This window comes from Paenibacillus alginolyticus DSM 5050 = NBRC 15375 (assembly GCF_000422905.1).
Classification (GTDB): Bacteria; Bacillota; Bacilli; order Paenibacillales; family NBRC-103111; genus Paenibacillus_E; species Paenibacillus_E alginolyticus.
Genome location: NZ_AUGY01000021.1, coordinates 56,355 through 98,367 on the forward strand (window position 1 = coordinate 56,355; position 42,013 = coordinate 98,367).

Below are 42,013 nucleotides of genomic sequence, written 5' to 3' on the forward strand. Positions count from 1 at the left end.
CTCAGCGATTTGTACCAAACGGCGAGTAATGTTACCACCGATTGCACCAGCATCGCGAGTAGCCATATAACCCATGTAACCATCTTGAGGAATTTGGATGCCCAGTTCTTGAGCTACCTCATATTTCAATTGATCTAAAGCTTGAGTGGCTTGTTGAACTACCAGTGTGTTGCTGCTACGATTTTGCGCCATAAGGATCAGACTCCTTTCAGTCAGCTATAATCTTTGATGTATTTGCAAGCTTGCAAAGATAGTATGTGGAGGAAATGAATTTATATGCACGGCGATCAAAAAAGTTTAAAATAAGAAGACACTGTTCAATCTTCTAGAAAGTAGGTCATATTCATGAGCAAACCACTCGCTCTTCTTTTCGCTGTTGTTGGCACCCTGCTACTCGCCTCCATCAGCTTATTCATTGCCCTTAGACAGCCTTGGATGATTCTTGCCTGCTCCATCATCTCCTTAGGCTTTATCGGATATGGATTTGCGGTTAAAGCGAAGATTCGCAAGAAGAATACGCGGTCTTAACGAAGGAAACAACTCGATCGTCAATAAGAGAAAGAGCTCAAACAGCTATACTAGCTGATTGAGCTCTTTTGCTTTTTACAGAACGACGAAGCCCATCCGCTTCTTCACTTCGAGCAGAGTTTGATCAGCTACCTCAGCAGCTTCCTGTGCCCCTTTTTTCAAAATGTCGAAAATTTCGCCTGAACTGCGAATTTCACGATAACGTTGTTGGATCGGCTCTAGAACGGCCACGATATGTTCAGCTAAATCCTTTTTGAAAGGACCATAGCCTTGCCCCTCGTATTTGGCTTCAATCTCCACTAGGCTCATTTCGGCAAAGTGTGAGTAGATTGACATTAAATTACTAACCTCTGGCTTGTTTTGAGGATCATACTTTACCTCACGGCCAGAATCTGTGACTGCTCGACTAAGCTTCTTACGGATGACATCGGGCTCATCCAGCATGGCAATGTAACTGCCGGCATTTGGGTTGCTTTTGCTCATCTTTTTGGATGCATCATCCAATGACATGATTCTCGCACCGACTTCTGGCATATAAGGCTGCGGCATGACAAACATTTCACCAAAACGGTTATTGAAGCGGTTCGCTAAGTCGCGCGTCAACTCCAGATGCTGCTTCTGATCATCTCCGACCGGAATAAGGTCCGCATTGTACAACAGGATGTCTGCTGCCATCAGGGATGGATACGTAAATAAGCCGGCACCGACGGAATCCTTGCCTTCGGATTTGTCCTTGAACTGCGTCATACGCTCCAGCTCTCCCATATGCGTCAACGTCGTCATAATCCAGCCGAGCTCAGCATGCGCATGAACATGGGACTGCAGGAAAATGGATGCTTTGCTAGCATCTAGTCCCGCAGCAATATAAAGCGAAGCGATGGACTCTGTTTGCTCTTTCAGAGCTGCCGGATCCTGTGGAACCGTGATAGCGTGCATATCCACGACCATAAAGTAGCAGCGATGCAAATGCTGCAGCTTCACATAATTGCGCAGTGCGCCAATATAGTTGCCAATCGTCAGCTGTCCGCTGGATTGCATACCGGATAATACTCGTTTCATTGGATAATCCCTCCAGATTTCTATCTTATGGTCTAAAAAAACAACAAAAAGGCCTCTCCCCGCAAGGGACGAGAGACCGTGGTACCACCCTAATTTGTCCGTGAACAATTGTTCAACAAGACCTTCAGGCTCTGATAACGGGGAGCTGCCGTTTGGCATACTTGGACAGATGAGGATGTTCTCCGGCCTAGGTTCCGGCAACCTGCATACTGTGTTCAGCCTCATGCTCAAGGATCCATTCGGTTTGCTTGTTTCACCGGTTCACACCAACCACCGGCTCTCTGAGAAACAGATGACAAACTTACTTGTTCCTATCATCGCGAATTGATTTTATATTATTATACACCCTTACAATTCATTGTCAATCAAGGACATTGTCCTAACTGAACCTGCATGTACATAGGATAGATCATACTAGCCTTTCTATGCATAAAATAACTCCGCGTCCTTCGTGGACGCATCAACGGACAAAGGGGTGTCATCGAATTGCTATCGACTTTATATCGCTGGAGCCTTCCAATCTCCACCGTGATTTGCGCGTTTCTCTTAATCTTAATCGTGACAACAAGAGAGCTTCCACCTATGGGCTTGGTCACATATGAAATCAAACACGTTTTTACAGCCTTCATGGATATCTTTCTCGATGCATTGCCTTTTATGTTTCTAGGTGTCCTTCTATCCACCGTCGTTGAAAACTTCATTCCTGAGACGTTCATCAGACGTATGACGCCGCGGCATCCACTTGGAGGTATCTTATTTGCCTGCGTTCTTGGCATCATGTTCCCGCTCTGCGAATGCGGAATGATTCCTTTTGTTCGCCGGCTCATGCGTAAAGGAATGCCCGTGTACATTGCCGTCATCTTCATTCTAGTCGGTCCGATTCTGAACCCCATCGTTTTTGCCTCGACGTTCATGGCTTTCCGCGGCGAGCCTTCGATGGCCTATTCGCGAATGGGGCTTACCTTTGGCGTGGCGCTCATCGTAGGACTGATGTTGACACGTTTCCTGAAGAGCAGTCCTTTACGTCATCCTGTTGAATATCAGGGAAACACCCACCATCACAACCATGGGGGTTCCAGCCCTGGACATCACGCCGACCATAGTCACACTCACACTCACGACCATGATCATAATCATGGACATAACCTTAACCATGAGAATCATCATGAACATGAACACAATCATGATCATCAACACGATCACAATCACGATCATCATCACGATCACGATCACCACCATGGCCACAATCATTCACACGGCGGTAGTCGCGTCATGACAATGTTCAGCCACGGTACGACCGAGCTGTTCGAAATGAGTAAATACTTGATGCTGGGCGCTTTCCTGACCGCTCTTATTCAAACTTTCGTCTCCCAAGACAGCTTATCTGCGATCGGTCAGGGGCCTTTCATTTCACATGTGTTCATGATGGGCTTTGCCTACCTGCTCTCCCTGTGCTCCACAACAGATGCTTTCGTGGCTGCTTCCTTTGCTAAATCCTTCTCGCCAGGCTCCTTACTGGCTTTCCTTGTGTTCGGCCCGATGATCGACGTCAAAAGCACGCTGATGATGCTGTCCATCTTTAAAGCCCGCTTCGTGCTGACTCTCTCCATCGTAGTTGCTGTAACGGTACTGGCGGGTTCATTGCTTATCATGCATTTCTTTACAGCTTAAAAGGAGATTTTGGATCTGAGCATATAGGGATAACGACATGCAGTCGCCTCCATCAATGCTCAACGCCCTGAGCGCAGTCGACTGTGGGTTTGATGTAAAAAATACAGCTAATCCCGGGCAAATCGACGTTTCCAGGTAGATCATGTAAAGAGTGCAGTAAAATCTTCCAATACTAGCCATTTTGAGCTAAAGCATGAAAATTTGATGTACGAAACTATTCTACTCAAAATGATATGCAACTACATAATTTGCTGCACATTTTGCATTTGTTACTTTCATTTGCTACTTTGCAAACTAGTCGTGAACAAAAATTGAGCATTCAACAGCAAATTTCCCCCCAATCGAAAAAGGAGCTCGCTACAAACAGCGAGACTCCTTTTTTATAAATTAAAACTTCAGAATAGCGCCAGCGCTAGCATTGGTTACCATTTTCGTATAGCGCGCCAAATATCCGGTTTGGATTTTCGGTTGGAACTCTGTCCAGCTCTCACGGCGTTTCGCGAACTCTTCGTCGCTGATCTGTAGTTCGATTTTACGGCCGTCCATGTCCACATCAATGATGTCTCCATCATGTACGAAAGCTAGAGGACCGCCCTCTGCCGCTTCCGGTGAAATATGACCGATCGAAATCCCGCGGGATGCGCCGGAGAAACGTCCGTCCGTAATTAACGCAACCTTCGCGCCAAGACCCATACCTACGATTTGGGAAGTAGGAGCCAGCATTTCCGGCATACCAGGTCCCCCCTTCGGACCTTCGTAACGGATAACAACAACATGGCCTTCTTTAACATGACCATTCGCAATACCGTACAAAGCTTCATCTTGCGAGTTGAAGCAAATAGCTGGACCAACGTGACGTCCGCCAACAGATTTATCAACTGCGCCGACCTTAACAATACTGCCTTCAGGAGCAAGGTTACCGAACAGAACAGCCAGTCCGCCTCTTTCACTGTGTGGGTTCGTAATTGGACGCAGCACATCATGGTTCACAATTTCACAACCCGCAACATTTTCACGCAGCGTTTTGGCTGTTACAGTCATGCGGTCACCATCAAATGCACCCGGCTTTTTGAGAAGTTCGTTAATAATTGCACTTACACCACCAGCTAGATGCACATCTTCAATGTGATAATCGGAAGCTGGAGCGATTTTTGCTAAGTGAGGTACACGTTCTGCCACTTCGTTAATGCGTGAAATCGGGTACTCAATGCCCGCTTCTGCCGCGATAGCCAATGTGTGAAGAACTGTGTTCGTGGAACCCCCCATCGCCATGTCGAGCGCAAATGCGTTATCGATCGCTTCGATGGTAACGATATCACGAGGCTTGATGTCTTTTTCAATGAGGACCATCAATTGTTTTGCACAATCTTTCACGAATTGCTTACGCTCTTCGGCAACAGCAAGAATTGTTCCGTTACCCGGCATAGCAAGACCAAGACCTTCAGCCAAGCAGTTCATAGAGTTCGCAGTGAACATACCGGAACAAGAACCGCATGTCGGACAACCGTATTGCTCTAGCTCTTCTAAGCCTGCTTCATCTAATTTACCAGCTTGGAAAGCACCCACGCCTTCGAATACAGAGGATAGGGAAATGGATTTACCGTTTTTATCTTTACCGGCTTTCATCGGACCGCCGCTCACTAACATCGTAGGGATGTTAACGCGAAGGGCACCCATGATCATACCCGGTGTAATTTTATCACAGTTAGGAATACAGATAAGGCCATCGAACCAGTGAGCATTAACAACAGTTTCCAAGGAATCAGCAATAATCTCACGGCTTGGCAAGGAATAACGCATACCAATATGTCCCATCGCAATACCATCGTCAACACCAATGGTGTTAAATTCGAAAGGAACACCGCCCGCTTCACGAATCGCTTCCTTTACGAGCTTGCCAAATTCTTGCAAGTGAACGTGTCCGGGAATAATGTCTATATAAGAGTTACAAACCGCAATAAACGGCTTGCCGAAATCTTCCTCTTTAACACCGGCTGCACGCAGCAAACTGCGATGCGGAGCGCGGTCGAATCCTTTTTTAATCATGTCACTGCGCTGTTTTGGATGTGCCATTCTTTATTCCTCCTAGATTTCATTTCATATATGAAAATAATGAATCTATCATACCACACTTCTCGTAAAATTTCTCACTTCAGTGTGATAACGCGTCAATGTAACGACAAACTTTCCATTTTAGGCTTTGCGACGATTCAAATGAACGAAAGTAATGGCCAAAGCCAGCACCAGCACTCCGCCTTTGACAATATCAAATCCGAAATAAGGCACATTCAACATCGTAAGTCCATTGAGCAATACGCCAATCAATACAGCGCCAAAGAAAGTCCCTATGACATTAGGTTTCCCTGCACCTAGTACAGAATACCCGACGAACACCGAGGCAACAGCTTCCATCAGAAGTGGAGCACCGGCATCAATCTGTCCTGAACCGACACGAGATGCATATAGAATACCTCCGAATGCTGCGAAAATACCGGACAGCACATAGGCCGCTAAACGAATTTTGTTAACAGAAATTCCAGAGAGACGTGCTGCCTCCCGATTTCCCCCCGTTATGTAAAGCTGGCGCCCCCAGCGGGTGTACGTCAGAAAAACATGCACAGCGATAACAGCCAGAATCATAAGAATAACAGGCACAGGTATGCCAAGAAGCTTGCCTTGACCGATCCAGAGAAATTCCGGCGTAAACTTCCCTTTGGCCACCGTGCCGTCTTGGAATCTCATATTATTATAGATGGAAAAGCCTTTCGTATACGTTTTTTGCACGCCGCCGATGATGTACATCACCGCTAAAGTAGCAAGTAAATCCGGAATACGAATTTTGACGATGAGCCATGAATTTATAAGACCAATGACTGCTCCTATTACTAGAGGAACGATGATGACCAGAATGAGCGGCTGTTGGTACCATACCATCAAAGCCGCCGCGGCCACCGTTGATAATGAAACCGTCGAACCCACGGATAGATCAAAACCGTCTACAATCTGCGATAACGTGACCCCAATAGCGACAAACATCACAATCGAAATCGACCTTAGAATGTCTGCGATATTGTCATACGTCATAAAATTCTCATTGATGATCGAAAAGACGATAACCACCAACGCAATAATGAACAAAGCGCCGTATTTAAACGTAAAATCTAAACTTCTTTCCTTCATGCTATTCAGCCTCCCCCGCACTCGCATACGTTAAAATGAGATCCTGCGTCGCTTCCGCGCGGGAGAGCTCCTTCACCACAGAACCATAGCTCATTACTAAAATGCGATCGGCAATTCCTATAATTTCATTCAGCTCACAGGATAAATAAATAATGCCTTTACCTTCCGATGCCAATTGACCGATCAAGCGGAAAATATCGCTTTTCGCGCCAACATCGACCCCCTTGGTCGGCTCATCAAACATGTAGACATCGGCATTCGTCGGCAGCCATTTGCCCACGGCCACCTTCTGCTGGTTGCCGCCGCTTAGATGCTTCACCACGCGATTCGGATCGCTGGGCTGCACGCCCAGCTGCTCCACCATCTTCGCCGCGTGCGCACTCTCTGCGCCGCGCTGCACGAAGCCCAGCGAGCTGAGCTTGCGCAATATCGGAAGCGACAGATTGTGCTTCACGGTCTCCTCCACGAGGACGCCCTGCTTGCGGCGCTCCTCGGGCACGAGCGCGATGCCGGCGCGCACGGCATCCTCCGGCTGGCGCAGCGCGAGCTTGCGCCCGGCGAGCCACACCTCGCCGCCGTCCGCGGCGTCGGCGCCGAAGATCAGCCGGCTCAGCTCCGTCTTGCCAGCGCCGACCAACCCCACGACGCCGAGGATTTCACCTCGGCGGAGGGCAAAGCTAACGCCGCGCACCTTGGTGCCGCGGCGCAGCCCTTTCACCTCGAGGAGGGTATCGCCGATAGGAACATCGGCTTTGGGGAACTCCTCGGTGAAGGTCTTGCCCAGCATCGCCTCAATAACTCCGGCGATGTCCATGTCTGCGGCCGCCTGCGTGAGCACGTGGCGGCCGTCGCGCATGATCGTGATCCGGTCAGCGACTCGGAACACTTCTTGCAAGCGGTGGGAGATGAAAATAATTCCCACCCCTTCGCGCTTCAGGCTGTCCATGATCTGGAACAGCCGCTCTGACTCCTCCAGACTAAGCGGTGCTGTCGGCTCGTCGAAAATGATGATCTTGGCCTTGTGCGCCATCGCTCTTGCGATAAGGACTAGCTGCTTCTGGGAGATGCTCAGCTCGTCCACTTTGCTGCGGATAGAGAACGCAGCCCCGATCTTGGCTAGAATCGCTTCGGCTTCCCGATGCAGCTTTCTCCAGCTGACCCAGGCCCCGCCTTGAACCATTTTATCCATCATGACATTTTCGGTTACCGTAAGCCCAGCTACTAAAGCTGTATCAACTTCTTGATAGACGCAATAGATGCCTTGGTTCATTGCTTCCTTAGGGGTCTGTATGTGGAGAGACTGGCCATTTATCGAAATTTGACCGGTATCATGGGTATAAGCGCCGGATAAAATCTTCATCAAGGTACTTTTCCCAGCACCGTTAGCCCCGAGCAAGGCATGAATTTCTTTGTTTTGCAGGTCAAAATCAACCTCCTGCAGCGCCTTCACACCGGGGAACGATTTGGAGATGCCTCTCATTTGCAGCAAAGATCCGTTGTCTACCGACATCTTCATTCACCTCTCATCTCAATCTGAAAGTCCCATCGCATAATGACGATGGGACCGCATTGGATAACTTTATTTTTTTTCTGCAGCTTTCAACCAGTCTGTATAGCCTTGTTGGCTTCCGCCCCAGCCTTTGACGTATTCGCTAAGCTGCGTTGTATTGACTTGCTTGTCCTTCGGCAATTGGTCTCTGGATACATAAACAGGCTCCAATACCACTTTCTCTGGCGTTTGATCACCATGCAGCTTTTGATACAAGTAACGCACTTGTACTCGACCGATATCCTTCGGATCTACAGCAGCTGATGCCACCCATGGGCTTTTTGGATCTTGCAGCAATTGCAAGTCTTCATCACTTAAGTCAATCCCGTATACTTTAATTTCTGTACGGCCTGCTTGTTGAATCGCACGGGACGCGCCTTTCGCGAACTCATCCCAAGCTGTCCATACCGCCGTGATATCACCTTTGTTCGGGTATTTCTTCAGAATCGCTTCCATTTGCGTTTGTGTATCTAACGCAGGATCTTTGGCTGTACCGAATGCAGCGACTTCTTTAATGTCTGGATATTTCTTTTGGAAAGCTTGGTAAGCGAGTTGTCTGCGTTCCATCGGTGCAAAGCCGGCTACCCATACTTTCACGATATTCCCTTTACCTCCGGCATCCTTAGCAAGCTGCTCTAGCGTGGCTTCTGCCATCTTCTGATCGCCTTGCTCTAAGGACGTAACGCCCGGAACAGAAAGAATCGAATCGAAACTTACGACTGGAATTTTCTTTTCTAGTGCTTTCTTCACGCCTGCTTCCAACGCTTCCGCTGTTCCGTGATCGATGAGAATACCATCGAATTTCTGATTAATCGCTGCATCCAGATTGGACGACATTTTCGCCAGATCCGTATCAGCCACGAATACCGTTACTTTACCGCCAAGCTTCTCTACTTGTTCCTTCACACCTTCTACATACTGAGATGAAAATGTACCTGTATTGAATTGCATCACGAGTGCAATTTTCTTTCCGCTTAAATCTGCCGCTTTAGCTGCATCCGTTGCCTTCGCACTTGCTGCAGGTGTTGCCGAAGCGCTGCTGCTCTCTTTTTGTCCGCAGGCTGCAAGCAAGCTTCCTACTAATGCCAAGATGATGAATAAACCGCCTAATTTCGTTCTTTTCATGAGTTACCCTCCCGATCTAATGCTTTCTCTATCTCCTATCAACTCTATCAAAAGTTATGCCGAGTAATTTAATAGGAATTACTGTATATTAGCATTGGGAGGATTTCCCGTCAATACATTTGAAGATATTTTCTCTTAAATTTCGACTTTTCTCATTTTCTTCCGAAATCAGCCTTGATTTCTCCCCACTTCCGCGTATCCCATTTCACAATTTTATTGGAATAGGTGTTCGTTTTGAGCCATTTCAGCGCCCGATCCACTAATGTCCAAATTTCTTCTGTGGAAGCATCCCTAACTAGGTTAGTGGAAACCTCCTTCTTACGTATCCAGCTCAAAGCTGTAACCGAATCGGTGTAAATCGTTTTATTACTCCCTTGCTTCTGCAAATAAGCGAGCCCGTGAACGATAGCTAGAAACTCACCTAAATTATTAGTCCCTTTGGAAATAGGGCCTTGATAGAATATAATCTCGCCCGTTTTCGTGTCGACACCTTTGTATTCAACAATACCTGGGTTCCCAGAACAGCCAACATCGACAGAGATACTGTTGTAATCAACTTCCGGAGCTGTCTCAGGGGTAGCAGACTTCCCCTTAGCTGTCGCGGATGCCCCCCCATTTCCAGAAAAATTCAGCGACTTCTGCCACCCTTTTTCCAGTGCCTGACGTGCTTCCAGCTCTGATTCATACGATTTAAACCTAGCTTGCGGATACCCTTTGGTCTGCGCCTGACAATCAGCCCACGTACGGTAGATTCCTGGTTGATGCCCCACCCAAACCACATAATATTTCACTGCTGCCATCTTATTCACTCCGTAATTGTTGATGTATTTGATTTACAAGATCTTCCACAACTTTCACTGTATCACCGAAATAAGGCCGATAGTCCAAATCTTTAATAAACGCAAGATAAGCTTCGCCTATCGCCAAAACCTTCTCGCTGTACTCCAAGCTAGGAATCATGTGCGTTTCAAGTTCGCGGTACGTGCCATTAGAGCGCTCTTCAACAGATGCAAGTTCCACTTGTTCATCCGCCAAATGACGGACAACGAACGAAAAACCTCTACACTCCGGATCTCCGCAGCCGCATACAAAGAACGGCATTCGCTCCCATTGATCCGCTGGCGCAAAACGATTCGGCGCGGTATCACGCAAGGCACTGTACAAGAACGCCGGAAGCCCTACATCTACACAGAGAGGCTCTTCAATTATGATACTATCGTCCACCGCCATGAGGACATCTGCCTGAATAATTTGTAAATCCTTATCTAGGGACCAGCCCTTTATGGATATATCAAACATAACTCCTGCCTCCGCTCTCCCATTTATTCGGTTTTCTCATTATAGCAAAGACTGTGCATTCCTGCTTTTAAGGTTTTTTATTATGGTTAAAATTTCCAATTTAGGTTATGAGTATAATTTCTAAAAAAGATTATACTACCATTACTGGAGGTGATATCAGATGGCATCAGGACAATCTCGTAGCAGCAACCAACTAGTTGTTCCACAAGCTACACAAGCTCTAGACCAATTAAAATATGAAGTTGCTCAAGAATTGGGCATCCAAATTCCTCAAGACGGTTACTACGGCTACATGGCTTCTCGTGATACAGGAGCAATCGGTGGTAACATCACTCGTCGTCTCGTGCAAATTGCTGAACAGCAACTTGCTGGCGGCGCAGCCGGTAAATTCAGCAGATAACAGTTTCCCCTATACTTACGTTTAATAAGGGCTTTCTTTTAAGTAGCAACCTACTTGGAAGAAGCCCTTCTAAGCTTTGATAGGGTAGATTGGGCTATTGCGCATACCAATGTTGTTTTTGCTACAACAATTCACACGCCTAAAGGCTATTTTGCAGCTTGAAGTTGTAGTTCGTACAACATTTCGAGCCCATTTCCTGCGAAATCGCCTTTAAGGGGCTCAATTGCTGTACATTATGCAACAACAGAGGGAGAGAGGCAGGATCTGGGCAGTAATTGTTGCACTTTTTACAACATCATTCAAAAGAGAATATAGATTCATTCACCAATCATTCAATTTCCCCTTACAAACAAATACAAACAAAACACCAGAATTCATAGTCAATTACAGAATAATTCACACTTATCCCCAATCTAACTTAGCCTGGCAAATCCGCAGCCAAATATAAACAAGGCCCATGCACAATGCATAGGCCTCTTACTGAGCCGTATTTACGAATTGTCGCATACGGCTCCTCCGAGCTTATCCCCTCGGGGGATAATGTTCATAGTAGCGTAACCGCAGCCGCATCGTCTAGATCCCGAATCAAATCCTGCGGATCCTCAAGACCCACGTAAAGGCGGACAATATGCCGTACGGTATCTCCGCTCTGCACCACATTTACGTTGACTAGACTTTCAAATCCGCCCCAGCTAACGCCAATTTTGAAATACTGGAGCTTTGTCGCCCAAGCCTTCAGCTTCTCCAACGGTTCTAACGATTCGAACGAGAATAAGCTGCTGAACCCCTTTAGCTGCTTAAGCGCTAACTCATGTTGCGGATGCATAGGGAGCCCCGGATGATGAACATGAACGGCGTAAGGTTGGTGACTAATATGCTCGGCAACGAGCATTCCACTGCGCTGATGGCGTTCCATTCTAAGCGGAAGTGTCCGCAATCCACGCATCACTAACGCTGCTGTTTGTGGTGTCATGATCCCACCGAACAGCATGTACTCCGAATTGCTAAGTCGAGTCATAAGTTCCATTGAACCGATGACAACCCCGCCCAAGCAATCACTATGCCCGGATATATATTTTGTTATAGAATGGACAACCAGATTAATCCCCAACGAAATAGGCAATAGATGACATGGTGTGGACCATGTGTTGTCGATAATCGTCTTAATCCCCTTACTCGCGGCAAGCTGAGCACACGCACGTAAGTCTTGAAGCTCGAACGTCATCGTTGTCGGACTTTCCAGATACATCAATTTCGTATTAGGTCTGATGGCTTCTTCCCAATTGCTGAGTGCAGTCCCGTCTACGAAAGTCGTCTCGATACCGAATTTGACCAGGTATGATCCAAGAAACTCACGTGTCGGACCGTAAGCATGATTCACGCAGACAATATGATCGCCTTGTTGGACAATAGAAAGAACTGCCGCTGTGATGGCAGCCATCCCTGAAGCGAAGCACTTCGCGTCTTCGCCGCCCTCCATTTCGGCAAGCCTCTCCTCGAGATTGCGAACGGTCGGATTATTGCCGCGCGAATAGACGTGATGCCCTAATACATTTTGCATAGCCAGATCGAATTGCTCGTGAGTTTCGAAGGCGAATAAACTGTTTTGATAGACGGGGACGTTAATCGCCCCATGGTGTCGAGTATCGTACGGGTCATGTGCCGCTTTGGTATAAAGCGAATCCCCCGACTGATCTTTATTCATAGATGTTTCTCTCCGATCCGAAATTTACTGCTTAGCCTTTCACTGCGCCTTGCGTGAGGCCTTCTACGATAAAACGCTGCGCGAACGCGAACAGAAAGACGGTTGGAATGACGGACAATACGGTGCCTGCCGACATGGCGCCCCAATCGACGTCATATTTGAGAATAAGCGAATTCAATGCCACAGGCATCGTCTTAAGTGTGTCGTGATCAATGAACATGACCGCCATAAACAACTCGTTCCAGTTCTGCACGAATGCGAAAATAAAAGTCGACGCGATCCCCGGCATCATAATGGGCACGATAATCCGGACCAGAGCTACAAGCCGCGAGCAACCATCGATCATCGCCGCCTCTTCTAGACTGGCAGGTATGCGTTGAAAGAAACCCCGTAAAATAATGGTTGAGAATGGAATTAAACCTACCGTGTACATGAGTACGAGCGCGATTCTGGAATTAATTAAATCCAATTGCGTCATCATGAGGTACAAGGGACCAAGTGAAATAAAACCTGGCAGCATCTGTGTCGCGAAAAATGCCAACATAATTTGCCGGTGTCCACGAAATTGAAAACGGGCAAGCACATAAGCGCTCAAAACGGAAATCACAATAACAATAAGTGCGGATGAGATAGCTACCAACAAGCTGTTGCCGATGTAGATATGAAATTTGGATATTTTAAAAATGTTGACATAATTATCGAACGTAATATTCGTCGGCCAATATTTAAGCGGATATGTGAAAATTTCGTTCTGAGGCTTTAATGAAGTAATCAAAATCCAATATAGCGGGAAGACCATGATCACTAAATGAAGCGCTAGAAAAAACACTTTGAATGGACCTATGAATGGTAAGCGCGTCTTCATGGTTAGAAATCCCCCGTTTTCTCAGATTTGGTAACCGCTAAATAAAATATCGTATACAACAGCAAAAGCACGATCATGACAACCCCGATTGCGGATGCCGCGCCGTAATCCCCGGCGTAAATGATTTTATCCAGCATTAACGAAGATAAAATATGCGTACTTCCTGCTGGTCCACCGTTCGTCATGCCGTAGATGATCGTAGGATCGTTAAAGATCCAGATGACCCGAAGGAGTGTAGTCGTAATGATCGTCGGTAAAATGTAGGGCAGCGTAACACTAAGCAGCTTGCGTGCCTCACTCGCTCCGTCCATCTCGGCAGCTTCGTACAGCTCGGAAGGTACGGATTGCAGCGCTGCGAGCAGCATAATCGCGAAAAATGCGATGCCGTACCATACATTTGCAATAATGACGGAGATCATCGCCCATTTGGGATCCGATAAGAACCCGATCCGCGTTTCGATCAGACCTGTCTTGAGCAGAAGATCGTTGATGACACCGATTTGCGAGTTAAACATCCACTTCCAAATCATCCCAATCAAAAACCCCGAAAGCGCCCATGAGTAGAACACTAAACCTTGGTAAATCCCTCTACCCCGGAATTTTTTGTTCATCAACAGCGCAAGCGTCAGCCCGATGAGAAATTGAAATACTAAGGAAAAAAACACCCAGTACGCACTGTTCGTCATGGCAGTCAGAAACTTCGGATCCTTGAATGCGTCCTGAAAATTTTGTAGACCGACAAAATGAACATTCCTAAGATCGAAAAGCTTATATTCTTGAAACGCCATGATGCCGCCCTTTAAGAACGGATAATACGTGAAAATAAGGACCAGTAATAGAGCGGGGAGCAAACCAAATAAGATGAACGGCTGCCGACTCTTCATTAGATGCACCACCTCATATAGAAAAATGGTAATGGGCAGCGAATCGCCACCCATTACGAAGGTTAAACGCTATTTTTTCTTCGACTTTTGGTCCATCCAATAAGCGTCCCATTTCTTCAGAACGTCGTCGATCGTGAATTTACCGAGCAAATACGCTTGGCCACTCTCCATGCTTGCTTGATTCCATTGACCCGTACCCGGATATTGGAACGGCGGCTTGTAGTTCATGAATACGTCCGGCTTGTTGGACATATCCAGCAACGTTTTGTAAGGACCTGTTTTGAAGTACTCGTCATTTGCTGCTGTGGTATGAATCGGTACTAAACCGTACTTTTTGCCAAACTCAGTATTCTGCTGCGGATTAGACAAGAAAGCGATCAGCTTGAAGGCAGCTTCTTTGTTCTTGGATTGGGATGCGATACCCCAGCCAGCTCCTCCTGCTTGAATGAGAGCCTTGCCGCTTGGTCCTGTTGGCATTGGTGCCGTCGCCCATTGTTCCGGCTTCATTTTCTCCTGGATCGTTTGAATGACGTCCGGATCTTGCAGCAGCATGCCGGTTACACCTGAGGTGAACGCTTGTACCTGCTCTTGGAAGCCCCAGTTAACAGCATCCGAAGGTGAAGCTTCTTTATAAATCTTCATATATAATTCAATAGCTTGCTTAGCTTCTGGTGAAGAGTAAATCGTATTTCCGCTCTTTAAGAATTGCGCATCTTCCAAATTCACTTGATCCCCGTTATAAGCGAGTACCATCTGGTCGGTGATGCCTGCAGAACCCATACCGCCTCGGAACGAGAACCCGTAACGGTTCTTAGCTGCGTCGGTTAGCTTCTTGCCCGTTTCATATAGTTCTTGGTAAGAAACCGGCGGCTTCAAGCCTTTTTCCTCGAACCAGTCTTTGCGGTAAAACAATTGACGTTGGTACAAGCCGTTCGGAATGAAGTAGAGTTTATTGTTATTCGTTGCGATCGACTTGGCCACAGCTGTTACTGTACCGAAGTCTTTCCAAGTACTGGTGTAAGTATCGAGCGGCTCAATGTAACCGTTGTTCACATACTCCGCGATGTTCAAATCCCTTACCTCTAGAACGTCCAGTTCTTGTTTAGCTGCAAGCATAGTTCTAATCTTATTATCCGCTTGATCGAACGGAGGCGAGATAAGATCGACTTTAATGTTCGGGTTCTCTTTCTCGAATTGGGAAATCATCGCTTTGAGAATGTCGGTCCGTTTCGGGCTCGTCAAGCTCTCGATCATATGAACGGTAACCGCTTTCCCCGAACTCGCTCCTGCACCCGCTTGATCGCTATTGCCTTTCGCATCATTTTTTGCCGTGTCCGTATTGCTGCCGCATGCTGCGAGCAACCCCACTAGCATCGTAGATGCAACTACTGTTGGCCATACTTTACGCATTTGTTTTCCCCACATAAGAAGATACCCCTCCTCGGTTGCGATTCGTTTATGATGTATCATCCAGTCATCCTGTCTGATAGGTTGATCATAATTGATACCGCTTTCTCCGTCAAGTAAAAAATCGACAAATTTTTCAATAGGTTTTTATCAGCTTCTCGATAATATCCATCATTTGATGAAACTCGCCTGTCGCTCTTTCTGGATCCTGCTGGGCAATCCCCTCATAAATCGTATGATGGAATGGATAGGTCTCGTCAAATAAGCGCTTCTCTCCAAGCGGATCGTTGAAAAACTTTTGATAAAGGCCGCTCATGGAGTTTATGACGCTTTCCAGGATCGGATTCCCTGAAGATTTAATAATGTGTTGGTGAAAAGCAAGGTCGATTTGCGAGGTATCTTTTCCGCTATCTTTCAACTTTTTATATTCTTGTAAGATTTTTTCCAACTCTTTCAATTGATTCGCATTGATATTGCGTGCAGATAGCTCCACCGCTTTGCCCTCGAGTGCCCGACGCACATCCAGAATGGAAAGTAAGAACTTCTTCTCATTCTCCACCTTCACTTTGCCTGTGAAACGAAACGTATCAACATCGCGTACAAAAATACCTTTGCCGTTCTCTACACGAACAATATCAACGGCTTCCAAATAACGCAGTGCTTCCCTTAAGGATGAACGGCCAACACCAAACATTGCTGTCAGTTCTCCGGCGGAAGGCAGCTTGTCTCCCTCTTTCAAAGCATTTTCCTCAATGTATCGTTGAATTTCTTGTGCTACTAGTTCATGAACATTGTATTTCTGAATTTTCGGCATCGACTTTTCCCCTTATCTTCGAACCTGTGTACCTATCAGACAGGTGAATCATAGTATGAATTATATGAAGTTGTCAAGCCAAACGAACGAAGTTTTCACCTTTGGATATGTAAATTCGTGCGGTGTCGGGCTCACAAAATGAGGGGTATCCTCTCGGTCACTCCAGTATGAAATTCGTTCTGAATACCGATTCGAATATCTCAGAAGGTCAATTGGCCAAAAAGGGGCTGTCCTCAAGTAGATTTTATCTACTTTTGGGACAGCCCCTTCATTTTAAGGCTTCACTTGATATAGGTTATACAAATCATCCAGCATGATGTTAGCCGCTTTGACACCGCCGGCTGTATTCCAAGTCGCATCATTCACTTTGATTAGCTTATTTTCTTTAACCACTTTAAGATTTTTCCAGAGCGGGTCATTCATCCATTCCTGCTCTTGCTTAGTCCCTTTGCCATCCCCGGTCTCATACGTAAAATAAAACACTTTGTCCGCAGCATCAAGCTCCGTTAGACGCTCCTTGGTAATGTCCTCGAATGATTTCTCATCACTCTTAGCATCCGAACGAACGATACCGATTTGTTTAAAAATAACACCCGTGAACATATTGCCGTAATAGAATCTGGTTTTGCCACCCATAAAACGAACGACAGCCACTTTCTCTTTCAGCTTATCGCCTGCTTTGCTTTTGAAATCCTCAATGCGTTTATCGAAAGCTGCGATAATTTTATCGCCTTCGGCTTTCTTATTTAACGTATCAGCATATAAGCTGAAGTTACTTTTCCACTCACCGCGCAGCGTCTCCGAGTAGACCGTTGGAGCAATGGCTTTTAATTGATCGTAGACTTTCTCATGACGCATCTTATTGCCAATGATTAAATCAGGTTTAAGCGATGCGATCAACTCCAAATTCGGTTGTGCTTCACCGCCAACTGTCGTCACACCCTGCATATCTGCTTTAATATGATCAAACCATGGGCTTCCATAATAAGATTCAACGGCGCCTACCGGTTTGATGCCTAATGCAAGAAGTGCTTCCGTTCCTTCATTGGTCAAAATGACGACACGCTTTGGATTCGCCGGTACGACCGTTTCTCCCATGGCATGTTTAATGGTTCGAGGACTATCCGCTTTCTCTGATGCCTCAGGTGCTGCTGATGCTGAAGGCTGTGAACCTTGCTTTTCTCCACATGCCGTCAAAACAACGGACAAAATAAACACAAGTGCAATAAGAGCCCAAGCTCTTCCTTGTTGACGATTTCTTTTTCCAAACATATAAATGAGTTCCCTCCACCAGTCAATTACTGATAACGATTATCATTATCTATCACATCGTACTAAATTTATCACCTGCCTGTCAATCTACATTGATAATGATTATCATATTCATTGACTTCGCTAGTCAGACTCATTAAAATAAATGAAGCAGGATTTAAGGAAGCAGGCACTCATTCATGAACAATTCGATCTATTCAAGCAAACAACGTCTCCACCATTTCTATAAAAGTATTGGATTACTTGCTGCTTGCTGGCTGCAATGATGCTCAGCAGCGTCATGTTCGGACTACATACATACTCATGGGACCAAATTATGAGCTCTTTTTCTCATACCGCCCAATCAACAAACGAAGCTATCATCATTCAAACGGTCCGCATCCCAAGAGCTCTAATAGCTGCACTAGTCGGAGGAAGCTTGGCTGTTGCAGGCGCACTTATGCAAGCTATTACAAGAAATCCGCTGGCTTCCCCAAGTATGTTCGGCATTAATTCAGGCGCTGCGTTTGCCATCGTGTTGTCTGTTGGTTTTTTTAATGTTTCCAGCCTCACTCAGTTTACTTGGATTGCATTTCTTGGTGCTGCATTCAGCTCAGCTCTTGTTTATGGACTCGGTTCCTTGGGCCGGGACGGCTTAACGCCTATGAAAATTACGCTAGCAGGCTCAGCATTGACGGCATTTTTCGCTTCGTTAACCCAAGGCATTTTGCTTGGAAACGGTAAAGCGTTTGACCAAGTCTTATACTGGCTTGTCGGATCTGTTGAAGGACGGACTTTGGCCATGCTCCAATCCGTTTACCCTTATATCCTAATCGCCTGGATTGGCGCCCTATTCTTATCGCCGCACATCAACATATTATCTATGGGGGATGATGTAGCCAAAGGGCTTGGACAACGAACCGTATACGTGAAATTCATTGCTGCAGTTGTGATTGTCATTCTTGCCGGAGGTTCTGTTGCTGTTGCGGGACCGATTGTTTTCGTAGGCATCATCATTCCGCATATCGTTCGCTTTCTTGTTGGAATCGATTATCGCTGGGTTATTCCATATTGTGCGGTTCTAGGCGGCATTCTTTTAGTTGGAGCTGACATTATCGCTCGTTTCATTGTTATGCCTAAGGAAGTTCATGTCGGGGTAGCGACAGCCATTCTCGGAGTTCCCTTCTTCATCTATATCGCTCGCAAAGGGGGACTTCTGAAATGAGTCATTCCCATCGTTATGTCGCCATTCGACAAAAACGCTTCTCTTATCTGATCAGTAAGAAATCTCTGATTGTTTCTCTTTTTCTGCTCCTTGCGGTCATCATCGTGATGATTCTGAGTACAGGAATAGGAAGCATCTATATCCGACCCGCTGAAGTCGTTCGCGCTGTTTTTGGTTACGGGACTGATCCAAACACGATGATCGTCAGGACTTTGCGTCTGCCAAGAGTCATTGTAGCTGTCTTAATAGGTGCATCTCTAGGAGTAGCCGGAGCCATCCTGCAGGGTATTGTACGAAATCCGCTAACCTCGCCGGATACGATTGGCACAACGGGCGGAGCTACGCTTGGAGCTGTTTCTTTTTTCTTTTTTTTCTCGGATAAAATCAGTATTCACTGGCTGCCAGTTGCCGCTATTATTGGCGCTTTCGCCGCTACATTACTGGTCTATTCACTATCATGGAAAAATGGGATCACGCCTCTGCGGCTTGTCCTGATTGGGACGGGACTAACCGCTGCGATGAGCGCATTGTCTTATCTCATGCTGCTTTCCGGACCGATTATTCTGGCTAATCAATCTCTCACCTTTATGACAGGCAGTATTTACGGAGTTTCCTGGAAAAAAGCGGTTTACCCGCTCTTGCCGTGGGTCTTGCTGTTAATTCCCATTATTTTCTTGTATGCGCGGCACATTACGATACAATCCTTGGGTGAGGATATCGCACGTAGTGTTGGGAGCAACGTTGGGCGTCAACGCTTCTTATTGATCATCCTTAGCGTAGCCTTATCCGGAGCTGCAGTTGCCTTCGGAGGTGCGATCAATTTCATTGGTCTTATGGCGCCGCACATTTCCCGTAAGCTCGTAGGTCCTAGCTTCGGCGCGCTAATCCCTGTTTCCGCTTTGACAGGCTCCCTGCTTTTGCTATTAGCTGATTTAGCAGGTCGCTTCTTATTCAAACCGCTCGATATTCCAGCAGGTGTATTCACAGCAGCTATCGGCGCCCCTATCTTCATCTATGTGCTATATCGCAGTAGAAATCGCGGTTAACAACTGCGGTTTACTTAAAGGAGACAGATCAATGCCCACTCTAGAAAATGCACTGGAAGCACAATCGCTTCAGTTAACATACGGAGAGACAACCATCTTCCATAGCTTGAATTTACAAATACCAAAAGGCAAAATCACCGTGTTTATCGGCAGCAATGGCTGTGGGAAATCTACACTTCTACGTTCCCTTGCTAGACTGCTGAAGCCGAAATCTGGCGCCATTCTTCTGGATAGCACGGAAATCGCCAAACTCTCAACCAAAGAGGTAGCCCGGCGAATGGCCATCCTTCCACAAGGACCTTCCGCGCCAGAAGGGCTTACTGTACGTCAGCTCGTAAAACAAGGACGCTATCCTTATCAAAGTTGGCTGCAGCAGTGGTCATCGGAAGATGAGAGCAAAGTCATGCAGGCGCTTCAGCTTACGAATATGCTCACATACGCGGATCGCAGTGTGGATTCCTTATCTGGCGGGCAGCGCCAAAGAGCATGGATTGCCATGACATTGGCGCAGGACACCCCTACTCTGCTCCTAGATGAGCCCACTACTTATCTGGACTTAACCCATCAGATTGAGGTACTGGACTTATTGTTCGAGCTGAATGAGAATGAACAACGCACGATCGTGATGGTCCTGCATGACATTAATCTTGCCTGTCGTTATGCCCATCACATCGTCGCCATTAAGGACAGTTCGGTTTATGCGGAAGGAACGCCGGAAGACATCGTGAATGAACAGCTGCTTCTCGATGTGTTCGATATGAAATGCAGCGTAGCGCCTGATCCTATCTTCCGTACACCCATGTGTATCCCTTACGGAAAGGGTCGGATTCTTTCCCATAAATAATAACAACCCCGGTTATCAATGTGACCGGGGTTGTTTGTGATAAAAGGGTATAAGTGCTAAATCGTTCTTGCAAAATTAGCCATGTTGTAATTGCTCTCAAACATAATACTAGCAGACACCATGTTTTGCCTAATGGTGAAATCAAACAAAATTTCTCCATGGGTCCAGCTTTTCTTCCGTTTCAGCGATTCAATGGCCATCTGCCGGAAGGATTGATACTGCAGCTCCGTCAAACCTTTGGTTGTGGTTGCAGGCAATACGCCGTCCTTACTTTCAAACGGAAGGTGCTTAATACCGAATTTACCAATTTCATTGTTGCGAATGTGAACAAAAACAGTACCGGAATTCACGTGGGATAATTCTTCTTTGATCTTTCTAAACACCATGTCGATTTGTCGAGCGAGTGGTATTTGATCCAAATTCATTACTTTCCTCCTTAAGTTTTATTTTTTTACTTATTATGTAATTTATGCGACTGTAGACCTATTATACTCACACCATTTACATAATTCAACAGTTTATTTACATTATTCACACAATTCTTACTATTTTTAATGCAATGTTAATATAACTCCCTTTTCCATTGTAAGAAACGAACGATATTTGTCGAAATGATGTAGAATATTTCCAGATTCAATGTTATAATTTGCAAACATACATCATGGATTCCAACACAAATAAACAAATTTCGCAGAGGAGTCGGTCGGATTGGATAAAGTATCATCCTTATCGTTCAGAAAGAAACTACAACTTGGTTGTTATGCATTGATTGGTTTGAACTCAATTTTCATGTTGATTGTTACTTTCGCCTCGGATTGGAATCACTTACTTGGCATCATATTTCTACTCATTATTCTAGGAGGCAGCTACCCGTTCATTCGATGGTTCGAGAATCAGTTAACGGAACCAATTGCCGATTTATCCCGAATAGCGCTCAACATTTCCAAAGGAGACTTCTCTCAAAAAGTAACCGTAACCTCAGATGACACACTTGGTCAGCTTGGCCAATCTTTTAACAAAATGATAGATAAACTCCGCGATATTCTTCGCGACACAGGTAACATCTCGAAGCAGGTTTTTCAAACAAGCCGCGATATATATGTTAAAAATGAAAGCTTCCGTACAGTCCTAGAACAAGTGAGCATTTCGGCCCACGAGCTCGCCTCAGGTGCCGGGCAAATTTCAGAAGAAGTTTCCGGTGTTTCAATCACTTCCAAAGATATTGAAGTGAGAATCGTCAACTATGCCGGATCTGCCAAAGAAATGAAAGACCGCTCTGATCAGATGATGACTCTTGTAGAAAAAGGACGCACGTCCGTTGAAAGCCAAGGCATCGGTATGAAACGAAATGTAGAAGTTACCCAGCAGGTGTCTGATACAATCGACATGCTGGCTCGTCAAGCTGAAGGCATCAGCAGTGTGACTCGTTCCATTTCCGAGATTGCTGAGCAAACGAACCTCTTGTCCCTCAACGCTTCCATCGAAGCTGCTAGAGCTGGCGAACATGGCCGAGGCTTTGCAGTCGTTGCGCAGGAAGTGCGCAAACTTGCTGAAGAGTCAACGTCTCTTACACGTGAAGTATTCGGTTTCGTGAAGAGCATCGAGCAAGGCATACAAGAAGCTATTCGCAGCATTCAAGTGAACGAAGATGTCGTGAAGAAGCAAACCGTGTTGATCGAGCAAACTGAAATTGTTTTCGCTGAGATTGTCGGAAGCGTAGGCTTTATTTCGGAAGAAATTACCCGCTTCGCAGAAGAAAGCGAGCAAATGCTGACAAGCTCCGAACAAATTGCTGCGGCAATGGAGAACATATCGGCGATCACGGAGGAATCTGCGGCTGGTACACAAGAAGTTTCCGCTTCTATGAATGAGCAGATCGCTACAGTACAAGGAATCGTCACTCAAGCCGAAGAAATGACGCGTGTAGTTACACAATTACAACAGACGATTCAAATCTTCAAATTATAAGCTTTACTTGCACAAAAAAGGCTTTCCCACTTCAATCATGGGAAAGCCTTTTTCGTTCACACTCGGACTTTAGCTTCTGTCAGTTCCATGAACTGCTTCACATCTTGAGCTGCCATATCAACTGCGCTTTGCCAGAAATCAGGCTCTGTCAGATCAACGCCAAGATGCTTCTGAGCAAGCTCCTCCACGTTCATGCTGCCTGTGTCTCTAAGCAAAGAGATATACTTATCTTCGAAGGCTGCACCTTCCTGCACCGCTCTCGCGTAAATACCTGCACTAAACAGGTAACCGAACGTGTAAGGGAAATTATAGAAAGGTACATCCGTCGCATAGAAATGCAGCTTAGCCGCCCAGAAATGCGGGTGATAGCTGCTCAAAGCATCTTTGTACGCAAGCTTCTGCGCATCCACCATGAGCTCGTTCAAGCGCTCAACGCTAACTAAACCTTGACTTCGCGCTTCGTAAAAGTTCGTCTCGAAGATGAATCTCGCGTGGATGTTCATGAAGAAAGCAATGGCGCGTTGGATTTTATCTTCGAGTAAAATGATACGTTCTTCATCTGTAGAAGCACTCTTCACAACTGCGTCCGCTACTATCATTTCAGCGAAGGTTGAGGCCGTCTCAGCGACGTTCATTGCATACTCCTGCGCTAACGCAGGCATATCCGTCATAACATGCTGATGGTAGCCGTGACCTAGCTCATGCGCTAATGTAGAAACATTGTTGAGCGTACCGCCGTAGGTCATGAAGATACGCGTCTCCCCCGCAATCGGGAAAGAAGTACAGAATCCCCCAGGACGCTTCCCTGCTCGATCCTCGGCTTCGATCCAACGCTTCTCAAAGGCTTCTTCCGAAAAGGCTGCCAGCTTGGGACTGAACCGTTTGAATTGATCGACAATCAGCGTAGCGCCTTCGTCATAAGAAATTTTCTTCGAGGAATCGCCCAGTGGCGCATCCACATCAACCCACGCCAACTTATCAACACCTAGCAGCTTCGCTTTACGGTTTAAATAGTCAACGAAAATATCTTTGTTGCGGTCGATCACTTCCCACATGACATTCAGCGTTTTCTCTTCCATGCGATTGATTGCAAGCGGCTCTTTATGTATGTTTTTCCAACCTCTGTATTTATAAACCTGAAGGCGGAAACCTGCCAAATGGTTTAATGCTTCGGCGCAATATTCCTCTTTATCTGTCCATGCTTGTTCCCATTTTTCAAACAGATCCAGTCGTTCTTCACGATTCTCCGTATGGAGTTTATTGAATGCTTGACCGGCAGATAGCTCTACCATTTCACCGTCAACCTCCACAGGCATGCGGAATTGACCAACGGTCGTATTATACAGATCTCCCCACCCATGATAGCCATCTACGGCCAAATCATTAATCAGAGCTTCCTGCTCAGGCGGCAGCTTCTCCTGGGCCAAAGCACGCCGCTCGTGAAGCGAAAAAGCTATGGCTTTGAACGGCTCTTTCTGCAGGAGAGCTGACCATACATCATCTTGGATTCCCGTCAATACTTGATCAAAATGGGTGAGCGACGACAGATGCTCTGCATACAAGCTTTTGACCTGTCCGCTAAGTACAGGCGCCTTCTTATCCTTTTGATTATCCGCCAGCAAGCAGCTTACAAAAGAATCCGCCTCATGGATATGCTTCAAATTATGCTGAAGCAATTCGATCAGTCTTACTAACGAAGCCGCGTCTTCTAACTGCTCTGGTGAAGGGGTATTTCGTACTTGTTCTTGAAAAGCAGCAATCGATGCTTGAAGCTCCTTCAGATGAGTTGCGAATGCAGGAGACTCGCTTCCCCCAGGAAAAAAGGTTTCTAAATTCCATGTTTGATTAAGAGGTAAATTAAGCAAAGCTATCACCTTTCCTTTCCATCTTTTATTAAATCATAAACGCCACCTGATCGCCAATCATACTCATCTTGCTCATTGCTTATAGGTAAAAAGTATGATTCAATTATAGGTAGTTCCAACACTATATATTCGGAACAGGATGGGTGATTTCAACTATGAAACCGTTACAAATTTCTCCAGAAACGGCCGTTAAGCTGGCTGAACAGCTTAAGGTGCCTTTAGAACATCTCATGCATATGCCACAACATATTTTACTGCAAAAATTAGCGGAGCTCGCTAAAGCTTCCTCTACGGAAAATAGCGATCCAGAATCGAAGTAAGCTTTGATCCCTTTCGCTAATACTTGGCCTTATGACATTATTATGAAGGACATTTATGTGGCTGAGTGTCCCTTTTGCCATAGCCCCAATGTGCTGCTGCCGCTCAAAATCCACGAACTGACATCTATTCACGAAGGAAAAAAGAAGCTGTTAGTGTTTCCTTGCTGCCATAATAAGCTAACGCTCGTTGACACAGATCGCGATTATTTATTGGCGGACACCGTAATACGCAAATGAATCGTAGCTTCCAAGCGCAAGGAGTATAAAGAATCCCTATGAATGAGTACCTCGTTCCTTTGACAAGCGCATGTACGTTAGTTACGTTAAATTACATGGCAATGAAAGTTCGCAGCAAGATGCTTATCGATTCTTATGAGCACCTGCTAGCCCCATTGCTCACTGGACTAGCCAGCATCCTTATGATGCTGGTACCCCTGCCAGAGCTTTTTGGTCTGGTTGATTTACGTTCGGTCCCCATCTTTATGGCCGGTTTGCGTTATGGACTACCTGTTGCCCTGCTATCGACAGTATTACCCTCGGGCCTTACCCTCTTCACGCAAGATAGCCAAGCCTGGTTCATCATCGTACAAGAACTTATTGCCCCAGCACTGATAAGCTCCATCTTTCACAACAAAGAATACCGCAGTGGTTTCTTGGACATACCTATTCGACATGGGCTCCAAATATGTTCATTCGTCTTCCTCCTTCGCCTACTGATACATGAGCTACTAGAGAGTAACCTATCCTGGCTATACGCCTTAGATCAGTTGTTTATGCTGGCTATCATGTCAGCTGCTTTCATCATCATTATCGTCATGGTCAATGATGAGAATAAAAGTTGGCGACTGCAGCGCCAGTTAGAGCTTCAAGCCAATCAAGACAGCTTAACCAAACTGCCGAATCTGCGCAGCTTTATGCCGATCGCCAGCAATGCGCTTCACAAACGCAGAGTATCCATCATGATGATTGATTTAGATAATTTCAAGCAATACAACGATCAGTTTGGACATTTGGAAGGTGATCAGCTGCTTCGCGAGATCAGCAGTGCTTTACGAAACCATATCCATGAACAGGATTACTTGGCCAGATACGGGGGGGAAGAATTTATTCTTCTCAGCTCAGAAATTGATCCACTGCGGCTAAGCAAATATGCAGAACGGCTATGCTCCATTGTCGCTGATACGTTCCACCAAAAAAATTTTACGGATTTTACTCCAATTACAATCTCAATAGGAATTTCAACCGCGGAAGAACCTCAGGTGGAATTGAGACGAATCATCTCTGAAGCGGATCATGCGCTTTATGAATCCAAACATCACGGTAAAAACCGTTCTACCCTTTACAAACATGTGCAATTAACAAATGAGAAAAAAATGAACGCTTAACCATTCATGGGATTGAAATCAACTCCCAGAATAGATAAGCGTTCATTTGATTTATACGACAATACTCATTATGTAGCTTGTTTCATTTCGTCTGGAAGTTCCATACGAATGGCAAGCATATCTTCACGGGTTGCTATCCATTGTTCACGACTTGCTCTAATCATACCAGCATCCATAATCTTGCGATCATTAATGATGCGTGAAAACCATTTGACGGCCTCATTAAAGCGGCTTAATCTGCGATTCAGCTCTCCAATCAAGTACATGAGTCGTGCATTATTGAGATCCAAACCTTCTGTTTCATAAACACTGACATAAGCTTCCAAAGCAAACGTTAGGAAACGCTCCTCCTGCTCCCAATCTCCTTTGGACCGATACAACCATGCCAAATGGTGTAGAAGACCTGCTACAACTCGCGATTTCTCATCTCTAATCTGTGCACTGAGAAGGGCCAATTTGTAGCTCAGAAGCGTATCTTCCCAAGTTCTTTCTCCGCAATAATTGCGCATGGACCAGTTTTGAGCCACTCGCTCGTAGAACACTTCCCTCTGCGCGGGTTTCCATTTATCCGAAAAGTTCTCCGTATGTGCATACCCGCAAAAAGGACAGACCCTCACGACGTAGAAGTCGGGATTGATATCTTTATAATGAACGCAGAAATCCGTATCTGTTTTACTAGCTTTTTTGAAGCTTGGGCGAACCTTCATCGTTTTGTAGGAATTCTCGCAATATGTGCACTTCACTGCTATTTCATATAAAGGTTCGACCAACATTGAAACCCCGCCTTCACTAATGTTGTATGTAGGAAAGAAGAACTATTCTTCTTCTGATGTGTTAATAAAATGATAGGCAGAGCCTTTCAGCCGCTCAAGTAAAAAATCCCGCAAATCAGCCGGTAGTCCTACTTCCACCATGGCTTCCGCCATACAGCCTAACCATGCATCTGCACGTTCTACTGTAATAGGAAATGCCATGTGTCTAGCTCTCATCATCGGATGTCCATGCCTATCTGAATACAAGGATGGACCACCAAAAAACTGACTTAAAAACATGAACTGTTTTTCTATAACGGGTTCTATATCGGAAGGGAACAGAGGCGATAGTAGTGGATTTTGCTGAACTTTTGGATAAAAGGCTTCCACGAGACGGCGTACCGTCTCCGCTCCCCCCATCAATTCGTACAACGTGCTGCGATCACTTTCTGACATTAGGGTAAACCTCGCTATTCGTCTTGCTTTAATAGTTTTCTAAATCCTCATCCCCTGCATGCATGAGCGTTTCTCGAATGACAAATACGAACATACATACAACCAAACCAGCAATGACACCTGTCATTTGAATCACTCCCGCTGCCTAGGATATAAGACTTTACTAGTTCTATTTTACCATAAAACCGAGCTGTGAACAGTACCAAAGTCTAAATATTTTGGGACGGCATGTATGTCCCATCCTGTTCATATAGTTGAGTAGGAGGAGGTATCCAATCTCATGCAGAAACGAAATTTCACGGCTGCGTTACTCATGGCATTTGTTGTTGTTGCCATTATTCTATGCTTATTCGCATTCCCTCATGACGGTCTTCAAGCAGCCTTGCGCGGCGTTTCCATTTGGTGGGATGTGCTCTTTCCCGCACTGTTCCCTTTCTTCGTCATATCCGAAATTATGCTTGGCTTTGGTATCGTTCATTTCTTCGGTACGCTGCTCGATCCGATGATGCGTCCCGTCTTCCGTATCCCTGGTATCGGTGGCTTCGTCATGGCTATGGGTTTCGCTGCTGGTTATCCGGTCGGAGCTAAGCTGACCTCCCAACTCTGGGTGCAAAAGCTTGTCAACCGGGAGGAAGGTGAACGACTGGTTGCGTTCACAACAAGCTCCGACCCGATTTTCCTAATTGGAGCTGTTTCAATAGGCTTCTTCCACGATGCTTCTTTGGCTATGATCTTGGCTATTGCTCATTATGGAGGCTCGGTGCTTATAGGTTTAATGATGCGATTTCACGGCAGGAAGAGCCTACCTACAGAGAAGCAGACGATAAGCAAGGGCTGGGTCTGGAAGCGTGCTTTTAATGCCATGCACAGCGCTCGAATTAACGATGGCAGATCTATAGGCACACTTTTAAGTCAATCCATTCTACAGTCGCTCAGCTTGATTTTCGTAGTAGGTGGATTAGTTGTATTCTTCTCTGTTGTTTTGGAAGTCTTAACAGCAGCTAAGGTCATGAATGCAATCTATCTGCTCATCTCCTCCATTCTACAGAACACAGGGCTCCCCCATGAGTTATCACAAGCGGTTATGAATGGCTTGTTTGAGGTGACACTCGGGGCGAAGGCAGCCGGGAATGCTCCCGCTTCACTAGCGCTCTCCAGCAAAGTGGCTATCGGCGCTTTCATTTTGTCATGGGGCGGCATGTCCGTTCATGCTCAAATTGTTAGCCTATTAAGTCATACCAATCTGCGATACTTGCCATTTGTCACCGCTCGCTTCATCCATGCCTTACTCTCCGCTGCTATTGTTCTCGTTTTTTGGGAGCCTATGCAAATTTTTCGTGAATCCAAATCCGTTTTCTTACCTCAATATGATTCGGCTTCTCCAGTTCTTAGCTATCTAAGGCTAATGCTGCCAATTAGCGGAACGGTCTTCCTTGGTGCTTTTTCTGTCATTGCCGGACTCTTTGCTGCATATTCCTTACTTAAACTCGTGTATGAAAAGGTTGGTGGAACAAGATAATATGGGTAATCACGATCATGAGCATAAAGGGAGAGAACATCCAGATATGCAAGCAGCCTTCCCCCAAGTAACGAGACATTTGCCTCCTGCGATTGAGCGTTTGAATGAGTTATCATTCAACTTATGGTTCAGTTGGAACCATGACGCCTTGCAGCTTTTTGCACAGATGGATCCCGTAAAATGGGATCAATGTGGCCATAATCCTGTTCTTTTACTTCACTTGTTAGACAATTCACAGATTGAAGCCCTCAGTGGCAACCCAGATTTTGTAGCTTATTATCAACAAGTAATTGCCAAATTCGATGCTTATATGAATGGCGCCACTTGGTTTCAAGAGAAACATCCGGATCAAGGTTATGTAAAAATTGCGTACTTCTCCGCAGAGTTCGGTTTTCATGAATCTTTGCCGATTTATTCAGGTGGATTGGGAATCTTAGCCGGCGACCATGCGAAATCTGCAAGTGATTTGGGTATCCCTTTGATCGGTGTTGGACTTCTTTATAAAAAAGGTTATTTCACACAGAAAATCGATGCCTCCGGTGGTCAGCAAAGTGAATTGTACCCTTATGACTTCACTAAGCTCCCGATTGAACCTGTGCTGCAAAATGGCCAACAGCTTGCCGTATCCATTGATATGCCGGGCCGCGCCATCACCTTACAGGTTTGGCGTGTGCGTGTCGGCCGTAATTCGATCTATTTGCTGGATGCCGATCACGAAGCTAACAATCCAGCGGACAAAGAGCTGACGGCTCAGCTTTATGGAGGCAATCAAGATACGCGGATTGCTCAGGAAATGGTTCTTGGCATTGGAGGCGTTAAGGCGCTGCGGCTGCTTAACATCTACCCGAACGTGTACCATATCAACGAAGGCCATGCGGCTTTCCTCACGCTGGAGCGGTTGAAGGAGCTTCTGCATCTAGGTCTTCCCTTTCATGTGGCGGTCGAAACCGTTCGCTCAGCCACTGTATTTACGACCCATACGCCTGTACCTGCGGGGCATGACACATTCTCCATCGAGATGGTGGAACACTATCTCGGGCCTCTTCTAAGTGAGCTATCGCAGCACAAACAAGATATTGTGGCATTAGGGCTCGATCACCATACGGGTCAATTCAATATGACCCATTTGGCCATGAATACAGCTGGACTGCGCAATGGGGTCAGTAAGCTGCACGGTCAAGTATCCCGAGAAATGTTCAAAGAATTTCACGGTCATATCGATGCGAGCGAAGTTCCCATTAGCTCCATTACGAACGGTGTACACATGGATACATGGACAGCACCGCAATGGAAGGAACTGCTTGATCGTTTCCTACCCGGTTCATGGCGGGAAGAACAAGCCAATAAGCATCAGTGGGCGCAAATTGAGGTCATTCCAGACGAATCCATCTGGAAAGTCCATCAACAATTGAAAGAAGATTTAGTTCGATACGCTAGGCGGAATTTGCTCGAGCAGCGAAAGCGCAACGGAGAATCGGAAGAGCGCATCGAAGAAGTTAGACAATATTTGAACCCCAAGGCATTAACCATTGGATTTGCCAGAAGGTTTGCGACCTATAAGCGGGCTAATCTTATTTTTAATGATTTGTACCGGCTTAAGAAGATCATCAATGATTCCGAGAGACCCGTACAATTTATTTTTGCTGGCAAGGCTCACCCTGCCGATTACCCAGGTCAAGAGCTTATCCGTGAAATTTATCGCGTCTCACAAATGAAAGAATTCGTTGGGAAAATCGTTATTCTCGAAAACTATGACATGAATATGGCACGTTACCTCGTTCAAGGTGTAGACGTCTGGTTAAATAACCCCCGTAGACCCCTTGAAGCCAGTGGAACGAGCGGTCAAAAGGCAGCCATGAACGGGGTACTTAATTTTAGCGTACTCGATGGTTGGTGGGAGGAAGGCTACAACGGTGCGAACGGTTGGGCTATCGGATCCACAGGAGCAGCGGACTGGGCTGCACAAGAGAAAGAAAATACGCAAGCCATCTATCACATTTTAGAGAAAGAGATTATTCCGCTGTACTACAATCAAGGAGCACTCCCGCATCAATGGATCAGCCGTATGAAACGTTCTATCCAATCGCTTAGCCCTGTCTATAACACACATCGCATGGTGCAAGACTACACAGAGCTCACCTATTTGCCGACAGCTCAGCGAGCCCGACTGTTTGTTTCTAATCATTATGATGTTGCAACAAAAGTTGCCGATTACAAACAGTTCATCCGTTCGAACTGGTATCACGTGAAGATCATAGGCATCGATGACCGCTCTGCCAAATTATCAACGGAAGTGCCGTTAAACGAAATAAAACCATCAACGAAAGAAATTACGACACAAGTTCACTTCGGACCTATTTGGCCGCAAGATACGGCAGTAGAAGTCATTTATTACGAGGAAAATGGCGAAAAATGGGAGCAAAAAATCATTCCAATGGAACCTATTGGTGAACTGATTGAACAAATGCAGAGCTATAAAGCGACCATTCCAGCGCATCTCATTCATGGGCCTCACTTCTCTATTCGGGTGCGCCCCATCTCATCTAACTTCGCACATTCCTTTGAACTTTCCTTAGTAACCAGTACATTATCGTGGCAGTAAATACGTGAATTCCTAGATAAAGCCCCGTTTGGGGCTTTTCTTATTTTCTTTTATAAATTATTATGAATAGAGAACTTAACGGTATGTGCATGTGTTCGTGAATGCAAATCTAACCACTTGGTGATGCTATGGATTGGAATAAGGCACTGGAATTGGCATATATCGCACCGAATACGGAGTGTCATTTGATCATTGTCGGAGAATGTAAAGATGGGCAGCCTTTTTGCTATGAAGAAAACTTCTCCATAGACAAAATAGGTGACACTTCATTCACCGTTTGTTTAGAGCTGTCCGGAATTTTTCCATTCGACAAATTAGAGCATATTTCTTTCATTGAGTTTTCTTTTAAAGACCGTGGAATTTTATTTTACGCCTATGTCGATTTAATTCAACTTGAATTAAAGAAGACGATATGTTACCTTTCGCTATCCATTCCCGAAGAAATTCATCATCATCAGAACAGAAGGTACAGCCGTGTGAAGCTCTCCCTTCGAACACCGATCACACTGCGTATTGTTGGCATTCGCGGTATATCCGCAAGCAAGGGAGTCGCTTTTTCCGGACAACTGCTTGATATTAGTGCCAGCGGTCTTTCTTTTGTTACGACGAATCGGCTCTTTTTCCCCTTATTTCTGGAATTCAGCTTCATTCTCCCTGGGTATCCCCATCCTATTACGGCTTATGGTGAAATTATTAGGGTGACGAATTTCAGTAATGATTCTTATCGGGTCGCCGCCGAATTCCGACATACACCTGAATCGATGCTTCAGGACATTGATAAATATTGCTCGATAACTTCTTAGGAGGAAACCAATTGAAATACAACGTCATTGAACGAGGCGATGACATCTCCAAGGGGCTGACAGAGCGGTTCCATAAACTCGCCGCAGAGCAAGGCATGCCGAGGGATGAAGAAAATCCCGACATTGTCCTTTCTATTGGCGGAGATGGCACGATGCTGCAAGCTTTTCATAAATATGTGCAGAAGCTTGACACAATCGCTTTCGTTGGGATCCATACTGGACACTTAGGTTTCTTCGCAGATTGGAAACCAGATGAGCTGGATCATCTAGCTTCATTGATGTTCAGCGTCACCACACCCGAGGAGCTTCGTGTTGTGCAGTACCCCGTCGTTGAGATTGAAATTACGACTGAAAAGGGCTCCGAGACACATTTGGCGCTCAACGAATTTACCATACGAGGAATCGAAGTATCGCTAGTCGCGCGACTTCACGTTAACGACGAAATGTTCGAAATGTTCCGCGGAGACGGAATCTGTATCTCCTCGCCTGCCGGCAGTACAGCTTACAACAAAAGCTTAGGTGGAGCAATGGTCCACCCTTCGCTTGAAGCCATTCAAATTGCAGAGATTGCTTCAATTAACAATAGGGTCTACCGTACACTCGGTTCTTCCATGATTTTACCGAAGCATCATCACTGTGACATTTATCCCAAAGCGCAGCAGAATATGCTTTTATCACTTGATCACTTATACTTGCAGCGCGACGACGTCGTTTCTATCCGCTGCCGTGTAGCTGCCAACGTGAAAGTTAAGTTTGCCAGATTCCGCCCATTTCCTTTCTGGAGTAGGGTTCGGGAAGCTTTTGTTGGGTTAGAAGTGAAATAAATAAGAAGAAGACGCCCCTCACTCCGCTAAAGAATGAGAGGCGTCTTTTGGTTTCACTACATTAAGGAGTGGTTGTAATCACTTCAGAAGGCACTTGCTGCTTTGCGCCATTCACTTTTTCGATAATAAAATACGCGCAGCCAAAGTTGCAGTACTCATTCAAGTAATCTTGAAGAGCCGCGATGGATGATTCCTTTGTCGCTTTAGGATGGATTTCTTTAAAAAATCCTCTCAGCCTTAACTGGCTGTATCCCCAATCGCCGACAATATAATCATATCGCTCCAGCACTTCGCTAAAACGTTCTTTAAAAACTTCAAAATTCCAGCCATTCTTATGGTCTGTAACGAGCTCATATGTTTTATTTGCAATATGAATCATGATGGTAGGAAGCTCTCCTTTCTATGATCCGTTCGTTAATCTAAACGTTCGAAGCCGCTTGAACTTGTTCATGGGCGTGGTACGAACTGCGTACCAATGGCCCCGACTCTACGTGCTTAAAGCCACGTTTCATGCCTTCTTCTTTGAGCATAGCAAACTGCTCAGGCGTATAATACTTAGCTACAGCCAAATGTGTTGTCGACGGCTGCAGGTACTGCCCAATCGTCATAATGTCGCAGCCAACTGCTCGTAAATCCTCCATCGTTTGCAGCAGCTCGTCCCACTCCTCGCCCACGCCAATCATGACGCTGGATTTGGTAGGGATGTTCGGAGCAATACGCTTCGAACGCTCCAGCAGTTCAAGAGAACGGCGATATTTCGCCTTCGAGCGGACGCGGTCTGACATGCGCTCAACAGTCTCCATATTATGGTTCAAGATATCAGGTTTGGCCTCTAGAACCGTGGCCAGCGACTCTTCCCGCCCCAAGAAATCGGGGATCAGCACTTCGACTGTGCACATTGGCAATTTGCGGCGAATTGCTTTGATGGTTTCAGCGAATATCATCGCACCGCCATCTGTTAAATCATCGCGCGCTACGGAAGTTACGACACAGTGACGCAGTCCCATTTGTAAAGCGGCATCAGCTACACGTTCTGGTTCTTCAAGATCCAGCTCGGTAGGCAGCCCTGTTTTGACTGCACAGAAACGGCATGCTCGGGTACAAATATCGCCCAAAATCATAAAAGTGGCTGTACGATTCGCCCAGCACTCATGAATGTTCGGACATTTAGCTTCTTCACAAACCGTATGCAGCGTCTTGGAACGCATCATTGACTTTATTTCTTTAAAATTCTCATCTGTCTTGAGATTAATTTTTAACCAGTCTGGTTTTCTCTCTAATGGCTTTGTAGGCATTATATTTCCCGCCTTTTATTTGGTTTCTCGTTCTTGTTATTATAACATGAATGACTGACAAAACAATCCACTTTGCCAGTCAGTTGTGATACACTTATTAAGATGGCCAAAACAGCTTAACCTATCACGTAAAGGCTGTATGGGAGGGAAGAAACATGAGCATACAAGAAGTAACAAGAGAGAAAGACCGCAAACTTGGAGAAATTTTAAGAGGTATGGGACGAGTATTAATCGCCTTCTCCGGAGGGGTTGACAGTACATTCGTCCTCAAACGTGCGCAGCAGGAGCTCGGAGATCAAGTCTTAGCCGTCACTGCAGCATCCGAAACGTTCCCTTCTCGGGAATTCGATGCCGCCGTTGAACTAGCAGAACAAATCGGTGTCCCACTGTACAAAACAGAGGTCAAGGAACTAGAGAACGCGAATTTCGTCGCGAACAATCCAGATCGCTGTTACCATTGCAAAACGGGACTTTATTCACATTTGCAGCAACTAGCCAAAGAGTTAGGATACCCCTATATTCTGGATGGTTCGAACATGGACGATCTCGGTGATTATAGACCGGGTCTACAAGCCAAAAACGAGCAAGGCGTCCGTAGTACTTTACAGGAGTCCGGCATGACCAAAGACGAGATCAGACAGCTTTCCAAAGAGCTAGGACTGCGTACTTGGAATAAACCGTCTTTTGCTTGCTTGTCATCTCGCATCCCTTACGGGACGCAAATTGAGAAATGGAAAATCGACCAACTGGATGAAGGCGAGTACTTCTTGTCCCAGCTCGGATTGTATCAGGTGCGCGTTCGTCACCATGAAAAAATTGCCCGCATCGAGGTTATGCCGGATGAGATTCATAAAGTCGTTGAGCACCGTGATGCGATCTATGAAAAGTTCAGCAAGCTCGGTTTCACTTACGTGACGCTCGATTTACAAGGTTACCGCACGGGCAGCATGAACGAAGTCCTGTCCAAGGAGACGAAAGACAAGGTGAAAGAAGCATCCTTATGATGAACCTAGAGAAAATCTTAAAGCTCGTCCAGGCGGGCGATCTGGACGTAGAAGAAGCCAAAAAGCAAATCATCAAGGAAGGCAGCGCCGCAGGCCCAGCTAACCTTGATCTTGGATTTGCTCAGCTTGACATCGATCGCGAGAAGCGTACGGGCTTCCCCGAGGTCATTTTCGGGGAAGGCAAGACCGCGGAGCAGATCGAGGAGATTTTCCGGCGGCTGATGGAGCACACCGACCGCGTGCTCGCTACGCGGGTCGACGCGGCCAAAGCCGCACATGTTACAGCTGCCGTGGAAGGCGTCACCTACCACGAAACGGCAAGGTCGCTAACTTGGTTCAAGCGGCCTATGCTTAAGGTCCACGACGGCTATATCGCCGTCGTGTGCGCAGGTACCTCCGACCTCCCCGTGGCGGAGGAGGCGGCTCTAACAGCAGAATGCCTGGGCAGCCACGTTGAACGAATATTCGACGTGGGTGTAGCTGGCATTCACCGGCTCTTCCGCCGGCTGGAGCTCATTCGCGGTGCAAACGCGATTGTGGTCGTTGCCGGCATGGAAGGCGCGCTCGCCAGCGTCGTCGGCGGGCTAGTAGCCAAACCGATCGTGGCTGTGCCTACAAGCATCGGGTATGGTGCGAACCTTGCAGGCATCGCCCCTTTGTTGTCGATGCTAAATAGCTGCTCACCAGGAATCTCCGTAGTGAACATCGACAACGGCTTCGGAGCTGGCTATTATGCAGGGCTCATTAACAAAAATATGTCGAAACGAGCGTGAGATCCTACAATGCGCATTTTGTATTTAGACTGCTTCTCCGGAATCAGCGGCGATATGACCCTTGGAGCTTTAGTAGACGCGGGAGCAGATCGAGCTTACATTGAAGATGAGCTTACCAAAATCAAGCTAGAGCCATACATGTTGGAATGGAAGCGTGTTGTTAAGCGCGGCATTTCTGCCATGAAACTAGATGTCATTCTAGACCCGCAGCACCCACCAAAACACCATCGTCATTACTTAGAAATCGTACAAGTCATTCAACAGGCAGAGTTCAATGAGCGTGTAACAGCTCTCAGCTTAGCTATTTTTGAAAAGATCGGTATTGCTGAAGCCAAAATCCATGGTATTCCCGTTGAAAAAGTACACTTCCATGAGGTCGGAGCCATAGACTCCATTGTCGATATCGTAGGAGTAGCCTTAGCCATTGACTCCCTGCAAGTCGAGCGGATCTTTGCCTCCCCAGTACCGCTTGGTTCAGGAACGATACATATCGATCATGGTATATATCCCGTTCCGGCTCCGGCAACACTGGAAATGATGCGAGGGTTACCTATTGCATCAACTAACTATAACCTTGAGATGACTACGCCAACTGGTGCCGGTATTATTTCCGGAATCGTGGACGAGTTCTCCAAAAGCTTTCCTCCTATGATCGTTGACACCATCGGTTACGGTGCAGGAACAAGAGATTTACCTAATCAACCGAACGTGCTTCGTGTCGTAGTCGGTAAAGTTGATCCTTATATAGGAAAATGGCAAGTAAGCCACGAGCACCTGGCACATGAACATGGTCATGGTCACGGCCATACACATGATGATCATCATCACCACCAACATGAACATTCACATACACACCCTCACCATACATGAGCCTCCAAAGAGGCCGTAAATAAAATGACAAAACGCCTCTTCCTTCAAATCAGGAGGAGACGTTTTTTTGTTTTTGCTGTATAAACTGCATCCTAACTTCCTCGTATACCTGCTTCAAAGGTACTTGATACTCCTTAGCGATTTGCTCGCATTCTTTGAACTCTGGTGCATATTGTACCAATTTCCCCTGGTGATAACCGACTTTTACCGTTAAAAGTCCCCATCTTGTTAGCACTTGCTTGAATTCTCTAGCCAATCGGTGACAGGAAGCGTGCATATACCGAATGCCAAGTGTCGTTGTCTCGCTAAAAATAACCTCCTCTACAACAGAGAGCCGTTCATCTTCAACCAGCACATTCAGCATAATCCCTGGTCTGCCTTTTTTCATAATTATCGGTACTACAAATACATCATTCGCACCTGCTTCAAAAAGCTTGTCCATGATATAAGAAACCCACTCCGGGTTCATATCATCCAAATTAGCCTGAATTAACAGCATATTATCGTCCACATGCTCATCCCTATGATTAAAACTCACGATCCTCACCTCTTAGAGGCATCATAGCAAAAATCCGATAACAACGAAAGATGCAGGGATAAACATTCGCCGAAGAGTACATCCTAAGAACTAACATTTAAGGAAGGATGATTGAGATGAAAAGCAGACCTTTTTGGTCGCGGGTTCTTGTTCTTAGCCTCCTCCTATCAGCAACCGAATCCGGGACTCTTTCAGGCAGTGCTGAATCCCATGCCGCTGCATCTGACCAATTCTTTAAGGCAACTCCGTCTAAAGTTAACCCGAACTTGAACGCTGAGCGGAAAGAGCTATTTGAAAAAACAAGCATCTTGTCTGGCATTCCGTGGGCATACCTTGCTGCAGTTGATCAGTACGAAAGAACGATGAATATCGCGAAAAAAAGACCCGTACATCAAGGAATTACCAGCATTTACTTCCCTGAAGCAGATTGGGTGGGCTTATTAAATCCAGACCAACAAGATACGAATCCAAAAAGCATCTCCTTCTTTCATGGCTACGGACGAGATGGTTCAGGTGACGGCGTCGCAGATCGAAACAACGATTTAGACGTACTGGCAGCTATGGCCACAGTAATGAGCAATAATGGCAACCAAGAAGAAAATTTACAAATCAACTTATGGAATTATTATCAAAACTCACGCAGTGTAGAACGTATCAAACAATTCGCAACAATCTATGCCACACTAGGTACTCTCGATGTTGGTGAGCATGCTTTTCCACTGCCAGTGAATGCAGACTACTCCTACCGCAGTACATGGGGAGATAGCCGCGGATGGGGCGGGCATCGTTCCCATGAAGGCACAGATTTATTTGCGGGCTATGGTGTTCCTGTACGAAGCACTTGCTATGGCATTGTAGAGATAAAAGGCTGGAATCCCTACGGAGGCTGGCGGATTGGTATTCGAGATGTGAACAATATTTATCATTACTACGCCCATCTCTCTGGTTTTCAAAAAGGGATCAAAGAAAACGATATCGTAAAGCCTGGACAAACTATCGGTTGGGTAGGCAGTTCGGGTTATGGTAAGCCAGGAACTTCAGGTAAATTTCCGCCTCATCTTCATTTTGGACTTTATCGTGATAATGGGCTAACCGAATGGAGCTTTGATCCTTACCCCTCCCTTCGCAAATGGGAACGAGAAGATCGGATGAAAAAGAAAAAATAACACCGCTCCATTATTGGGGCGGCTCTTTTTGTGTCTTGCTTTCTTGCGTTGTAACTCCCTCTGCCTTTGGTGTTGTTGTAGTTCCGGCATTCGGTATGCTAGGCAGCGATAAACTCGGTGGACTTGCATCCTTATTACTACCCACCGGTTTTCCCTTATTATCATAATAATATGTTGGGACATCCCCAACCACGAGAGAATATGAAATAGGAATTTCCGTTTCCACAATTTCTGTATCGGAATCAAAGGGAATAATCACCGATACTTCAGCAATAATGCGAACATACACTTCAAACATAACCATATTGATTCCCGCATTTTGTGATCGCGTATTCAGATCAACCTTCACAGTACCAACTGGCAGCAGCCGAATCGGAATATCAGGGCCAAACGAGGAGAGAATCGCACTATTCATCGCTTGCCCAACCGGAATATGCTCAGATATACTTTGCAAATCTTTCAGTTCACCTTGCACAGTTTTAATCGTATCTGCAGTAATACGCATATGTTCATTATAATTAAGCATGAAGCCCGTTATTTTACCGTTTTTATCCATCTTCCAATCAATTAATTGCTCCGCACTCGTATTTCCAGCCACATGATTCGCAATAGCGCTATTAATCGCTTGTGTCGCTATCTGCTTGATGCGTACCTTTGCCAAATTCATCAGTGGAGGTCTAAGATTACGTTCTACGAAAATAAAAAACTGCACAGTAAATAAGACAAAAATGAGAAGACTGATCAAAAGCACCTTTTTGCGGTTTGTTTTCCCTGTAGGTCTGCTTCTCCATCGTCTCCTTAGCAGCATCCCATTCCCTCCCCTAGCCACTTAAATCAATTAGTACTACCTTATGCGGACATGGAGTGAAAAAGAAGACACGTTCCCTACGGCAAGTCCCATCAACTCGAATACGTCCATATCCATGTCCTTTGTTAACCTATCTCTTCTCCGTCCCCTCCATTTGTGCCCCGTCCCATGTGAATCCCATGTCGTCTAAATCGTGTCTAAATCCGACTCCACTTCACCCTCTTACATCGTTATCCCCATCATCTAGTACCAGCTCACATCTGGGTACCATTGTATCCAAATCTTCTCATATCTGAGACCCACCATCTCAAGTTCTTCTCACGTGCGTCTCATCCATTCCTTATCTTCTCACGCTGCGTCCAATCGTCAATGCATCTTCCACTATCTTCTTATCCATTCCGTGTTTACACACGTCTGCCCCCCTCATCGACTCTGCATCCCCTCTCTTTGTCACCATTTCCTTCAGCCAACACAATTTGTCACGTCCTTTCATGCAAGCCTGTGTATATGTATCTCATCTCAGTCGAATCTTCCCTCCTACGTCACCTCACTTCCCATCCAACCCAACTTTTCTCCATCTCTATGGGCACTATCCCCATTACTCAGAATTAGAAATAACCATAATTTTAATCAAATATTCCCAAATTGTCTTGAAATGAGTTCATACGTTTGGTATAATATTAACAGGAACGTATATTCCTATTTTGAAACAAACGGAGAGATACATATGAATTTTGCATGTATGTCACTTGATCAATTTCAAAATCATTTTTCCACTGATAGTGCTTGCATTGCGTATATTTTTCACACTAAGTGGCCTGAAGGTTTTATCTGCCCGCGTTGTAAACACAGCCATGCTTATGTGACAACTACCCGTCGTCTTCCGCTTTACGAATGCTGTCACTGTCGCCATCAAACGTCACTAATATCTGGAACTATTATGGAAGGAAGCCGGACTGAACTACGTAAATGGATACTGTCTCTTTTTCTATTCTCCCATACCAATAAAGGTACGACCGCAACCGAACTTTCTAAATTTATTAAGGTTACATATAAAACTGCCTGGCTAATCTTACATAAAATCCGTTCTGTGATTCATAGCTCCGATAATCAAAACCAGCTTTCGGGTTCAGTTTGTATAAATTCGGCTATCTATGGACGACCTTATAATCCTTCCGTCCACAAACACAGACAAGAGCACCTTCTTCTAGTAGGCTCATCAGTTAATGAATGGAATCAATTTACCCACCTCAAAATAAAGCACGTTCTACTTCCGAATCCAAAAGAAAGACATATTCCTCGTATTGAAACAAAAGCCTTTCATCAACAGCACATTGAATCCGATACCCAAAATGTTGAGATTGTTACAGGTTTTTATACCCCCTCACGACTTCGCCCATTGCTCATATTCGCTAAACAAGCTAGTAAATGGATAAATAACACCTTCCATGGCCTTGGACCCAAACATTTACAAAAGTACCTAGACGAATTTAGTTATCGTCTAAACCTTTCTTCAAAAAACATACCTATTTTTGCCCATTTAGTTCAACTCTGCATCAAACCCTCGAGCTATCAATAGGCACTAAAAGTAGTGTGTTATTTAACCATCAAATTTCTTGTAGTGCATTAAAAGTAGATTAGTTCCAATTGATAAGTACATGATCAAATTACTTACTTACTTACTTACTTACTTTCTTTCTTTCTTTCTTTCTTTCTTTCTTTCTTTCTTTCTTTCTTTCTTTCTTCTTACTTCTTATTTCTTACTTCTTACTTCTTACTTTCTTTGTACTTTCTTTCTTATATTTTCTTTCTTTATATTTTCTTTTTATTTCTTTCTTTTTACTTTATTTACTTATACCTGAAATATTCATAGCTCTTATCTAATATGATTTAATATCAATAGTAACAAGGGATTACGGCCATTTTTCATCTCTCTTAAAAAGTGAAAGAAAAAATGGAAAAAGAGCCCTTACTTTGGTAGTGTTGATGGTGACCAAACACAACAAAACTACTAAGGAGGCTCTTCTTTGACAAGTTTACAAGAGTATGGCATGAACTTCAACCCCCGAATGAGAATCAATTTTGAAGGCGGTGATCTGACCTCAGACGCCGGCCTGCTACTATATAAAGAATTCGATCACAAACTTGGTCTTTCTCAGACCATCAAGCAATTGCTAGTAGTCGACGATCCTATTCATCATCGAGATCATCCT

The 42,013-nt window shown here is 45.5% G+C and carries 42 protein-coding genes and 1 other annotated feature (1 of these 43 running past the window's edge); of the genes, 20 read left to right on the forward strand and 22 right to left on the reverse strand.

The window, feature by feature from the left end:
• Positions 1 to 192 carry the 5' portion of a small, acid-soluble spore protein, alpha/beta type gene (locus G519_RS0111585; protein ID WP_029194820.1) on the reverse strand. Its footprint begins 36 nt before the window's first position, so the window shows 192 of its 228 coding nt (coding positions 1–192); the start codon lies at positions 190 to 192; the stop codon falls past the left edge of the window.
• A gap of 153 nt (positions 193 to 345) precedes the next feature.
• On the opposite strand from G519_RS0111585, the gene G519_RS0111590 reads away from it, so the two are divergent.
• Positions 346 to 528: a DUF5325 family protein gene (locus G519_RS0111590; RefSeq protein WP_029194821.1), complete on the forward strand. Its 183-nt coding sequence runs from the start codon at positions 346 to 348 to the stop codon at positions 526 to 528.
• A 75-nt stretch (positions 529 to 603) separates the two neighbouring features.
• Here the strand turns inward: G519_RS0111590 and trpS are convergent, their stop codons facing one another.
• Positions 604 to 1,587: a tryptophan--tRNA ligase gene (gene trpS, locus G519_RS0111595; protein ID WP_029194822.1), complete on the reverse strand. Its 984-nt coding sequence runs from the start codon at positions 1,585 to 1,587 to the stop codon at positions 604 to 606.
• Positions 1,588 to 1,648: 61 nt separating this feature from the next.
• Positions 1,649 to 1,914 (reverse strand) — a binding site (T-box leader).
• Positions 1,915 to 2,073: 159 nt separating this feature from the next.
• Here trpS and G519_RS0111600 point away from each other — a divergent pair.
• A complete protein-coding gene (locus G519_RS0111600) occupies positions 2,074 to 3,258 on the forward strand; it encodes a permease (protein WP_029194823.1) in 1,185 nt (394 codons plus the stop codon).
• Between the two features lie 387 nt (positions 3,259 to 3,645).
• Here G519_RS0111600 and ilvD read toward each other — a convergent pair whose 3' ends face one another.
• From ilvD to G519_RS0111630, 6 genes are all read right to left on the reverse strand, one after another.
• Positions 3,646 to 5,331: a dihydroxy-acid dehydratase gene (gene ilvD, locus G519_RS0111605; RefSeq protein WP_029194824.1), complete on the reverse strand. Its 1,686-nt coding sequence runs from the start codon at positions 5,329 to 5,331 to the stop codon at positions 3,646 to 3,648.
• A 120-nt stretch (positions 5,332 to 5,451) separates the two neighbouring features.
• A complete protein-coding gene (locus G519_RS0111610; RefSeq protein ID WP_029194825.1) occupies positions 5,452 to 6,438 on the reverse strand; it encodes an ABC transporter permease in 987 nt (328 codons plus the stop codon).
• A gap of 1 nt (position 6,439) precedes the next feature.
• Positions 6,440 to 7,948 carry a sugar ABC transporter ATP-binding protein gene (locus tag G519_RS0111615; protein WP_029194826.1) on the reverse strand — a complete coding sequence of 503 codons (1,509 nt, stop codon included), beginning with the start codon at positions 7,946 to 7,948 and terminating at the stop codon, positions 6,440 to 6,442.
• A gap of 69 nt (positions 7,949 to 8,017) precedes the next feature.
• Entirely contained in the window at positions 8,018 to 9,112 is a 1,095-nt protein-coding gene (locus tag G519_RS0111620) for a sugar ABC transporter substrate-binding protein (RefSeq protein ID WP_029194827.1), read from the reverse strand.
• A 152-nt stretch (positions 9,113 to 9,264) separates the two neighbouring features.
• Entirely contained in the window at positions 9,265 to 9,912 is a 648-nt protein-coding gene (gene rnhA / locus G519_RS0111625; RefSeq protein WP_029194828.1) for a ribonuclease H, read from the reverse strand.
• 1 nt (position 9,913) lies between these two features.
• Positions 9,914 to 10,411, reverse strand: coding sequence for a hypothetical protein (locus tag G519_RS0111630; protein ID WP_029194829.1), 498 nt, complete (start codon positions 10,409 to 10,411; stop codon positions 9,914 to 9,916).
• Positions 10,412 to 10,571: 160 nt separating this feature from the next.
• Here G519_RS0111630 and G519_RS0111635 point away from each other — a divergent pair, with 160 nt between their 5' ends.
• Positions 10,572 to 10,811 (forward strand): alpha/beta-type small acid-soluble spore protein, encoded by a 240-nt coding sequence (locus G519_RS0111635; protein WP_029194830.1) that lies wholly within the window; start codon positions 10,572 to 10,574, stop codon positions 10,809 to 10,811.
• Between the two features lie 544 nt (positions 10,812 to 11,355).
• On the opposite strand, the gene G519_RS0111640 is transcribed toward G519_RS0111635, so the two are convergent.
• The 6 genes from G519_RS0111640 to G519_RS0111665 form a co-directional block, all read right to left on the reverse strand.
• Positions 11,356 to 12,516 (reverse strand): trans-sulfuration enzyme family protein, encoded by a 1,161-nt coding sequence (locus G519_RS0111640; RefSeq protein WP_029194831.1) that lies wholly within the window; start codon positions 12,514 to 12,516, stop codon positions 11,356 to 11,358.
• Positions 12,517 to 12,547: 31 nt separating this feature from the next.
• Entirely contained in the window at positions 12,548 to 13,381 is an 834-nt protein-coding gene (locus tag G519_RS0111645) for a carbohydrate ABC transporter permease (RefSeq protein WP_029194832.1), read from the reverse strand.
• Positions 13,382 to 13,383: 2 nt separating this feature from the next.
• A complete protein-coding gene (locus G519_RS0111650) occupies positions 13,384 to 14,265 on the reverse strand; it encodes a carbohydrate ABC transporter permease (RefSeq protein WP_029194833.1) in 882 nt (293 codons plus the stop codon).
• A gap of 69 nt (positions 14,266 to 14,334) precedes the next feature.
• Positions 14,335 to 15,690 carry an ABC transporter substrate-binding protein gene (locus tag G519_RS0111655; RefSeq protein ID WP_244280092.1) on the reverse strand — a complete coding sequence of 452 codons (1,356 nt, stop codon included), beginning with the start codon at positions 15,688 to 15,690 and terminating at the stop codon, positions 14,335 to 14,337.
• Between the two features lie 118 nt (positions 15,691 to 15,808).
• The gene (locus G519_RS0111660; protein WP_029194835.1) at positions 15,809 to 16,486 is read right to left on the reverse strand and encodes a FadR/GntR family transcriptional regulator; all 678 of its coding nucleotides are present in this window, start codon (positions 16,484 to 16,486) and stop codon (positions 15,809 to 15,811) included.
• 273 nt (positions 16,487 to 16,759) lie between these two features.
• The gene (locus tag G519_RS0111665) at positions 16,760 to 17,758 is read right to left on the reverse strand and encodes an ABC transporter substrate-binding protein (protein WP_029194836.1); all 999 of its coding nucleotides are present in this window, start codon (positions 17,756 to 17,758) and stop codon (positions 16,760 to 16,762) included.
• Positions 17,759 to 18,020: 262 nt separating this feature from the next.
• On the opposite strand from G519_RS0111665, the gene G519_RS0111670 reads away from it, so the two are divergent.
• From G519_RS0111670 to G519_RS0111680, 3 genes are read left to right on the forward strand one after another with little or no spacing between them, the layout of a single operon-like run.
• Positions 18,021 to 18,962, forward strand: a complete 942-nt coding sequence (locus tag G519_RS0111670) for a FecCD family ABC transporter permease (protein ID WP_174806648.1) — start codon at positions 18,021 to 18,023, stop codon at positions 18,960 to 18,962.
• Positions 18,959 to 20,008, forward strand: coding sequence for a FecCD family ABC transporter permease (locus G519_RS0111675; protein ID WP_029194838.1), 1,050 nt, complete (start codon positions 18,959 to 18,961; stop codon positions 20,006 to 20,008). The genes G519_RS0111670 and G519_RS0111675 overlap by 4 nt, the downstream gene beginning before the upstream one ends.
• Before the next feature lie 31 nt (positions 20,009 to 20,039).
• Positions 20,040 to 20,852 (forward strand): ABC transporter ATP-binding protein, encoded by an 813-nt coding sequence (locus tag G519_RS0111680; protein WP_029194839.1) that lies wholly within the window; start codon positions 20,040 to 20,042, stop codon positions 20,850 to 20,852.
• Positions 20,853 to 20,908: 56 nt separating this feature from the next.
• On the opposite strand, the gene G519_RS0111685 is transcribed toward G519_RS0111680, so the two are convergent.
• On the reverse strand, positions 20,909 to 21,277 hold the full coding sequence (locus G519_RS0111685) for a hypothetical protein (RefSeq protein WP_029194840.1): 369 nt from the start codon (positions 21,275 to 21,277) through the stop codon (positions 20,909 to 20,911).
• Positions 21,278 to 21,560: 283 nt separating this feature from the next.
• On the opposite strand from G519_RS0111685, the gene G519_RS0111690 reads away from it, so the two are divergent.
• Entirely contained in the window at positions 21,561 to 22,820 is a 1,260-nt protein-coding gene (locus G519_RS0111690; RefSeq protein ID WP_029194841.1) for a methyl-accepting chemotaxis protein, read from the forward strand.
• 56 nt (positions 22,821 to 22,876) lie between these two features.
• On the opposite strand, the gene G519_RS0111695 is transcribed toward G519_RS0111690, so the two are convergent.
• Positions 22,877 to 24,685: a M3 family oligoendopeptidase gene (locus G519_RS0111695; protein ID WP_036632741.1), complete on the reverse strand. Its 1,809-nt coding sequence runs from the start codon at positions 24,683 to 24,685 to the stop codon at positions 22,877 to 22,879.
• 155 nt (positions 24,686 to 24,840) lie between these two features.
• Between G519_RS0111695 and G519_RS48910 the strand changes: the two genes are divergently transcribed.
• From G519_RS48910 to G519_RS0111705, 3 genes are read left to right on the forward strand one after another with little or no spacing between them, the layout of a single operon-like run.
• A complete protein-coding gene (locus tag G519_RS48910) occupies positions 24,841 to 25,005 on the forward strand; it encodes a YycC family protein (RefSeq protein ID WP_082562639.1) in 165 nt (54 codons plus the stop codon).
• 3 nt (positions 25,006 to 25,008) lie between these two features.
• Positions 25,009 to 25,242 (forward strand): hypothetical protein, encoded by a 234-nt coding sequence (locus G519_RS52110; protein WP_084160131.1) that lies wholly within the window; start codon positions 25,009 to 25,011, stop codon positions 25,240 to 25,242.
• A 38-nt stretch (positions 25,243 to 25,280) separates the two neighbouring features.
• Complete coding sequence (locus G519_RS0111705; protein WP_029194843.1) at positions 25,281 to 26,390, forward strand: diguanylate cyclase; 1,110 nt, start codon at positions 25,281 to 25,283, stop codon at positions 26,388 to 26,390.
• Positions 26,391 to 26,458: 68 nt separating this feature from the next.
• Here the strand turns inward: G519_RS0111705 and G519_RS0111710 are convergent, their stop codons facing one another.
• Together G519_RS0111710 and G519_RS0111715 are read right to left on the reverse strand one after the other, a co-directional pair.
• The gene (locus tag G519_RS0111710) at positions 26,459 to 27,163 is read right to left on the reverse strand and encodes a DUF2225 domain-containing protein (protein WP_036632715.1); all 705 of its coding nucleotides are present in this window, start codon (positions 27,161 to 27,163) and stop codon (positions 26,459 to 26,461) included.
• Between the two features lie 42 nt (positions 27,164 to 27,205).
• On the reverse strand, positions 27,206 to 27,598 hold the full coding sequence (locus G519_RS0111715) for a globin domain-containing protein (protein ID WP_029194845.1): 393 nt from the start codon (positions 27,596 to 27,598) through the stop codon (positions 27,206 to 27,208).
• Positions 27,599 to 27,878: 280 nt separating this feature from the next.
• Between G519_RS0111715 and ylbJ the strand changes: the two genes are divergently transcribed.
• The 4 genes from ylbJ to G519_RS0111740 all read left to right on the forward strand — a co-directional run bounded on the left by ylbJ (position 27,879) and on the right by G519_RS0111740 (position 33,346).
• Positions 27,879 to 29,117, forward strand: coding sequence for a sporulation integral membrane protein YlbJ (ylbJ, locus tag G519_RS0111725; RefSeq protein ID WP_029194846.1), 1,239 nt, complete (start codon positions 27,879 to 27,881; stop codon positions 29,115 to 29,117).
• Between the two features lies 1 nt (position 29,118).
• Positions 29,119 to 31,719 carry an alpha-glucan family phosphorylase gene (gene glgP, locus G519_RS0111730; RefSeq protein ID WP_244280093.1) on the forward strand — a complete coding sequence of 867 codons (2,601 nt, stop codon included), beginning with the start codon at positions 29,119 to 29,121 and terminating at the stop codon, positions 31,717 to 31,719.
• Positions 31,720 to 31,847: 128 nt separating this feature from the next.
• Positions 31,848 to 32,522, forward strand: a complete 675-nt coding sequence (locus G519_RS0111735; protein ID WP_029194848.1) for a flagellar brake protein — start codon at positions 31,848 to 31,850, stop codon at positions 32,520 to 32,522.
• Between the two features lie 11 nt (positions 32,523 to 32,533).
• Entirely contained in the window at positions 32,534 to 33,346 is an 813-nt protein-coding gene (locus G519_RS0111740; RefSeq protein ID WP_029194849.1) for an NAD kinase, read from the forward strand.
• A gap of 61 nt (positions 33,347 to 33,407) precedes the next feature.
• On the opposite strand, the gene G519_RS42735 is transcribed toward G519_RS0111740, so the two are convergent.
• Together G519_RS42735 and lipA are read right to left on the reverse strand one after the other, a co-directional pair.
• Positions 33,408 to 33,725, reverse strand: coding sequence for a YutD family protein (locus G519_RS42735; RefSeq protein ID WP_036632718.1), 318 nt, complete (start codon positions 33,723 to 33,725; stop codon positions 33,408 to 33,410).
• Between the two features lie 40 nt (positions 33,726 to 33,765).
• Positions 33,766 to 34,641, reverse strand: a complete 876-nt coding sequence (lipA, locus tag G519_RS0111750; RefSeq protein WP_029194850.1) for a lipoyl synthase — start codon at positions 34,639 to 34,641, stop codon at positions 33,766 to 33,768.
• Between the two features lie 155 nt (positions 34,642 to 34,796).
• On the opposite strand from lipA, the gene larE reads away from it, so the two are divergent.
• Genes larE through larC form a run of 3 tightly spaced genes read left to right on the forward strand, consistent with a single transcriptional unit; the run spans position 34,797 to position 37,288 of the window.
• Positions 34,797 to 35,645, forward strand: a complete 849-nt coding sequence (gene larE, locus G519_RS0111755) for an ATP-dependent sacrificial sulfur transferase LarE (protein ID WP_036632720.1) — start codon at positions 34,797 to 34,799, stop codon at positions 35,643 to 35,645.
• On the forward strand, positions 35,642 to 36,418 hold the full coding sequence (gene larB / locus G519_RS0111760) for a nickel pincer cofactor biosynthesis protein LarB (protein WP_029194852.1): 777 nt from the start codon (positions 35,642 to 35,644) through the stop codon (positions 36,416 to 36,418). Before larE ends, larB begins: the two co-directional genes overlap by 4 nt.
• Before the next feature lie 9 nt (positions 36,419 to 36,427).
• Positions 36,428 to 37,288 (forward strand): nickel pincer cofactor biosynthesis protein LarC, encoded by an 861-nt coding sequence (gene larC / locus G519_RS0111765; RefSeq protein WP_029194853.1) that lies wholly within the window; start codon positions 36,428 to 36,430, stop codon positions 37,286 to 37,288.
• A gap of 49 nt (positions 37,289 to 37,337) precedes the next feature.
• Here the strand turns inward: larC and larC2 are convergent, their stop codons facing one another.
• The gene (gene larC2 / locus G519_RS0111770; protein ID WP_029194854.1) at positions 37,338 to 37,826 is read right to left on the reverse strand and encodes a nickel pincer cofactor biosynthesis protein LarC2; all 489 of its coding nucleotides are present in this window, start codon (positions 37,824 to 37,826) and stop codon (positions 37,338 to 37,340) included.
• A gap of 116 nt (positions 37,827 to 37,942) precedes the next feature.
• Between larC2 and G519_RS0111775 the strand changes: the two genes are divergently transcribed.
• Entirely contained in the window at positions 37,943 to 38,992 is a 1,050-nt protein-coding gene (locus G519_RS0111775) for a M23 family metallopeptidase (protein ID WP_064743434.1), read from the forward strand.
• 10 nt (positions 38,993 to 39,002) lie between these two features.
• Here G519_RS0111775 and yunB read toward each other — a convergent pair whose 3' ends face one another.
• Entirely contained in the window at positions 39,003 to 39,800 is a 798-nt protein-coding gene (gene yunB, locus G519_RS0111780; RefSeq protein ID WP_244280094.1) for a sporulation protein YunB, read from the reverse strand.
• A gap of 727 nt (positions 39,801 to 40,527) precedes the next feature.
• Between yunB and G519_RS42740 the strand changes: the two genes are divergently transcribed.
• Entirely contained in the window at positions 40,528 to 41,379 is an 852-nt protein-coding gene (locus G519_RS42740; RefSeq protein WP_064743436.1) for a transposase, read from the forward strand.
• A gap of 448 nt (positions 41,380 to 41,827) precedes the next feature.
• A partial coding sequence (locus tag G519_RS0111790) for a transposase (protein ID WP_029194857.1) occupies positions 41,828 to 42,013 on the forward strand: 186 nt, incomplete at its 3' end.

Coding starts and splice junctions, on each gene's coding strand:
- G519_RS0111590 (WP_029194821.1), top strand. CDS start 346: ATGAGCAAACCACTCGCTCTTCTTTTCGCTGTTGTTGGCACCCTGCTA.
- trpS (WP_029194822.1), bottom strand. CDS start 1,587: ATGAAACGAGTATTATCCGGTATGCAATCCAGCGGACAGCTGACGATT.
- ilvD (WP_029194824.1), bottom strand. CDS start 5,331: ATGGCACATCCAAAACAGCGCAGTGACATGATTAAAAAAGGATTCGAC.
- G519_RS0111610 (WP_029194825.1), bottom strand. CDS start 6,438: ATGAAGGAAAGAAGTTTAGATTTTACGTTTAAATACGGCGCTTTGTTC.
- G519_RS0111615 (WP_029194826.1), bottom strand. CDS start 7,948: ATGTCGGTAGACAACGGATCTTTGCTGCAAATGAGAGGCATCTCCAAA.
- G519_RS0111620 (WP_029194827.1), bottom strand. CDS start 9,112: ATGAAAAGAACGAAATTAGGCGGTTTATTCATCATCTTGGCATTAGTA.
- rnhA (WP_029194828.1), bottom strand. CDS start 9,912: ATGGCAGCAGTGAAATATTATGTGGTTTGGGTGGGGCATCAACCAGGA.
- G519_RS0111630 (WP_029194829.1), bottom strand. CDS start 10,411: ATGTTTGATATATCCATAAAGGGCTGGTCCCTAGATAAGGATTTACAA.
- G519_RS0111635 (WP_029194830.1), top strand. CDS start 10,572: ATGGCATCAGGACAATCTCGTAGCAGCAACCAACTAGTTGTTCCACAA.
- G519_RS0111640 (WP_029194831.1), bottom strand. CDS start 12,516: ATGAATAAAGATCAGTCGGGGGATTCGCTTTATACCAAAGCGGCACAT.
- G519_RS0111645 (WP_029194832.1), bottom strand. CDS start 13,381: ATGAAGACGCGCTTACCATTCATAGGTCCATTCAAAGTGTTTTTTCTA.
- G519_RS0111650 (WP_029194833.1), bottom strand. CDS start 14,265: ATGAAGAGTCGGCAGCCGTTCATCTTATTTGGTTTGCTCCCCGCTCTA.
- G519_RS0111655 (WP_244280092.1), bottom strand. CDS start 15,690: ATGTGGGGAAAACAAATGCGTAAAGTATGGCCAACAGTAGTTGCATCT.
- G519_RS0111660 (WP_029194835.1), bottom strand. CDS start 16,486: ATGCCGAAAATTCAGAAATACAATGTTCATGAACTAGTAGCACAAGAA.
- G519_RS0111665 (WP_029194836.1), bottom strand. CDS start 17,758: ATGTTTGGAAAAAGAAATCGTCAACAAGGAAGAGCTTGGGCTCTTATT.
- G519_RS0111670 (WP_174806648.1), top strand. CDS start 18,021: ATGATGCTCAGCAGCGTCATGTTCGGACTACATACATACTCATGGGAC.
- G519_RS0111675 (WP_029194838.1), top strand. CDS start 18,959: ATGAGTCATTCCCATCGTTATGTCGCCATTCGACAAAAACGCTTCTCT.
- G519_RS0111680 (WP_029194839.1), top strand. CDS start 20,040: ATGCCCACTCTAGAAAATGCACTGGAAGCACAATCGCTTCAGTTAACA.
- G519_RS0111685 (WP_029194840.1), bottom strand. CDS start 21,277: ATGAATTTGGATCAAATACCACTCGCTCGACAAATCGACATGGTGTTT.
- G519_RS48910 (WP_082562639.1), top strand. CDS start 24,841: ATGAAACCGTTACAAATTTCTCCAGAAACGGCCGTTAAGCTGGCTGAA.
- G519_RS0111705 (WP_029194843.1), top strand. CDS start 25,281: ATGAATGAGTACCTCGTTCCTTTGACAAGCGCATGTACGTTAGTTACG.
- G519_RS0111710 (WP_036632715.1), bottom strand. CDS start 27,163: ATGTTGGTCGAACCTTTATATGAAATAGCAGTGAAGTGCACATATTGC.
- G519_RS0111715 (WP_029194845.1), bottom strand. CDS start 27,598: ATGTCAGAAAGTGATCGCAGCACGTTGTACGAATTGATGGGGGGAGCG.
- ylbJ (WP_029194846.1), top strand. CDS start 27,879: ATGCAGAAACGAAATTTCACGGCTGCGTTACTCATGGCATTTGTTGTT.
- glgP (WP_244280093.1), top strand. CDS start 29,119: ATGGGTAATCACGATCATGAGCATAAAGGGAGAGAACATCCAGATATG.
- G519_RS0111735 (WP_029194848.1), top strand. CDS start 31,848: ATGGATTGGAATAAGGCACTGGAATTGGCATATATCGCACCGAATACG.
- G519_RS42735 (WP_036632718.1), bottom strand. CDS start 33,725: ATGATTCATATTGCAAATAAAACATATGAGCTCGTTACAGACCATAAG.
- lipA (WP_029194850.1), bottom strand. CDS start 34,641: ATGCCTACAAAGCCATTAGAGAGAAAACCAGACTGGTTAAAAATTAAT.
- larE (WP_036632720.1), top strand. CDS start 34,797: ATGAGCATACAAGAAGTAACAAGAGAGAAAGACCGCAAACTTGGAGAA.
- larB (WP_029194852.1), top strand. CDS start 35,642: ATGATGAACCTAGAGAAAATCTTAAAGCTCGTCCAGGCGGGCGATCTG.
- larC (WP_029194853.1), top strand. CDS start 36,428: ATGCGCATTTTGTATTTAGACTGCTTCTCCGGAATCAGCGGCGATATG.
- G519_RS0111775 (WP_064743434.1), top strand. CDS start 37,943: ATGAAAAGCAGACCTTTTTGGTCGCGGGTTCTTGTTCTTAGCCTCCTC.
- yunB (WP_244280094.1), bottom strand. CDS start 39,800: ATGCTGCTAAGGAGACGATGGAGAAGCAGACCTACAGGGAAAACAAAC.
- G519_RS42740 (WP_064743436.1), top strand. CDS start 40,528: ATGAATTTTGCATGTATGTCACTTGATCAATTTCAAAATCATTTTTCC.